General features: G+C 68.3%; 55 protein-coding genes and 2 pseudogenes (1 of these 57 running past the window's edge). 21 read left to right on the forward strand and 36 right to left on the reverse strand.

All coding sequences use genetic code 11. The features are described 5' to 3' along the window. Positions 1-169: 169 nt before the first annotated feature. The 3 genes from BST28_RS08120 to sucC form a co-directional block, all read right to left on the reverse strand. Positions 170-1,705, reverse strand: a complete 1,536-nt coding sequence (locus BST28_RS08120) for an acetyl-CoA acetyltransferase (RefSeq protein WP_065286903.1) — start codon at positions 1,703-1,705, stop codon at positions 170-172. Between the two features lie 89 nt (positions 1,706-1,794). Next, on the reverse strand, positions 1,795-2,697 hold the full coding sequence (gene sucD / locus BST28_RS08125) for a succinate--CoA ligase subunit alpha (protein WP_019736319.1): 903 nt from the start codon (positions 2,695-2,697) through the stop codon (positions 1,795-1,797). Positions 2,698-2,699: 2 nt separating this feature from the next. Further along, entirely contained in the window at positions 2,700-3,893 is a 1,194-nt protein-coding gene (gene sucC, locus BST28_RS08130) for an ADP-forming succinate--CoA ligase subunit beta (protein WP_019736318.1), read from the reverse strand. Between the two features lie 287 nt (positions 3,894-4,180). On the opposite strand from sucC, the gene BST28_RS08135 reads away from it, so the two are divergent. Both BST28_RS08135 and BST28_RS08140 read left to right on the forward strand, forming a co-directional pair. Then, positions 4,181-5,209 (forward strand): M23 family metallopeptidase, encoded by a 1,029-nt coding sequence (locus BST28_RS08135; RefSeq protein WP_065286992.1) that lies wholly within the window; start codon positions 4,181-4,183, stop codon positions 5,207-5,209. 9 nt (positions 5,210-5,218) lie between these two features. Continuing rightward, on the forward strand, positions 5,219-5,770 hold the full coding sequence (locus BST28_RS08140; RefSeq protein ID WP_029249280.1) for a hypothetical protein: 552 nt from the start codon (positions 5,219-5,221) through the stop codon (positions 5,768-5,770). Here the strand turns inward: BST28_RS08140 and pcrA are convergent. Then, positions 5,767-8,085 (reverse strand): DNA helicase PcrA, encoded by a 2,319-nt coding sequence (gene pcrA / locus BST28_RS08145; RefSeq protein WP_019737507.1) that lies wholly within the window; start codon positions 8,083-8,085, stop codon positions 5,767-5,769. The genes BST28_RS08140 and pcrA overlap by 4 nt on opposite strands. A 203-nt stretch (positions 8,086-8,288) precedes the next feature. Between pcrA and BST28_RS08150 the strand changes: the two genes are divergently transcribed. Beyond that, positions 8,289-8,597, forward strand: coding sequence for a chorismate mutase (locus BST28_RS08150; RefSeq protein WP_019737506.1), 309 nt, complete (start codon positions 8,289-8,291; stop codon positions 8,595-8,597). Positions 8,598-8,638: 41 nt separating this feature from the next. After that, positions 8,639-10,303: a glucose-6-phosphate isomerase gene (gene pgi, locus BST28_RS08155; RefSeq protein ID WP_065286902.1), complete on the forward strand. Its 1,665-nt coding sequence runs from the start codon at positions 8,639-8,641 to the stop codon at positions 10,301-10,303. A gap of 11 nt (positions 10,304-10,314) precedes the next feature. On the opposite strand, the gene BST28_RS08160 is transcribed toward pgi, so the two are convergent. The 6 genes from BST28_RS08160 to BST28_RS08185 are packed head-to-tail and all read right to left on the reverse strand — an operon-like array spanning position 10,315 to position 15,547. Then, positions 10,315-11,064 (reverse strand): SDR family oxidoreductase, encoded by a 750-nt coding sequence (locus BST28_RS08160; RefSeq protein ID WP_083080627.1) that lies wholly within the window; start codon positions 11,062-11,064, stop codon positions 10,315-10,317. Positions 11,065-11,114: 50 nt separating this feature from the next. Next, the gene (locus BST28_RS08165) at positions 11,115-11,978 is read right to left on the reverse strand and encodes an Fpg/Nei family DNA glycosylase (protein WP_083080628.1); all 864 of its coding nucleotides are present in this window, start codon (positions 11,976-11,978) and stop codon (positions 11,115-11,117) included. Positions 11,979-11,996: 18 nt separating this feature from the next. After that, positions 11,997-12,398, reverse strand: a complete 402-nt coding sequence (locus BST28_RS08170; RefSeq protein WP_019737502.1) for a phage holin family protein — start codon at positions 12,396-12,398, stop codon at positions 11,997-11,999. A 52-nt stretch (positions 12,399-12,450) separates the two neighbouring features. Then, the gene (locus tag BST28_RS08175) at positions 12,451-12,744 is read right to left on the reverse strand and encodes a hypothetical protein (protein WP_019737501.1); all 294 of its coding nucleotides are present in this window, start codon (positions 12,742-12,744) and stop codon (positions 12,451-12,453) included. A gap of 35 nt (positions 12,745-12,779) precedes the next feature. After that, positions 12,780-13,727 carry a helix-turn-helix transcriptional regulator gene (locus BST28_RS08180; protein WP_133054288.1) on the reverse strand — a complete coding sequence of 316 codons (948 nt, stop codon included), beginning with the start codon at positions 13,725-13,727 and terminating at the stop codon, positions 12,780-12,782. Then, positions 13,724-15,547: an AAA family ATPase gene (locus BST28_RS08185; RefSeq protein WP_083080629.1), complete on the reverse strand. Its 1,824-nt coding sequence runs from the start codon at positions 15,545-15,547 to the stop codon at positions 13,724-13,726. The genes BST28_RS08180 and BST28_RS08185 overlap by 4 nt, the downstream gene beginning before the upstream one ends. Positions 15,548-15,737: 190 nt before the next feature. Between BST28_RS08185 and BST28_RS08190 the strand changes: the two genes are divergently transcribed. From BST28_RS08190 to BST28_RS08210, 5 genes are all read left to right on the forward strand, one after another. Continuing rightward, on the forward strand, positions 15,738-16,640 hold the full coding sequence (locus BST28_RS08190; protein WP_019738955.1) for an AurF N-oxygenase family protein: 903 nt from the start codon (positions 15,738-15,740) through the stop codon (positions 16,638-16,640). Further along, positions 16,637-17,359 carry a DUF4873 domain-containing protein gene (locus BST28_RS08195; protein ID WP_065286991.1) on the forward strand — a complete coding sequence of 241 codons (723 nt, stop codon included), beginning with the start codon at positions 16,637-16,639 and terminating at the stop codon, positions 17,357-17,359. Before BST28_RS08190 ends, BST28_RS08195 begins: the two co-directional genes overlap by 4 nt. A gap of 73 nt (positions 17,360-17,432) precedes the next feature. After that, positions 17,433-18,305 (forward strand): TIGR03619 family F420-dependent LLM class oxidoreductase, encoded by an 873-nt coding sequence (locus BST28_RS08200; protein ID WP_019738956.1) that lies wholly within the window; start codon positions 17,433-17,435, stop codon positions 18,303-18,305. Positions 18,306-18,458: 153 nt separating this feature from the next. Then, on the forward strand, positions 18,459-18,608 hold the full coding sequence (locus BST28_RS24020; protein WP_162112322.1) for a hypothetical protein: 150 nt from the start codon (positions 18,459-18,461) through the stop codon (positions 18,606-18,608). Positions 18,609-18,718: 110 nt separating this feature from the next. Next, positions 18,719-20,833 (forward strand): cellulase family glycosylhydrolase, encoded by a 2,115-nt coding sequence (locus BST28_RS08210; RefSeq protein ID WP_234808228.1) that lies wholly within the window; start codon positions 18,719-18,721, stop codon positions 20,831-20,833. Positions 20,834-20,841: 8 nt separating this feature from the next. On the opposite strand, the pseudogene BST28_RS08215 reads toward BST28_RS08210, so the two are convergent. Together BST28_RS08215 and BST28_RS08220 are read right to left on the reverse strand one after the other, a co-directional pair. Continuing rightward, positions 20,842-21,789 (reverse strand): annotated as a pseudogene (locus BST28_RS08215) (fumarylacetoacetate hydrolase family protein); the annotation flags it as partial. 3 nt (positions 21,790-21,792) lie between these two features. Then, on the reverse strand, positions 21,793-24,081 hold the full coding sequence (locus BST28_RS08220; RefSeq protein WP_083080630.1) for an ATP-dependent DNA ligase: 2,289 nt from the start codon (positions 24,079-24,081) through the stop codon (positions 21,793-21,795). Positions 24,082-24,143: 62 nt separating this feature from the next. Here BST28_RS08220 and ku point away from each other — a divergent pair, with 62 nt between their 5' ends. Further along, positions 24,144-25,034, forward strand: coding sequence for a non-homologous end joining protein Ku (gene ku, locus BST28_RS08225; protein WP_083080631.1), 891 nt, complete (start codon positions 24,144-24,146; stop codon positions 25,032-25,034). Here ku and BST28_RS08230 read toward each other — a convergent pair. The 4 genes and pseudogenes from BST28_RS08230 to BST28_RS08245 form a co-directional block, all read right to left on the reverse strand. Continuing rightward, positions 24,967-27,849, reverse strand: coding sequence for an MMPL/RND family transporter (locus BST28_RS08230; protein WP_083080632.1), 2,883 nt, complete (start codon positions 27,847-27,849; stop codon positions 24,967-24,969). The genes ku and BST28_RS08230 overlap by 68 nt on opposite strands. Beyond that, complete coding sequence (locus BST28_RS08235; protein ID WP_205634547.1) at positions 27,846-28,292, reverse strand: MmpS family transport accessory protein; 447 nt, start codon at positions 28,290-28,292, stop codon at positions 27,846-27,848. The genes BST28_RS08230 and BST28_RS08235 overlap by 4 nt, the downstream gene beginning before the upstream one ends. A 69-nt stretch (positions 28,293-28,361) precedes the next feature. Then, positions 28,362-28,967, reverse strand: a complete 606-nt coding sequence (locus BST28_RS08240) for a TetR/AcrR family transcriptional regulator (protein ID WP_019737115.1) — start codon at positions 28,965-28,967, stop codon at positions 28,362-28,364. Positions 28,968-29,002: 35 nt separating this feature from the next. Next, positions 29,003-29,362: pseudogene (locus tag BST28_RS08245) on the reverse strand (HNH endonuclease); the annotation flags it as partial. A gap of 36 nt (positions 29,363-29,398) precedes the next feature. On the opposite strand from BST28_RS08245, the gene BST28_RS08250 reads away from it, so the two are divergent. From BST28_RS08250 to BST28_RS08260, 3 genes are all read left to right on the forward strand, one after another. Further along, positions 29,399-29,968, forward strand: a complete 570-nt coding sequence (locus BST28_RS08250; RefSeq protein ID WP_083080634.1) for a hypothetical protein — start codon at positions 29,399-29,401, stop codon at positions 29,966-29,968. A 184-nt stretch (positions 29,969-30,152) separates the two neighbouring features. Beyond that, positions 30,153-30,395 carry a hypothetical protein gene (locus BST28_RS08255; protein ID WP_083080635.1) on the forward strand — a complete coding sequence of 81 codons (243 nt, stop codon included), beginning with the start codon at positions 30,153-30,155 and terminating at the stop codon, positions 30,393-30,395. Between the two features lie 262 nt (positions 30,396-30,657). Next, positions 30,658-30,837, forward strand: coding sequence for a hypothetical protein (locus BST28_RS08260; protein WP_083080636.1), 180 nt, complete (start codon positions 30,658-30,660; stop codon positions 30,835-30,837). A gap of 53 nt (positions 30,838-30,890) precedes the next feature. Here the strand turns inward: BST28_RS08260 and BST28_RS08265 are convergent, their stop codons facing one another. The 10 genes from BST28_RS08265 to BST28_RS08310 form a co-directional block, all read right to left on the reverse strand. Then, positions 30,891-31,751: a phage major capsid protein gene (locus tag BST28_RS08265; RefSeq protein ID WP_083080637.1), complete on the reverse strand. Its 861-nt coding sequence runs from the start codon at positions 31,749-31,751 to the stop codon at positions 30,891-30,893. A 118-nt stretch (positions 31,752-31,869) separates the two neighbouring features. Further along, positions 31,870-32,367: a hypothetical protein gene (locus BST28_RS08270; RefSeq protein ID WP_083080638.1), complete on the reverse strand. Its 498-nt coding sequence runs from the start codon at positions 32,365-32,367 to the stop codon at positions 31,870-31,872. After that, positions 32,360-32,647, reverse strand: a complete 288-nt coding sequence (locus tag BST28_RS08275; RefSeq protein ID WP_083080639.1) for a hypothetical protein — start codon at positions 32,645-32,647, stop codon at positions 32,360-32,362. The genes BST28_RS08270 and BST28_RS08275 overlap by 8 nt, the downstream gene beginning before the upstream one ends. Before the next feature lie 130 nt (positions 32,648-32,777). Next, positions 32,778-33,218 carry a hypothetical protein gene (locus BST28_RS08280; RefSeq protein ID WP_083080640.1) on the reverse strand — a complete coding sequence of 147 codons (441 nt, stop codon included), beginning with the start codon at positions 33,216-33,218 and terminating at the stop codon, positions 32,778-32,780. Next, positions 33,215-33,532 carry a WhiB family transcriptional regulator gene (locus tag BST28_RS08285; RefSeq protein WP_165758062.1) on the reverse strand — a complete coding sequence of 106 codons (318 nt, stop codon included), beginning with the start codon at positions 33,530-33,532 and terminating at the stop codon, positions 33,215-33,217. The genes BST28_RS08280 and BST28_RS08285 overlap by 4 nt, the downstream gene beginning before the upstream one ends. Then, entirely contained in the window at positions 33,529-34,944 is a 1,416-nt protein-coding gene (locus BST28_RS08290; protein WP_083080642.1) for a DUF3631 domain-containing protein, read from the reverse strand. Before BST28_RS08290 ends, BST28_RS08285 begins: the two co-directional genes overlap by 4 nt. After that, positions 34,941-35,267, reverse strand: a complete 327-nt coding sequence (locus BST28_RS08295; RefSeq protein WP_083080643.1) for a DUF2742 domain-containing protein — start codon at positions 35,265-35,267, stop codon at positions 34,941-34,943. The genes BST28_RS08290 and BST28_RS08295 overlap by 4 nt, the downstream gene beginning before the upstream one ends. Before the next feature lie 596 nt (positions 35,268-35,863). Next, positions 35,864-36,202 carry a hypothetical protein gene (locus BST28_RS08300; RefSeq protein WP_133054289.1) on the reverse strand — a complete coding sequence of 113 codons (339 nt, stop codon included), beginning with the start codon at positions 36,200-36,202 and terminating at the stop codon, positions 35,864-35,866. Then, complete coding sequence (locus BST28_RS08305) at positions 36,199-37,641, reverse strand: recombinase family protein (RefSeq protein ID WP_234808234.1); 1,443 nt, start codon at positions 37,639-37,641, stop codon at positions 36,199-36,201. Before BST28_RS08305 ends, BST28_RS08300 begins: the two co-directional genes overlap by 4 nt. After that, positions 37,523-38,827 carry an HNH endonuclease signature motif containing protein gene (locus BST28_RS08310; protein ID WP_234808229.1) on the reverse strand — a complete coding sequence of 435 codons (1,305 nt, stop codon included), beginning with the start codon at positions 38,825-38,827 and terminating at the stop codon, positions 37,523-37,525. Before BST28_RS08310 ends, BST28_RS08305 begins: the two co-directional genes overlap by 119 nt. A 122-nt stretch (positions 38,828-38,949) precedes the next feature. On the opposite strand from BST28_RS08310, the gene BST28_RS08315 reads away from it, so the two are divergent. From BST28_RS08315 to BST28_RS08325, 3 genes are read left to right on the forward strand one after another with little or no spacing between them, the layout of a single operon-like run. Beyond that, on the forward strand, positions 38,950-39,741 hold the full coding sequence (locus BST28_RS08315; RefSeq protein ID WP_083080646.1) for an SDR family oxidoreductase: 792 nt from the start codon (positions 38,950-38,952) through the stop codon (positions 39,739-39,741). Positions 39,742-39,752: 11 nt separating this feature from the next. After that, positions 39,753-40,829 (forward strand): NAD(P)H-dependent amine dehydrogenase family protein, encoded by a 1,077-nt coding sequence (locus BST28_RS08320; protein WP_065286893.1) that lies wholly within the window; start codon positions 39,753-39,755, stop codon positions 40,827-40,829. Further along, complete coding sequence (locus BST28_RS08325) at positions 40,829-42,064, forward strand: Nramp family divalent metal transporter (protein ID WP_083080647.1); 1,236 nt, start codon at positions 40,829-40,831, stop codon at positions 42,062-42,064. The genes BST28_RS08320 and BST28_RS08325 overlap by 1 nt, the downstream gene beginning before the upstream one ends. A gap of 3 nt (positions 42,065-42,067) precedes the next feature. Here the strand turns inward: BST28_RS08325 and BST28_RS08330 are convergent, their stop codons facing one another. The 3 genes from BST28_RS08330 to pdxR all read right to left on the reverse strand — a co-directional run bounded on the left by BST28_RS08330 (position 42,068) and on the right by pdxR (position 44,981). Continuing rightward, complete coding sequence (locus BST28_RS08330; protein WP_065286988.1) at positions 42,068-42,988, reverse strand: acyl-ACP desaturase; 921 nt, start codon at positions 42,986-42,988, stop codon at positions 42,068-42,070. A gap of 171 nt (positions 42,989-43,159) precedes the next feature. Next, a complete protein-coding gene (locus BST28_RS08335) occupies positions 43,160-43,588 on the reverse strand; it encodes an SRPBCC family protein (protein WP_065286891.1) in 429 nt (142 codons plus the stop codon). 16 nt (positions 43,589-43,604) lie between these two features. After that, complete coding sequence (gene pdxR, locus BST28_RS08340) at positions 43,605-44,981, reverse strand: MocR-like pyridoxine biosynthesis transcription factor PdxR (protein ID WP_065286890.1); 1,377 nt, start codon at positions 44,979-44,981, stop codon at positions 43,605-43,607. Positions 44,982-45,079: 98 nt separating this feature from the next. Here pdxR and BST28_RS08345 point away from each other — a divergent pair, with 98 nt between their 5' ends. Genes BST28_RS08345 through BST28_RS08360 form a run of 4 tightly spaced genes read left to right on the forward strand, consistent with a single transcriptional unit; the run spans position 45,080 to position 47,675 of the window. Continuing rightward, a complete protein-coding gene (locus BST28_RS08345) occupies positions 45,080-45,973 on the forward strand; it encodes a class I SAM-dependent methyltransferase (RefSeq protein WP_234808235.1) in 894 nt (297 codons plus the stop codon). After that, positions 45,970-46,425, forward strand: coding sequence for a nuclear transport factor 2 family protein (locus BST28_RS08350; RefSeq protein WP_065286888.1), 456 nt, complete (start codon positions 45,970-45,972; stop codon positions 46,423-46,425). Before BST28_RS08345 ends, BST28_RS08350 begins: the two co-directional genes overlap by 4 nt. Beyond that, positions 46,422-46,910 (forward strand): hypothetical protein, encoded by a 489-nt coding sequence (locus tag BST28_RS08355; RefSeq protein WP_131813788.1) that lies wholly within the window; start codon positions 46,422-46,424, stop codon positions 46,908-46,910. Before BST28_RS08350 ends, BST28_RS08355 begins: the two co-directional genes overlap by 4 nt. Positions 46,911-46,934: 24 nt before the next feature. Continuing rightward, complete coding sequence (locus tag BST28_RS08360) at positions 46,935-47,675, forward strand: SDR family NAD(P)-dependent oxidoreductase (RefSeq protein WP_065286886.1); 741 nt, start codon at positions 46,935-46,937, stop codon at positions 47,673-47,675. Here the strand turns inward: BST28_RS08360 and BST28_RS08365 are convergent. From BST28_RS08365 to BST28_RS08390, 6 genes are all read right to left on the reverse strand, one after another. Beyond that, positions 47,672-48,883, reverse strand: coding sequence for an acyl-CoA dehydrogenase family protein (locus BST28_RS08365; protein ID WP_019737127.1), 1,212 nt, complete (start codon positions 48,881-48,883; stop codon positions 47,672-47,674). The two genes, BST28_RS08360 and BST28_RS08365, sit on opposite strands and share 4 nt — an antisense overlap. A 148-nt stretch (positions 48,884-49,031) precedes the next feature. After that, positions 49,032-49,400 carry a fluoride efflux transporter CrcB gene (gene crcB, locus BST28_RS08370; protein WP_083080649.1) on the reverse strand — a complete coding sequence of 123 codons (369 nt, stop codon included), beginning with the start codon at positions 49,398-49,400 and terminating at the stop codon, positions 49,032-49,034. Further along, the gene (locus BST28_RS08375) at positions 49,397-49,747 is read right to left on the reverse strand and encodes a putative PII-like signaling protein (RefSeq protein WP_083080650.1); all 351 of its coding nucleotides are present in this window, start codon (positions 49,745-49,747) and stop codon (positions 49,397-49,399) included. The genes crcB and BST28_RS08375 overlap by 4 nt, the downstream gene beginning before the upstream one ends. Continuing rightward, positions 49,744-50,214, reverse strand: coding sequence for a fluoride efflux transporter FluC (locus BST28_RS08380; protein ID WP_065286883.1), 471 nt, complete (start codon positions 50,212-50,214; stop codon positions 49,744-49,746). Before BST28_RS08380 ends, BST28_RS08375 begins: the two co-directional genes overlap by 4 nt. A 167-nt stretch (positions 50,215-50,381) precedes the next feature. Then, complete coding sequence (locus BST28_RS08385; RefSeq protein ID WP_083080651.1) at positions 50,382-50,777, reverse strand: nuclear transport factor 2 family protein; 396 nt, start codon at positions 50,775-50,777, stop codon at positions 50,382-50,384. A gap of 19 nt (positions 50,778-50,796) precedes the next feature. Beyond that, positions 50,797-55,059, reverse strand: coding sequence for a cation-translocating P-type ATPase (locus BST28_RS08390; protein ID WP_420093432.1), 4,263 nt, complete (start codon positions 55,057-55,059; stop codon positions 50,797-50,799). Positions 55,060-55,209: 150 nt separating this feature from the next. On the opposite strand from BST28_RS08390, the gene BST28_RS08395 reads away from it, so the two are divergent. Next, positions 55,210-55,587, forward strand: a complete 378-nt coding sequence (locus BST28_RS08395) for an ArsR/SmtB family transcription factor (protein ID WP_052312204.1) — start codon at positions 55,210-55,212, stop codon at positions 55,585-55,587. A gap of 249 nt (positions 55,588-55,836) precedes the next feature. Here the strand turns inward: BST28_RS08395 and BST28_RS08400 are convergent, their stop codons facing one another. After that, positions 55,837-56,675, reverse strand: partial view of a PPE family protein gene (locus BST28_RS08400; RefSeq protein WP_083080653.1) — the 3' portion only. Its footprint extends 799 nt past the window's final position; only the last 839 of its 1,638 coding nucleotides appear in the window; its start codon lies off the right edge, out of view; its stop codon occupies positions 55,837-55,839.

Consider the following 56,675-nt stretch of genomic DNA (forward strand, 5'->3'; position numbering starts at 1 on the left):
ACCTCGGCGGCGTCCTGTTGGTCGCCGCCGTCATCCACACGCGAGTCGACGCCAGCAAATCAGGAGACACGCCCTAGCCGCCCCCACCCAGCGCGAACGTGCGTGTCTGTACGCCGACACGCCGTTGGCGCCGGCATTCTGCGCACCCTCGCGCCGTGGCGCGTGAACGTCAGCGCGGGGAGCAGCGGTTGCCGTAGTCGAACGCGTGCACCGTCACCGGAGCGCCCAGCGGCTCGCCGTCGGACAACAACGCCACCAGGTTTTCGTCTTCGGTGGTCGCGAGGAACCGGGTGCCGTCGGCGTCGAGCCGGCCGATGATGATCCCGGTGCGGGTCTTCCAGTCGTAGCGGACGCTGTAGGTCTCGATGGTGGCCGGGCCCTCGGCCTTCTCGGTGACCGGCACGGTGGTGGCGGCATCGATCTGCGGCTGCAGTTCGGCACTGCGATCCGGCATCCACGGCACGGGCGTGGTCGAATACACCCCGGCCGCGTACTTGCTCATCATTCCGCCGTTGGCCCCGACATAGGCGAATTGCCCGGGGACACTTCGCGCTGCGGCGACGGCCTCGGCGATCGCGTGCATCGAATAGTTGTTGCCGGCGCCACCGAAGAAGGGCAGCCCGCCGGTCAGGGTCAGGCCGCGTGGGTCGTCGGCGGACAGGCCGAAGGCGTCGCAGATGGCGAACACCGGCACTGGGAAGCAGCTGTAGAGGTCAATGGCAGCGACGTCGTCGAAGCCGATCCCGGCCATCTCGAGCGCCGCGTTGGTGGCCGCCACCGCAGCCGGGTAGCCGCCCAGGTCCTCGCGATCCAGCAGACGCTGGGAACGCAGTGCGGCGTGACCGTGCAGGTACACCCAGCGGTCTTCGGGCACCCGCAGGCGTCGGGCGGCCTCCACCGACATCACCAGCACCGCGGCGCCCTGGTTGACCTGATCACGCGCCACCAGTAGCCGCGGGTACGGGTCGCAGATCATCCGGTTCTCGGTGCTGATCGTGATCAGTTCTTCGACCGACCGCTCCACCGGCGAGGCCGAGAACGGGTTCTTGGCCGCGATTTTGGTCATGGGGGCGAACAGCTCGCCCATGGCCTGCAGGTAGTCGGCGGCGCTGAGGCCCAAGCGGGCCCGGCGGGCGTTCTCCAACAAGCCGTACTGCACCGCCGGGCTGGTCAGCCCGTGCAGCACGGTGTACTTCTCGACGAAATCCTCCAGGCCGTAGCCGCGGTCTTCGAACTGGCCCTCGACGGTCTCGTTGAAATCCGGCTTCTTGTCGGCTTTGGCAAAGTGACGCAACGTCGATGTCGCATCGGATCCGCACAGCAGCACCACATCTGCGGCGCCGGCCGCGATCTCACCGGCGAACTCGGTCAGCAGCGCCTGCGGCCCCTGACCGCCCACCTTGTCCAAGATCGCGCGCGCCGGGTCCGCCGCGATCCGCCGCGCCACCGACCGCGGGAAGTTGTTCGACTTCCCAAGCGGCGCAGGGGTATTCGGGATGGAAATCTCAAATTGGCGGGTGGCGACCACGGTGTCGATGGCCGACGCGACCTGGGCGGCGTCGCTTGCCCCACAGTCCGCCAGCGCCGCCTGAGCGGCGGCAGCGGCCAGCTCCACCGGCGACATCGCGCGGTAGTCGGCGTCGTCGATGCGCTCGGCAGCCTGCCCAACGCCGACCACGACGGGAGTGCGGGGATCGATACTCATGTGCTCACCCTTCTATGGCGAGCAGACGCAGAATCGCGCTGCAAGCACCGCTTGCGTGCGATTCTGCGTCTGCTCGCGCCAAGAAACCGCTACAGGCTCTGCAGGATCTGGCGGGCCAGCGCCGCCGTTGCCGACGGGGTCTTGCCGACCTTCACGCCGGCGGCCTCCAGGGCCTCCTGCTTGGCGGCCGCAGTCCCCGAGGAGCCGGACACGATCGCCCCGGCGTGCCCCATGGTCTTGCCCTCCGGGGCGGTGAACCCGGCGACGTAGCCGACCACCGGCTTGGTGACGTTGGCCTTGATGTAGTCGGCGGCGCGCTCCTCGGCGTCACCGCCGATCTCACCGATCATCACGATGACCTTGGTGGCGGGGTCCTTCTCGAACGCCTCGATGGCATCGATGTGGGTGGTGCCGATCACCGGGTCGCCGCCGATGCCGATCGCGGTGGAGAAGCCGAAGTCCCGCAGCTCGTACATCATCTGGTAGGTCAGCGTGCCGGACTTGGACACCAAACCGATCGGGCCGGAGCCGCTGATGTTGGCGGGGGTGATGCCGACCAGGCACTCGCCCGGGGTGATGATGCCGGGGCAGTTCGGCCCGATGATCCGGGTCTTCTCACCCTTGTCCACGTTGTAGGCCCACGCGTAGGCACTGTCCTGCACCGGGATGCCCTCGGTGATGACCACCAGCAGCGGGATCTCGGCGTCGATGGCCTCGATCATGGCGTCCTTGGAGAACTTCGGCGGCACGAACGCGATCGACACGTCGGCACCGGTCTTCTCCATGGCCTCGGCCACGCCACCGAACACCGGCAGCTTGATCATCCGGCCGCCCTTGTCCTCATGGGTGACGGTGGTGCCGGCCTTGCGGGCGTTGACGCCGCCGACGATCTGGGTGCCGGCCCGCAGCATCCGGGCGGTGTGGATGGTGGCTTCGCTGCCGGTGATGCCCTGGACGATGACCTTGCTGTCCTTGTTGACGAAGATCGACATGCTTATGCGTCCTTTCCGGCGTGCGCCAGCTCGGCAGCCTTGTCGGCGGCCTCGTCCATGGTGTCGACGAGGGTCACCAGCGGGTGGTTGGCCTGGGCCAGGATCGCCCGGCCCTCCTCGACGTTGTTGCCGTCGAGCCGGACCACCAGCGGCTTGGTCGCGGTGTCGCCGAGGATCTTCAGCGCCGCCACGATGCCGTTGGCCACCGCGTCGCACGCGGTGATGCCGCCGAACACGTTGACGAAGACACTCTTGACCTGCTTGTCACCCAGGATGACGTCCAGGCCCGCGGCCATCACCTCCGCGGAGGCGCCGCCGCCGATGTCGAGGAAGTTGGCCGGTTTCACACCGCCGTGCTTCTCACCGGCGTAGGCGGTGACATCCAGCGTGGACATGACCAGACCGGCGCCGTTGCCGATGATGCCGACCTCGCCGTCGAGCTTGACGTAGTTCAGGTCGTGCTGCTTGGCCTTGATCTCCAGGGGGTCGGTGGCGTCCAGGTCGGCGAACTCGGCGTGACCCGGCTGACGGAACTCCGCGTTGCCGTCGAGGGTGACCTTGCCGTCGAGAGCAAGAATCTGGCCTGGGTCGCCTTCACCGCGGGAGGGGGTGCGCACCAGCGGGTTGACCTCGACCAGGGTGGCGTCCTCGGCGACGAAGACCTCCCAGAGCTTCTGGATGGTCACGGCCGCGGCGTCGAGCACCTCGGCGGGCAGGTGGCCCTGCTCGGCAATCGAGCGGGCGAACGCCAGGTCGACGCCCTTCACCGCGTCGACGGGCACCTTGGCCAGCCGCTCCGGCTTGGTCGCGGCGACCTCTTCGATCTCCATACCGCCCTCGACCGAGCACATGGCCAGGTAGGTGCGGTTGGAGCGGTCGAGCAGGAATGAGATGTAGTACTCCTCGGCGATGTCGCTCGCCTCGGCGACCAGCAGCTTCTTGACGATGTGGCCCTTGATGTCCAGGCCGAGAATGTTCTGCGCGTGGGTGAACGCGTCCTCCGGGGTGGCGGCGTACTTGACGCCACCGGCCTTGCCGCGGCCACCCACTTTGACCTGGGCCTTGACCATGACCGGCCGACCGATCTCGGTGGCGATGGCCTTGGCGTCCTCGGCCGAGGTGGTTACTCGGCCCGGCGTGGTGGGCACATTGTGCTTGGCGAACAGCTCCTTCGCCTGATACTCGAATAGATCCATGGGCTCACTGTCTTATTGCGGGTCGCCGGTAGACCGGCACTGTCGGATTCAAGAGCTTTTAACTCCCGAGGCACTGTATCGACCCTGCGCCGAGGTTCCGTCCTCCCATACCATCGCTGTGGCACATCTCACCGCCCGGAAAACGTGATTAGGTTCACATTTGCGGCCGGATTTGACCGATGGCTTGCCTCGCGATCGGGAACTGGTTACCGTCACCGAGTCTAGGTCTTTATAACGTTCTGATCACGACCAGAGGATTTTCCAGGCTGATGCAGCACGGATCACCCATGCGCCCGGTAGCTCGCGGGGTCACCTCCCGCCACCGAAACGGCGCTGCGGCGGCTGCACATCAGCCTTCGGTTCCCGGCCCCGCCGAGGTGACCGACATCATCCCGTTCGACGAGTTCGGACGGCTCGACGACGCCCTGTTCGGCGACGACCCGTTCACCGGCGCCGCCTTCGACGGCTCGGCTGACGTGCTGTCGGCCCCGGAGCTGGACGACCTGACCGACACCGACAATATGCCGGTCCTGCGACTGGCCTTCCCGCGCGGTGGCTACCCGGACGAGTACGTCTACCCCCCGACCCGCGGAGCAGCCGGGGTACCGGTCCGGGCTCGCGGCGGGAAACACCGCAGCCAGCCCACCAGCGCGGTCAAGAGCCGCATGATGATCGCCGCGATGGCCGCCGGCGCCGCCGCTGCCGCCGCGCATGCCGCCACCCACCCGTCGGGCGACACCGTCGCCCGGCCGGCGGTGCTGGCCGCCAGCAAGACGACGCTGAACGACGGCACCACCACCTCCAGCCGCGGCATGCAGATGATCACGGTCAAGGCCGCGGCCAATGTCGTGGTGCACAACGAGGAACTCGCCAAAGGCGTGGCCTTCGCCCAGGAACGCGCCGAGCGCGAGGCCCGGCTGCAGCGTCCGCTGTTCGTCGCGCCCACCCAGGGCGCGTTCACCTCGAACTTCGGCTACCGCTGGGGTGTGCTGCACGCCGGTATCGACATCGCCAATGCCATCGGCACTCCGATCCTGGCGGCGTCCGACGGCGTGGTGATCGAGTCCGGCCCCAGCGCCGGCTACGGCATGCTGGTCAAACTGCGGCACTCCGACGGCACGGTCACGCTCTACGGGCACATCAACCGGTCGCTGGTCAGCGTCGGCGAGCGCGTGATGGCCGGCGACCAGATCGCCGAGATGGGCAACCGCGGCTATTCCACCGGCCCGCACCTGCACTTCGAGGTGCTGCAGAACGGCACCAGCAGGATCGACCCGACATCCTGGCTGGCCAAGCGCGGGATCAATTTCGCTTAACCTGGGTTGGTGACCGACCGCCACCATCCACCCACCGGTGCTGTTCCCCCCGGATCCGATCCGGCCAGTGCTCCCAGCCGCATCATCCGCCGGGCCCCGACCGGCGCCATCCCGGTCGTCACCGGCGCCGAGCGGATTCCCCCGGCGATGAGGCCGCAGGTGGCGCCTCCGCCGGCCCCGGCCCGCACCCCTTCGGCGGTGGTCCCGGTCAGCGCCTGCGTGCTCGCCATCATCGGCTGTTGGGCCACCTCCGTGGTGTCTACCGACCTGATCGCCAGCTGGTGGCACACCGACCGGCTGTTCTGCGTGGCGGTCGGATTCTTGAGCCTGGTGTTCGCGGGGACGACGGTGGCCGGGGTGATCATGCTGCTGCTGCGACGCCCGTTGGGCCGGTACCTGATCGCGGTCGGCGCGGTGATCGCCCTGCTGACCTTCGGCAGTCTTTTCCTGGCGGGCGCCCGGGTGCCGGGGATCGTGCACGTGATCCCGTTCATTCAGGCCGCCACCGTCGCGGCGGCGCTGCACCCGGCTACCAGACGCTGGCTGTCCGAGTCGTTTTAGAGCTTGGTCACCGGCGCGTGGTTGTGCATCAGCTTGACCCGCCCGGAACTGCCGAAGTCGATCAGCGACATCGCCGACTCCCCCACCCCGGAGACTTCCTCCACCCGGCCCAGGCCGTACTTGTCGTGCGAAACCCGGTCCCCGGGCGCCAACACCAGCAGTGGGCGGTTGCCGGACCGGCCCGGTGCCGGTCTGGGCGTGCCGAACCGGCCGGCACCGCTGACCGGGGCGCTCGGCGCCGCGGTGGCATCGGTGCGCCGCCAATCGACGAGCTGCTGCGGGATCTCCCGCAGGAAGCGTGATTCCGGGTTCAGCATCGGTTGCCCCCACGACGAGCGCACCTTGGCCCGGCTCAGGTAGAGGCGTTGCCGGGCCCGGGTGAGACCGACGTAGGCCAGCCGGCGTTCCTCGGACAGCTCGCGGGCATCGCCCAGCGACCGCATGTGCGGGAACATGCCGTCTTCCCAGCCGATGACGAACACCACCGGGAACTCCAGCCCCTTGGCGGTGTGCAGCGTCATCAGCGTCACCACCCCGGAGCCGTGTTCGGGGATCTCGTCGGTGTCGGCAATCAGCGAGACCCGCTCCAAAAACGCCGCCAGCACGCCGACGTCGGGGATGTCCTCTTCCTCGACGGGCCTGTCCTGTTCGGCGAGTGCATTGGCCCGATCGATGCTGAATTCGTGGGCGACGCTGACGAGTTCGTTGATGTTGTCCAGTCGGGCGAGATCCTGCGGGTCGGTGGAGGCCTCGAGCTCGGCGCGGTACCCGGTGCGGTCGAGCACCATCTCGACGAGCCCACCGAGGTCGTCGTCGGCGGTGTCGAGGTGCGCCCGCAGTTCGTCGAGCATCGCGACGAATCCGGAGATCGCGTTCTGTGAGCGGGTGTTGAGCATCGGCACCCGCCCCTCGGCGGCGGCGCGCAGCGCGGCGGCGAAACCGGTGCCGGTGTTCTCGGCGTGCACCGCCACGCACGCCTCGGCGCGGTCGCCGATGCCGCGGCGCGGGGTGTTGAGGATGCGCCGCAGGCTCACCGCATCACCGGGATTGTCCAGCACCCGCAGGTAGGCGATGATGTCGCGGATCTCTTTGCGCTCGTAAAAGCGCACGCCGCCAACCACTTTGTACGGAATGCCGGCGCGGATGAAAACCTCTTCCAGCGACCGTGACGCGTTGTTGGTCCGGTAGAAGATCGCGACATCGGAGTAGTTGATCGTGCCGGCATCGGTCAGCGAGTCGATCTCCTGCGCCACGAACCGCGCCTCGTCGTGTTCGTTGTCGGCCACATAGCCGACGATCAGCTCGCCGTCACCGGCGTCGGTCCACAGCCGCTTCTCGCGGCGCCCCGAGTTGCAGGCGATCACCGCGTTGGCCGCCGACAGGATGTTCTGGGTGGAGCGGTAGTTCTGCTCCAGCAACATCGTCTTCGCGTCCGGGTAGTCGCGTTCGAAGTCCTCGATGTTGCGGATGGTGGCGCCGCGGAACGCGTAGATCGACTGGTCGGCGTCCCCGACCACGCACAGCTCCGCCGGCGGGATGTCACTCGCCTGCTCACCCGCCAGTGAGTGGCCCGCCAGCTCGCGCACCAGCACGTACTGAGCATGGTTGGTGTCCTGGTACTCATCGACCAGGATGTGCCGGAATCGGCGCCGGTAGTGCTCGGCGATCTCCGGGAACGCCTGCAGGATGCCCACCGTCTCGCCGATCAGGTCGTCGAAGTCCAGCGCGTTGGCCGAACGCAGCCGGCGCTGGTATTCGGCGTAGACCGCGGCCACCACCCGGCTCAGGTCGTCGGAGCTCTCGGTGAGGTCGGCCAGCGCACGCTCGGGATCGATCAGTTCGTTCTTGAGGTTGGAGATGGCGCCCGCCAGCAGCCGCGGCGAGTGCCGCTTGACGTCGAGACCCATGTCGCGGCCGATCATCAACAGCAGGCGCCGCGAGTCGTCGGCGTCGTAGATGGAGAAGTTGGAGTTCAGCCCGGGGACCACCGAGGCCTGGTTGCGCAGGATCCGCACGCAGGTGGAGTGAAACGTCGACACCCACATCGCGCGGGCGCGCGGGCCGATCAGCGACACCACCCGCTCCCGCATCTCGTTGGCGGCCTTGTTGGTGAAGGTGATCGCCAGCACCTGCCCCACGCCGACACCGCGGGCAGCCAGCAGGTAGGCGATGCGCCGGGTGAGCACGGCGGTCTTGCCCGAGCCGGCCCCGGCGACGATCAGCAGCGGCGAGCCCTCGTGCAGTACGGCCTGGCGCTGCTGTGGGTTGAGACCGTCGAGCAGGTGATCGGTTTGCGGAGTCGCGTGCAGGGTCATATCGCTCCCCAACGTACCGCCGCCCGACGACAGTCTTTGCGCTGGCACGGCCCTAAGTGGCAGACTCGTTTCGTGCTCGACACGCAGCGTCGATTTATCTACGGGTACCGAACAGCGGTGCCCGTGGTTTAGACGCAACGCCTGCGCCCCGCGGTCCGCTTCGCCGACCCGGGGCTTGTCTGTTGTGTGAGGCCGGATCGCCGATGGGACCAGAAAACACCAACAGCGAGAATCTGGAGTCCGAACCCATGACTGCCCAACCCCAGCAACTGCCCGACATCGATGAACTGCGTCATGAGATCGACCGGCTCGACGCCGAGATCCTGGCCGCGGTCAAGCGCCGCACCGAGGTGTCGCAGGAGATCGGCAGGGCCCGGATGGCCTCGGGCGGCACCCGACTGGTGCACAGCCGCGAGATGAAGGTGCTCGAGCGGTACAGCGAGCTCGGCCAGGACGGCAAAGAACTGGCGATGCTGCTGCTGCGGCTGGGCCGCGGCCGGCTCGGTTACTGAGCGGCTTACGCCGGGTTCGTGATCGCCGCTACTGTCGGGGAATGAGCCTCGGTCAACAGATCCCCGACATCTCCGCCACCCCGGCCTGGGACGCGTTGCGCAAGCATCATCAGCGGATCGCCGGCACGCACCTGCGTCAGCTCTTCGCCGACGATCCCGGACGGGGCGAGAAGTTCACCCTGGCCGTCGGCGACCTCTATATCGACTACAGCAAGCATCGCCTCACCGGCGAGACGGTGGGGCTGCTGCTCGATCTGGCCCGGGCCGCCGGCCTGGAGGACCGGCGCAACGCCATGTTCGCCGGGGTGCACATCAACACCTCCGAGGACCGGGCGGTGCTGCACACCGCGCTACGGCTGCCGCGCAGCGCCGACCTGCACGTCGACGGTCAGGACGTCGTCGCCGACGTGCATGCGGTGCTCGACGCGATGGGTGATTTCACCGACCGGCTGCGCAGCGGCGAGTGGACCGGCGCCACCGGAAAGCGCATCGAGACCGTCGTCAACATCGGCATCGGCGGCTCGGACCTGGGTCCGGTGATGGTCTACCGGGCGTTGCGCCACTACGCCGACGCCGGTATCTCGGCACGGTTCGTCTCCAATGTCGATCCGGCCGACCTGACCGCGAAGCTGGCCGGTTTGGACCCCGCCACAACGCTTTTCATCGTGGCATCTAAGACGTTCTCGACGCTGGAGACGCTGACCAACGCCACCGCGGCCCGGCGCTGGCTGACCGGCGCCCTGGGCGATGCCGCGGTGTCGAAGCATTTTGTGGCGGTCTCCACCAATGCCGGGCTGGTCGAGCAGTTCGGTATCGACACCGCGAACATGTTCGGCTTCTGGGACTGGGTCGGCGGACGGTACTCGGTGGATTCGGCGATCGGGTTGTCATTGATGGCGGTGATCGGCCGGGAGCGCTTCGCGGAATTCCTCTCCGGCTTCCACATCGTCGACGAGCATTTCCGCACTGCCCCACTGGAATCCAACGCGCCTGCGCTGCTCGGCCTGATCGGGCTGTGGTACTCGAACTTCTTCGGCGCCCAGTCCCGCGCGGTGCTGCCCTACGCAGATGACCTGGACCGCTTCCCGGCGTATCTGCAGCAGCTCACCATGGAATCCAACGGCAAGTCGACCCGCGCCGACGGCACCCCGGTGGTCACCGACACCGGCGAGATCTTCTGGGGTGAGCCGGGAACCAACGGCCAGCATGCGTTCTACCAGCTGCTGCACCAGGGCACCCGGCTGGTGCCAGCGGACTTCATCGGTTTCTCCGAGCCCCTCGACGACCTGGCCACCGCCGACGGCGCCGGCAGTATGCACGACCTGCTGATGAGCAACTTCTTCGCCCAGACGCAGGTGCTGGCGTTCGGCAAGACCGCCGAGGAGATCGCCGCGGAAGGAACGCCCGCAGATGTCGTGCCGCACAAGGTGATGCCCGGCAACCGGCCGACCACCTCGATCCTGGCCACCCGGCTCACCCCCTCGGTGCTGGGCCAGCTGATCGCGCTCTACGAGCATCAGGTGTTCACCGAGGGCGTGGTGTGGGGCATCGACTCCTTCGACCAGTGGGGCGTTGAGCTGGGCAAGACCCAGGCAAAGGCGCTGCTGCCGGTGCTGACCGACGACGCCACCCCGCCGCCGCAGACCGACAGCTCCACCGACGCGCTGGTGCGTCGCTACCGGGTGGAACGCGGCCGGGCCGGCTGAGCCTTCAGGACTCAGGCGAACCGTTTGGTGAACCGCGGCGGCAGCCGGCGCATCACCCACACGATCGGCGCCCACGGCCAGGGCGGCACCACCGCGCGGCCGGTCTCGCGTTCGATCGCGCCTACCATCGCCTTGACCCCGGATTCGTTGTCCACCATCAACATCGTCGACTTCGACTCGGCGGTCATCTCCGCCTCGATATAGCCGGGCTCGAGCACCGTGATTTTGATCGGGCCGCTGGCGTACTCGGCACGCAGCGACTCACCCAGCGACGACACCCCGGCCTTGCTTGCGGCGTAGGCCGCCTTGACACCGGGCACCCCCTTGTTACCCAGCACCGAGGAGATCAGCACCAGGTGCCCGCCACCGGCGGACTTGAACATCTCCAACGCGGTCTCGATCTGCACCAACGCGGCGACCAGATTGGTTTCGAGGGTGGCCTTGTTGGCCCACAGCTTTCCGGCCCCCAGCGGGGCGCCCTTGCCGATCCCGGCGTTGACCACGACCCGGTCGATCCCGCCGAGCTCGCCGGCCAGCTGGGCGAAGACCTTGGGCACCTCGTCATGGTCATTGACGTCGAGAGCGGCCACCGCGACCCTGACGCCGGGATACTGCTGCATCAGTTCGTCTTTCAGTTCCTCGAGACGGTCGATTCGACGAGCGCACAGGGCCAGGTCGCGCCCGCGCGCGGCGAATGCGCGAGCCATTCCGGCGCCCAGGCCGGAGCTTGCCCCGGTGATCAGGATCTTCTGACGAGTCACCCGGGCAGCCTAGCCCGGATCGACGGCCCTCAAACAACTGCGGGGCCGGGCTACTTGAGCAGCCGCGACATCCTCCGATCGGCGAGCACTTTACCGCCGGTCTGACACGTCGGGCAATACTGAAAAGACCTGTCGGCGAACGACACCTCGCGCACCGTGTCGCCGCAAATCGGACAGGGCAGACCGGTGCGTGCGTGCACCCGCAGTCCGGAGCGCTTCTCCCCCTTGAGCGTGGCGGCCTGCTGTCCGACCGAGCGTGTCACCGCATCGGTGAGCACGGCGCGCATCGCCTCGTGCAGCGCGGCGAGCTGCTCACCGGAGAGCTTGGAGGCGGTGGCGAACGGCGAAATGCGTGCGGTGTGCAGAATCTCGTCGCTGTAAGCGTTACCGACACCGGCGATCACCTTCTGATCGGTGATGACGGTCTTGATGCGTCCGGTGTTGCCGGCCAGCAGCCCGGCCAGCTCCTCGGCCGTCACCTCCAGCGCGTCGGGACCCAGGCCGCCGATGCCCGGCACCTTCTCCGGGTCGTCGACCAGCCAGACCGCCAGGCGTTTCTGGGTGCCGGCTTCGGTGAGGTCGAATCCGGGCGCCTGCCCCGGGGTACCCAGATGCACCCGCAGCGCGATCGGTCCCTTGCCAGGCCGCAGCGGCGCCGGCGCCAGCTGGTCCGACCAGCGCAGCCAGCCCGCCCGGGACAGATGCGCGATCAGGAACAGCTCGCCGGCCTGCACGCCGAGGTACTTGCCCCAGCGATGCGCCCCGGTGACGGTCTGGCCGTGCAACGCCGCCAGTGGCGGGTCGAACGTCTTGAGAACCGAGAACGCCGCCACATCCACGCGGCCGACGGTGCAACCGGCGGCGTGCCGGCGCAGATGATCGGCGAGCGCCTCGACTTCGGGCAGTTCGGGCATGCCCTCGAGTCTGCCCGGTTACCGCGCGATGCGCCGGGCGTCGCGCAGCACCAGGGACAGTACCCAGCTCACCAGGGACAGCACGATCGCCGCCCAGATGGCATCCCACCAGAAGTCGGCGATGTACAGACCCCAGTGCTTGGCGGTTTTCGCGGTGATCCACGCGGTGATCCACAGCATCAACGCATTGATCACGATGTGGAACAGCCCCAGGGTGAGGATGTACAGCGGGATCGACAACAGCTGCACCACCGGCTTGATGAAGGCGTTGACCAACCCGAAGATCAACGCGATCACGAAGATGATGCCCACCCGCTCCAGGGTGGTATCACCGCCGATGATCTCGACCCCCGGAACGATCTGGGTGACCACCCACAGCGCGAGTCCGGTCAGTGCGGCACGGATCAGGAACGCTCCCATGGGCAGATCTTGCCACGTCGGAGCCGCCGCCAACGCGGTTCTGGTGCGGCGTCTAGCGCGGTTGACCGGCTGCGGCTCCGAGGCGGGCCCGCACCCCGGCGGTGATCCGGTCGACGTGCCAGCCAGCTTGCCGGCAGGCCGTTACGACGGCGTCAGCGGATTCAGCCGCTATCACCCCGAACAGCGTTTCGTCGGTGGGCGAAGTCACCGTGACCAGCAGCGTCGCCTGCACGGCTGCGGCGGCGCCGGCGAGCCGATCGATGGCGGCGTCGACGACCGAGTCGACCAGATCGGGCTGGTACCACTCCACCAGGAAGCATTGACGCGCCGACTCACTGTCGCTCACCCACCCGAGATTAGGGTGCGATCGGCGCTGGGGAATCAGGGATTTCCCTGGACATCCGCGGCATGCAGCGCGGCGAACAGTGCGGCGCGCGAGCGGATGCCCAGTTTGCGATAGACACTGCTCAGGGTCATTTCCACGGTCTTGGGGGCGATGAACAACTCCGCGGCGATCTGCTTGTTGGACAGTCCGGCGGCTGCGTGCTCGGCGACGCGGCGCTCGGCGGTGGTCAGGTCGGCACCGCCACCGGCCGCGGTCATCCGGTCCAACTCGGCACGGGTACGCCGCTCCCACAGCGGTGTGCCCAGCCGCTCGAAGGTCTCCAGGGCCGCGCGCAGGCTGGCCTGGGCGGCCTGCTTGCGGCGGCGGCGGCGTTGCACTTGGCCCAGCAACAGCTGGGTTCGGGCCTTCTCGAACGGCATCGGCAGCCGTTCATGATGCCGCAGCGCTTCCTGCGCGGCCTGCTCGGCGGCGTCGAGGTCGCCGCGCGCGGACAGCCAGTGGGCACGTCCGCGGGCGCCCACGGCCAGCATCCATGGCCGGTCGTGGCGGGCGCCGTTGCGTTCGAGCGCCGCGACCAGTGGTCCGGCTTCGTCGAGCCGGCCCAGCGCCGTGAGTGCCTCCACCGCGTCGGGGAGATGGCCCCCGACCACGATCTCGGTACCGTGCTCCGGGTCGAACGAGGCCAGCAGCGGCTCCAGCACCGTGATCGCCGCCGCGTAGTCGCCGAGCGACACCTCGAGGAACCCCACTACTCTGGCCACGGCATCGCACAGCAACGCGGCCCCGCTCGCGCGGCAGAACCGAAGGGCGACGTCGGTGATCTCGCGGACATCCTGCGTGCGGCCGGTATAGGCGGCAACCTCGGCCTGGCCGATCCACGCCTCGGTGAGCACGTGCCGTCCGCCCATCTGCTCGGCTCGCTGCACGGCGTCCTCGGCGGTGTCCGCCGCATCGGCGTAGTGGCCGGCCCACAGATCGATCATGGTGGCGTGGTGGGCACCCACAGGATGTCGATCTCGGTGCCACTGCGCAGACAACGCTGCCGGACCACGTCGAGTTGAGCGCGGGCCGCCTCCAACTCACCGGTCCAGGCCGAGATGACGGCCGCTACCGCGGTGGCCTGGAAGACCGCGACCGTCGCGCCGTCCGGCTCCTCCAGTTCCCGTGCCAGCTGTAACGCCCGAGAACCGACCCCGAGCCCGTACACGAAGCCGACGATCACCCCGACCGCCAACGCCTGGCTGCGCACGGCATCGATATCGAGCTGTTCGGCTTGTTCCACCGCCGCGCGTGCGTGGCGGACGGATTGCTCGAGTTGGCCGATCATGGCGGTGGTCGGTACCAGCAACAGCCGCGCCTGCAACTGCAGCACCGGGTTGTCGGTCGTGGCGATGGCCTGATCGAGCAGGTCCGCACCCGCCACCAGGCTCTCGTCGTAGCCGGTGATGGCGGCGAGCGCGATCAGCGCCATGCAGCGCAATCCGCCCGGGGGCAGGTCGTCGAGGGTCGATTGCAGGTGTGCGCGTGCCGGGCCGATCGCCCCGGAGCGGAAGTGCTGCTCGGCGGCCCGTAACCGCCGCACCGGGTTGTCCCCGCCGAGATTGATTGCGAGCTCGATCAATTCGGCGGCTACCGCCGGAGCTCCGCGAGCCCGCGTGGCTTCAGCGGCAGCGTCGAGGGCTTGCACGGTGTCCGGATCGCCGGTGGTGGCCGCCAGCGCCAGATGACGTGCGATCAGCTCCGGGTCGTCGACGATGTCGGCCAGCCGTCGATGCATGGCTCGGCGCGCCGCCGGACCGGCGGCGCTGTACACCCCGGTGGCGAACAGCGGATGACGAAACCGGATCCGGCTGCCGTCGATCTCGACCACCTCGGCGGCCTGCTCGGATTCGACCAGTTCGACGACCCGGTCCGGGCTGAGGCCGGTGGCGCGACTCACCCGTTCGACGGTGGGCAGCGCCGCGGAGGCCGCTGCCAGCATCACCGCGGCGACCTCGCCGTCGGGGCAGCCGATGTGGTGGCGCACCAGCGCGGCGAGGGCGTCGGGGAGCCCGAACGCGGCCCGGCCAGGATCCTCGGCGATGAACCGCGCCAGTTCGATGGCGAAAAATGGGTTCCCGCAGGAGATTTCATGGATCCGGGTGATCGACGGCCGCGGCAAGGTACGCCCCAGCCGTGCGGATATCAGGGTGTGCACGCCACCCAGCGTCAGCGGGGAGATTCGCAGGCGCTGCACCGACCCGGGACGCCCCGGGGTCAGCCAGCTCATGTCGCCGGCGCCCTGCACGCCGGTTCGAACGGTGATCAACAGACCGACCCGGCCGGTGAGCCGTCGTTCCGCGAACCCGATCACCACCTGGCTCGACATATCCAGCCACTGCGCGTCATCGATGCACAGCAACACCGGGGTAGCCGAACTCAGCCTGCGGATCACCTCCAGGAACGCGGTGGCCACCAGACGTTCATTGCCGGCGGTGCCGTCGCCCACGCCGAGCAGCACGCGATCCAGTGCCGCCCGCTGCTCCTCTGCCAATTCGGCCAGCACCCGGGCGTCGACGCGGGCGAGCAGGTCGGCCACCGCGGCGTAGGCATAGCGCACCTCGGTGGGAGCGCCCACGGCGGTGAGCACCAGGTATCCCCGCGCGGCCGCAACTTCGGCCGCCTCCCACAGCAGCGTCGACTTGCCGATCCCGGCTTCGCCTTCGAGCGCCAGGGTGCCCGGCTCGGTCAGGGCGCGGTCCAGGAAGGCACAGACTGCCGAGGCCTCGGCTTTCCGGTCCGCCAAACCCGTACGCACGGCCATTATTGCGGCAGGGCCTACCCGTATCGGTACAGATTTCCCTTTTGCCTCCGGCGTGGTGGACGGCGTGTCGGAATGCACGGACACGCCGTGACGACGCTCACGGCGTACCGCAGGTATCCGGTACCGTAGGTATTGACATCTCTGGCGGGGACCCCTACTTTTTGGGGACCGAAGCGAGAAGGGATTCCCGATGACCACTGCTGTGCGGCCGAATAGTCCGTCCCGGGAGGAATTCGCCGAACGCCTGCTGAAGGGCTCGGTGAAGAAGTCCTACGCGCCCGTCGTCGACATCGACTGGGATGCCCCGATCGACCCGGACAAGTTCTTCCTGCCGCCGCGGATGTGCACCCTGTACGGCACGCCGCTGTGGGAGGCGATGACCCGCGAACAGCAGATCGAGATCTCGCGCCAGGAGCTGGTCAACGTGCTCTCGGCGGGCATCTGGTTCGAGAACATCCTCAACCAGGCGCTGTTGCGCGACATGATGCACAAGAACCCCACCGCGCGCACCACCCACTACTCGCTGACCGAGCTGGGCGACGAAACCCGGCACATGCTGATGTTCGGCAAGACCATCGACCGGATCGGCGGCGTGCCGGTGCGCCCGAAGCGCTACCAGCGCATCATCATCAACTCGCTGCCGTTCCTATTCCGCGGCCCCATCCTGTGGGGCGCGGCCCTGGTCGGCGAAGAGATCTTCGACGCCCTGCAGCGCCAGATCCTCGACGATCCGGACCTGCAGCCGATCGTCCGGCGGGTCATGCGGATTCACGTCACCGAGGAAGCCCGCCACATCCAGTACGCGCGCGACGGCCTGCGGCGCACCGTCCCGGCGATGCCGCGCTATCGCCGTGCCCTGCTGGCGAACCTGCAGGGCGTGGGCGGACCGTTCTACCGCCACCTGTTCACCCTGCCGATCGTCTACAACCGGGTCGGGCTGAACGGTCGCGAAGCTCGCCGGGTGGCACGGGCCAACCCGCAGTTCCACGCCGCCTGCCGCTCGTCGTTCGCCCCGCTCGCCGCCTTCTTCACCGAAGTCGGCCTGATGGGCCGGCTGGCCCGGCGGATGTGGCGACGGGCCGGTTTCCTGTGAGCGGCAACGGCATTCTTGACGTGCTCGTGCTGGGCGACCCGGCGCGCCTGCACGGGTTGTTCGACGGCGCCCGCATCGTCGATCCCGCCGGGACAGACGTGACCACCCGATTCGACAGCGCCGACGAGACGTGGGCGGTGACCACCACCGACGGCGAGGTGCTGACCGCTCGCGTGATCATCGACGCCATCGCCTCACCTGACGATGTCGTCGCCGTCCACGGGAGACCCAACCGGTTCGCGATCCCGGGACCGCACACCCGCCGCCAGGCCCGGTACGTGGCCCGGCTCATCGAGGGCCTGCAACGCAGCGGAGCCAGCCGCATCGAATCCCGCTCGCCCCGGCTGCGGGTGCACCCCGTGCTGCCCACCCGCGGGCTGTCCCGGTTCTATCTCACCGGCTCGGTCGGGGTCGATGACGAAATCTATGACGGGCCGGCGGTGCTGGCCCACAACGGCCAGGACTACCCGACCCGGGTGCGACTGGCAGGTCATTTCGACCCGATCGACGGTCAATACCATTGGCAGGGGATGTTTTTCACCGACCTGCCGGGAGCGAACGCCACCGGTTCCCAGGTCGATATCCGGATCGGCGAGCACACCGCGCAGGGACGCGTGGCCGAGCGGACGCCGTGGGGAACGCTGACCGTGACCGGCGCCGCCGGCTATCCCCCCTTCCCGCTGGAGGACGTCGAAATCGCGATGGCGCCACGGATCTAGCCACGATCCCGCACGGTCGCCGCGGTGAGTCTGCTATGCAAAGAGCACACCACCGACAGACCGAGGAGACGATGTGCGGTTCACCTACGCCGAGGCGATGACCGACCCGAGCTACTACATTCCGCTCGCCAAAGCCGCCGAGGCTGCCGGCTACCACAGCATGTCGATCCCGGACAGCATCGCCTATCCGTTCGAGTCGGACTCGAAGTATCCCTACACCCCGGACGGCAACCGTGAATTCCTGGACGGCAAGGCATTCATCGAGACATTCGTGTTGATCGCGGCGCTGGGCGCGGTCACCAGCACGTTGCGGTTCACCCCGTTCGTGGTCAAGCTGCCGATCCGCCCGCCGGCCCTGGTGGCCAAGCAGGCCGGTTCGCTGGCCGCGATGATCGGCGACCGGCTGAGCCTGGGCGTGGGAACCAGCCCCTGGCCGGAAGACTATGAGCTGATGGGGGTGCCGTTCGCGCGGCGCGGCAAGCGGATGGACGAGTGCATCGAGATCATCCGGGGGCTGACCACCGGCGACTACTTCGAATTCCACGGCGAGTTCTACGACATCCCGAAAACCAAGATGACCCCGGCGCCGGCTCAGCCCATCCCGATCCTCATCGGCGGCCACGCCGACGCCGCGCTGCGTCGCGCCGCCCGCAACGACGGCTGGATGCACGGCGGCGGCGACCCGGCCGAGCTCGACGGGCTGATCGCCAGGCTCAAACAACTGCGCGAGGAAGAGGGCCGCGCCGACGACCCGTTCGAGATCCACGTGATCTCGGTCGACGGGTTCACCCTCGACGGCATCAAGCGCCTGGAGGACAAGGGCGTCACCGACGTCATCGTCGGCTTCCGGGTGCCCTATATCGTCGGGCAAGACACCGAGCCGCTGGCCGACAAGATCCGCAACCTCGAGCGCTTCGCCGAGCACGTGATCGCCAAGGCCGGGTGACACCGATCACACCGTGACGGTTGGCGTGTGCAGCCTCACAGTGTCGTTGGGATTGGTCTGGGCGGCGGCGACGTTACATGGACGTACGCGCCGGCCGCCGCCCCGCGGCCGCGGGTACTGCAGCTCTCGTTGCGTGACCTGCAGGAGGTATTGATGAAGACGCAGACTTGCCTGTCGGCCGAGCCGCGAGACGGCCATGGCGACTACCAACGTGCGGTACACCTGCTGCGCGCCGCCGCCACGTGCGACGCCGGGCAGAGCGATGCCCGCCGCCAGTGGATCCGCGCCGCCACGCAGTGCTGATCGCGCCGATCCGGCACCTTTTACCGCGAATCCGTCCGTACCGTAAGTAACTCGTTTACCCTTCTCAGACGCGCCTCAGAAATCGCGCGTCCTGGGAAGGGTTCGCCGTCATGGCTCGTCACCGCAGCAAGCTCGTGGGCAACACGGTCGTGGGGGCCCTCGCCTGCATGTCCCTGGTCGTGCCCTCCGCCCCCACGGCGCACGCCGACTTCGACGACGTGATGGACGAGCTGTTCACGCCGTTTCTGACCGCCGCGGGCGCCGTCGACGGCGAGGCGCTGTTCAGTCCGGTCGCGTGGGAGGCATTCCTGGCCCCCGAGCACTGGGATACCGCATTCGCCGCGCTGGCCGAGCCGGGTCCGGCCGTGGAGTTCGACTTCTACACCGCGCTGCACAACGCCACCCAACAGTGGATCGACAGCCCGCTGGGCGGGCAGGTCAACGGCGTCATCAACCTGCTCTTCGGGTCGACCGTCATCGGAAACGGCGCCGACGGCACCGAAGCCCATCCCGACGGCGGCCCCGGTGGCTGGCTGTTCGGCGACGGCGGAGCGGGCTGGGACAGCACCACCGATGGTGTCGCCGGGGGTCATGGCGGCGCCGCCGGACTCTTCGGCGACGGCGGCGATGGCGGCCACGGGGGCACCGGGGCCGCCGGGGGTGACGGCGGCGCGGGCGGCTGGCTGATGGGCAACGGCGGCAACGGCGGCGACGCCGGAAACGGTGACACCGTCAGCGGTCTGCCGGCACTCGGCGGCGCCGGCGGAAACCCTGGACTGTGGGCCGGGGCCCATGGCACGGCAGGACATTTCGGCACGCTCCCGGGCGGGATCACCGGAACGACGGCTCCCCCGGTCGAGGTGTCCAACGGCTGGCTCACCAACGGCGACGGCCAGGTGGTGATGCTGCGCGGTCTCAATCAGGTCTACAAGATCCCGCCCTACGAGCCGTCTGCCGACGGCTTCGGCGAGGACGACGCCGCGTTCCTGGCCGCCAACGGCTTCAACGCGGTGCGCCTGGGCATCATCTGGTCCGCGGTGGAACCGCAGCCCGGGGTCATCGACTACGACTATCTGGCGTCGATCCAGAACACCGTGCAGATCCTGGCCCAGCACAAGATCGTCGCGATCCTGGACATGCACCAGGACCTCTACAACGAGGAGTTCGGCGGCGAAGGCGCTCCCGGCTGGGCGACCGACGGCGGTGGCCTGCCCAACCCCGACATGGGCTTCCCGGGCAACTACTTCCTCAACCCGGCGCAGAACCACGCCTGGGATGCGTTCTGGGGCAATGCGAAAGCATCCGACGACGTTGGCCTGCTGAATTATTACGCGCAGACCTGGCAGGCCGTCGCCAACTACTTCAAGGGCGACCCCAACGTCGCCGGCTACGAGATCATGAACGAGCCGTGGGCGGGAACCAACTGGCTGGGCAGCCTGTTGGGCAACCCCTACTTCGAGAGCCAGCAACTGACCCCGTTCTACAACCAGATCGACGCGGCGATCAGGTCCGTCGACCCGAACAAGACGGTGTTCTTCGAGCCCACCACACTCTTCGGCAGCCTGCCGGTGCCAACGCACCTGGGCACGGTGGACGACGAGAACTCGGTGTTCTCCTTCCACAGCTACTGCATCACGACGTCACTGTTCCCCGACCTCAGCTTCGGCTGCGACCTGAACGCCGACGTCGTATTCGCCAACGCGGCCGATTACGCGCAGGCGCACAACATCCCGGCGTTGTTGACCGAGTTCGGCGCCACCAATACCATCCCGACCATCACCGCCAGCATGCAGGCCGCCAACAAGTATCTGTGGGGTTGGACCGAGTGGGCCTACACCGGCAACGACATCACCAGTGCGTCACCGAACGGCCAAGCCCTGGTGCTGGACCCCAGCCAGCCGCCCACCGGTGACAACGTCAACTTCGACAAGCTGGTCGCCCTGTCCGAGCCTTACCCGCAACTGATTTCGGGTACCCCGACGTCGCTGTCGTTCGACAACGGTGTCTTCTCGTTCAGCTACTCCACCGACCACGCCGATGGTTCCGGTGCCTTCGGCGCCGGTTCGCAGACCACCATCTCGGTGCCCACCGATCAGTATCCGAACGGCTACACCGTGCACGTGACCGGCGGGCATGTGACGTCCGGGCCCAACGCGCCGGTGCTGATCATCAGCTCCGACGCCGGTGCAGCCACGGTGAACGTGACGGTGACGGCGACGTCCTAGTCGTCCCTGGGTCTAGGCCGCGGCGCCAGGGGCACCGGCGGGTCGCTGGCGCGCACGGTCTGGCGTATCTCACCGAGGCCCTGCACCTGCAGGGTCACCACGTCGCCGTCACGCAGCCAGCCCGGAAACGATTGCGGCGCCTCGGGATCGAGGTGCTCGATCAGCGTGCAGGTGGGGACCGTGCCGGAGCCGAAGACGTCACCGGGTGTCAGCGGCACCCCGCGGGAGGCGTAGCTGATGATCTCGCCGAAGCTCCAGTCCATGGTGCCGGTCGAGCCGAGGCCGACGATCACGTCGTTGACGATCGCGGTGGCATGCAGGCTCAGCCTGCCGTCGCGGCGATAGGGCTCGAGTTCGTCGGGGGTGACCAGATACGGCCCCAGGGTGACGCCGCTGTCCTTGCCTTTGCCCTGCCCGATGGCCAGCCGGCCCTCGTGGGCCTGTAGGTCGCGCGCGGACCAGTCGTTGAAGATGGTGTAGCCGATGATGGCCTGCTCCGCTTCGGCCACCGACAGGTCCGCCCCCGGCGTTCCGATGACGGCGGCCACCTCGAGTTCGAAGTCCTGACAAGCGCTGCCCGGCGCTGCCGGAGCATCATCGTAGGGACCCAGAACCGTTGCCGGGCAGGCGAAGTAGAACGCCGGTATCTGATACCACACATCGTCGAGCACGCGGCTGCGACCGGTCGCGGCCAGGCAGTTGCGCATGTGGTCCAAGAAGCACAGGCTGTCGCGGATCGACGGAGGACGCGGAATCGGCGCCATCAGCGCCACCTGGTCGAGGCGTGCCGTCGCCGACGGCGCGGCGAGCGCCCGTTCCCCGGCGTCGCGCAGCCCGTCCGGGCCGAGCCCGATCAGCTCCAGCAGCGTCACTCCCGGGGCAGCGGCGTGGATCACCTCACCCTGCAGCACCCCGGTCCGTTCACCGTCCTCGCTTCGATAGGTCACCCACCGCACCGATCAATCCTCACTCACCACGTCGTCGGGCGTCTTATCGGGCCGCAGTCCGCGCCAGCTCGGTTGGCGCAGCCGGCCGTCGGCGGTGCGCTCGCTGTAGCGCACCTCCCCCACCAGGTCCGGTTGAACGAACGTGACGCCCTTGGCATCAGCGCGAGGCAGCGGCGCGTCGAACGGGGATTCATCGATGGGCGTCAGCTTCTTCTTCAGAGCAGCGAGCGCGCGGTCGGTGAAGCCGGTGCCGATCCGACCCACAAACCGCAGACCATCGGCATCGGGGACGCCCATCAGCAGCGACCCGATCCCCCCGCCCCGGGCTCCCTCGCCGGCCCGCCAGCCGCCGATCACGACCTCCTGGGTCCGCCAGTGCTTCTCCTTGACCCAGGCCGTCGACCGGCGCCCCGGCTGGTAGGGGGAGTTCCATTTCTTGGCCACCACTCCCTCCCAGCCCAGCCGGCGGGACTGTTCGAGCGCCTCGGAGCCGTCGGCGGCCAACAGATCCTTAACCACCAAACCGGTTCCCTGCGCGAGTGTTTCCAGCAGGCGGCGACGGTCCCGGTAGGCCGCGCGCAGCAGCGGACGGCCATCGAGGTAGAGCAGGTCGAAGGCCCAGAACTCGACCCGAGCCGAGCGGGCGCTGTTCTGCATCGCGGCGAAGCTGGGGACCCCGGCGCTGTCGAGCGCGACGACCTCCCCGTCCAACACGACATGGTGGTCGGCAAGGCCGGTGGCCAGCGTGCGCAGCTGCGGGTACTCGCCGGTGACGTCACGCCCGCTGCGGGAGCGCAACCGTACTCGCCCGTGTTCGGCGTCGACCAGCAGCCGGTGGCCGTCCCATTTGCCTTCGAAGGCCCAGGTGTCCGGGTCGAGTCGACTCACCGAGCCGTGGGTGGCCAGCATCGGTTTCAGATCGGTGAACGCGAACGCCTGCTGGTCTTTCATCCGGTGCGCCAGCCATTGGTCGCCACCGGTCCGGATGAGCGCGTATCTGCCCGAGATCCGGTTACCGTTGAGGACGACGATCACCTCGCCCTTCTCGGCGGAGTCCTCGAACTTCTCGGTCACGTAGGTGCCCGAATCCCAGATGCGCACGGTTCCGGCGCCGTATTCGCCCTTGGGGATGGTGCCCTCGAAACTCCCGTACTCCAGCGGGTGGTCCTCGGTGCGCACCGCGAGGTGATTCACCGAGGGGGTGTCGGGCAGGTTCTTGGGCACCGCCCAGCTCACCAGCACACCGTCGCGCTCCAGCCGGAAGTCGTAGTGCAGCCGGCGGGCGTGATGCTCCTGGATGACGAAACTTTTGCCGCCGCCAGGTGCCGGGGCCCCAGCCGGGACCGGTTCGGGGGTCTTGGCCGCGTCACGTTTGGCTCGGTAGTGGCTGAGCCGGTCCGGTTTGCTCAGCGCAGGGTCCAGCCCGGCCAACAGATCGCCGTCGCGGGCGACGCGGGCCAGCACCTCGTCGTAGCGCAGCTGGCGCAGCTTCGGATCGTCCAGCTCCGCCCAGGTGCGCGGCGCCGCCACCGTCGGGTGTTCGCGGCCCCGCAGTGAATACGGCGCGATGGTGGTCTTGGCCGCGTTGTTCTGGCTCCAGTCCAAGAACACCTTGCCGGACCGCAGCTTCTTGGCCATGGCGGCGGTCACCAGCTTCGGCATGGTGCTTTCGAGTTGTTGCGCAACACGTTTGGCCACCGCGACGGCACCGGCGCTGGCCACCGGACGATCCAGCGGGGCGTAGAGGTGCAGGCCCTTGCCGCCGCTGGTGAGCGGGAACACCTCCAGGTCCAGTTGGGCCATCAGATCCCGGATCGCGCGTGCCACGTCGGCGAGTTGGCTCATCGTCACGCCCTCACCGGGGTCCAGGTCGAACACCAGCCGGGTGGATCGGCCGGGTTTGAGCACCTCGCCGCCGCGGGTCCATTCCGCCTCGAAGCGCCACTGCGGCACGTGCACTTCCAGCGCCGCCTGCTGGGCGATCCAGGCCAGACTGTCGGGGTCGTCGATGATCGGATAGGTGGTGGTGCCGGAGCGGTGCTGCACCGCGGCGCGGTGCAGCCAGGACGGTGCCGAGGACGCGAGTTGCTTTTCGAAGAAGGAGTCTTGCTCGACACCGTTGGGCCAGCGTTTGCGGGTGGCCGGGCGCCCGGCGATGTGCGGCAGCATCACCTCGGCGATGCGGGTGTAGTAGTCGAAGACCTCGCCTTTTGTGACGGCCTTGGAGGTGGCCGTTGCGGGGTAGAGCACCTTGTCGGCGTTGGTCAGTTTCACCCGCGTCGTGAACGGCTCGGCGGCCATGTAGCCAACTTACGTCGCGCCAAAGCAGGTTATCGGCACATCCGGGTGGGCATACTGGCCTCATGCGTTCCATCTGGAAGGGTTCGATCGCATTCGGTCTGGTCAACGTCCCGGTGAAGGTCTACAGCGCCACCGAGGACCACGACATCAAGTTCCGTCAGGTGCATGCCAAGGACAACGGCCGAATCCGCTATCGGCGGGTGTGCGAAGAATGCGGCGAAGTCGTCGACTACGCCGACATCGCGCGGGCGTATGAGTCCGACGACGGCCGAATGGTGGTGATCACCGACGACGACCTGGCGAATCTTCCCGAGGAGCGCGACCATGAGATCGCGGTGCTCGAGTTCGTCCCGGCCAGTGATCTGGACCCGATGCTCTATGACCGCTCGTATTTTCTGGAGCCGGCGACGAAATCGATCAAATCCTATGTGCTGCTGGCCAAGACACTGGCCGAGACCGACCGGGTGGCGATCGTGCATTTCACCCTGCGCAACAAGACCCGGCTGGCGGCCTTGCGGGTCAAGGACTTCTCCAAACGTGAAGTGATGATGGTGCACACCTTGTTGTGGCCGGACGAGATCCGCGATCCGGACTTCCCGGCGCTGGACACCAAGGTAGAGATCAAGCCCGCCGAGCTGAAGATGGCCGGGCAAGTGGTGGAGTCGATGGCCGACGACTTCGATCCCGACCGCTACCACGACAGCTACACCGAACAGCTGCACGAGTTGATCGAGGCCAAACTCGAAGGCGACGAGGCATTCGTCCCCGAGGAGCGGCCCGCCGAACTGGACACCACCGAAGACGTCTCCGACCTGCTGGCCAAGCTGGAGGCCAGTGTGCAGAAGCGTTCGACCGCCAAGAAGGCGCCGGCCAAGAAGGCGTCCGCTAAGAAGGCTCCGGCAAAGAAGGCTCCGGCAAAGAAGGCTCCGGCGAAGAAGGCAGCGGCGAAGTAGCGCCGGCAGCCGCCACCGCGGGCCGCTGGCGCACCCGTTGCGGCCACCAGAACCAGCGCCCGAGCAGCGCGGCGATGCTCGGTGTCATGAACGACCGCACGATCAACGTGTCGAACAGCAGGCCCAGCGCGATGGTGGTCCCGATTTGGCCCAGGATCCGCAGGTCACTGAAGATGAACGACGCCATGGTGGCGGCGAACACCAGCCCGGCCGCGGTCACCACCGACCCGGTCCCGCCCATCGCCCGGATGATGCCGGTGTTCAAGCCGGCGCCGATCTCTTCTTTGAACCGCGAGATCAGCAGCAGGTTGTAGTCCGAGCCCACGGCCAGCAGCAGGATGACGGCCAGGGCCAGCACGATCCAGTACAGGTGAATGCCGAACAGGTACTGCCACACCAGCACCGACAGCCCGAACGAGGCGCCCAGCGACAAGGCGACGGTGCCCACGATGACGATCGCCGCGACCAGGCTTCGGGTGATGATCATCATGATCAGCAGGATCAGGCTCAGCGCGGCGATCCCGGCGATCAGCAGGTCATACTTCGCCGCGTCGGCGATGTCCTTGTAGGTGGAGGCGGTGCCGGCCAGATAAATGTGCGAGCCCTGCAGCGGGGTTCCCTTGACGGCCTCCTTGGCGGCGTCGCGGATCTTGTCGATGTGCGCTATGCCTTCCGGGGTGGCCGGGTCACCCTCGTGGGTGATGATCATCTGCGCGGCTTTGCCGTCCGGCGACAAGAACAGCTTCATCCCGCGTTTGAACTCCGGGTTGTTGAACGCCTCGGGCGGCAGATAGAAGGAGTCGTCGTTCTTGGCTTCGTCGAAGGCCTGTCCCATGGCGGCCGGGTCGTCGTTGGCGGCCGCAGACTGATCGCTGATGCCGGAATTGGTGGCGTAGTTGTTCAACGCCAGATCGCGGTTGACCTGCTGGCTTTCGATCTGAGACGGGATCAGGCCGACCAGTTGGGGTTGCAGCGCATCGAGGCGGTCCAACGTGGCCGTCAGTTGCTCGAACTTCTCGCTGAGCTGATCGACACCGTCCTGCAGGTCGAACACCGACCGCAGTGCCCAGCAGGCGGGAATATCGAAGCAGTGCGGCTCCCAGTAGAAATAGCTCCGCATGGGCCGGAAGAAGTCGTCGAAGTTCGCGATCTTATCCCGCAGGTCGTTCATCAGCTCGATGGTGTCGTGAAAGCTTTGGGTCTCGGCGTGTGTGGCGTCGGCCAGCTGCTGCTGCAGTGCGTATTGCTGTTCCAGGGTGTGGATCGACTTCTCGGCTTCGGCGGCCTGCGTGAGCAGATCGGCCGCCCGGTCCATCTGGTATTTCAGGTTCTGGGTCTGCGCGACGCTGCCCTGGCCGACCGCGAACGGTATCGAGGTGTGTTTGAGCGGCGTACCCAGCGGCCGCGTTATCGATTGCACCTTGGCGATACCCGGGGTGTGGAACACCGCCTTGGCGACGCGTTCCAAGACCAGGAAGGACGCCGGATTGCGCAGGTCATGATCCGACTCGATCATCAGCAGTTCCGGGTTCAGCCGGGCTTGCGAGAAGTGCCGCTCGGCGGCCGCGTAGCCGATGTTGGCCGGGGCCCGGGCGGGCATGTACTCACGGGCGTCGTAGCTGGTCTTGTAGCCCGACAGGGCGAGCAACCCGATCAGGGCGACCCCGCACGCCACCACCAGAATGGGCCCGGGCCAACGGACGATGGCGGTGCCGATCCGGCGCCAGCCGCGGGTACGCATGGCCCGCGTGGGTTCGAAACGGCCGAAGCGACTGCCCACCGTGAGCACGGCCGATGTGAGGGTGAGCGCGGCGATCAGTGCCACGAAGATGCCGATCGCCGCGGGTACCCCCAGGGTGCGGAAGTACGGCAGCCGGGTGAAACTCAGGCAGAACACGGCCCCGGCGATCGTCAGGCCCGAGCCCAGCACGACATGCGCGGTGCCTCGGTACATGGTGTAGAAAGCGGTCTCCGGATCCTCGCCGGCGGCGCGCGCCTCCTGATAGCGGCTGATGAGGAAGATCGCGTAATCGGTCCCCGCGGCGATCGCCAGCAGGGTCAGCAGATTCGTTGAGTACGTTGATAATCCGATAATCTCGCGGTAGCCCAGGAACGCGACGAAGCCACGAGCGGCGGCCATTTCGATGGCGACGGTCAACAGCGCCAGCGCGGTGGTGGCGACCGAACGGTAGACGGCGAACAGCATGACCGCGATCACCAGGAAGGTGATCGCGGTGACCTTGTTGGTGCCTTCACTGCCCACCGAGAACTGGTCGGCGACCAGCGGTGCCGCACCGGTGACATAGGCGTGGACGCCGGGGGGCGCGGGCGTGCGCTCGACGATGTCGCGAACGGCGGCGACGGACTCGTTGGCCAAGGTCTCGCCCTGGCTGCCGGCCAGAAACACTTGTGCCAGTGCCGCTTTGCCGTCGTTGCTCTGCGAGCCGGCAGCGGTCAGCGGATCGCCCCAGAAGTTCTGGATGTGTTGGACGTGTCGGGTGTCGCGCGCGAGCTCGGCGATCAGGGTGTCGTAGAAGCGGTGCGCCTCGTCGCCGAGCGGCTGGTCGCCTTCGATGACGATCATCGCGGCGCTGTCGGTGTCGTACTGCTGGAACACTTTTCCGATGCGCTTGGCCGCCTGATACGACGGCGCGTCCGGGGAGCTCATCCCCACGTTGTGGGCTTCGGCCACCACCTCTAGTTGCGGGACGAGACTGTTCGTCACCGCGGCGAGCGCCACCCAGAACAGCACGATCGGAACCGCGAACCGGCGGATGGTGCGCGGCCAGAAGGGTCGGCGGCCGTCCTCGCTCATCCGGACTTGTCCAAGCAGAAGGTGTAGGCGCTCATGGTGTCGACGATCCTTTCGTCTTTGAGCTCACCATCGATGAAGATGCGGCAGCCGAGCATGCTTCCGTTGCCCTGCGCTCGCAGGTCGGCGATCACGGCCGGTTCGGTCGTCGTCTCCTGGTATCTCCAGGGCAGCGGGGCGTCGATGACCTGCTGTGGCGCGGCGTTGACATCGAGGTAGTTGATGGTGGCGGTGGCTCCCGGCGCGCCGAAGACCTCGTAGACGACGTTTTTGGGGTTGAACGGGACGATTTCCTCCCCCGAGTCGCTGCTGGTCGACGTGGTGTCGCCCGAGCCGAAGATGCCGTGCAACCGATAGACGCAGAACGCCGCAACGGCGACCACCACCACGGCGACGATGACCATCCACCCCCGCCGGACCAGGCCGGAAAGTGACGGACTGCGCACCGGCCAAGCGTACGGTACGGAACCGTACGGCTTCAATGGCCCGGCGGTGATGATTTCGGGCTGGGGGCGTCAGCGCGCGCCGCGGGTGAGGCCCGGAAGCACCACTTGGTCGACGAGATCCGCCACGGTGCGCGCCGTGGTCTCCCGGCCGGACACCAGGGAGCGGAAGATGAGATACCCGGGCAGGACGTCCCACAGGTCGTCGTTGATGGCGGCGGCATCGATCTCACCGCGGTCCACGGCCTGCCCCAGGATGTGGAGCATCAGCGCCTTGCGCTGATCGATGAACTGGTGCTGCATCGCGTCGTTGAGTGCGGGGTTTCGCGACACTTCCACCAGCACGGCGCGGATGGTGCCCGCATGCCGGGCGGTCTGTTCGCAGATCAGCTCGCCCAGCCGCACCAGGTCGCCGCGCAGGGTGCCGGTGTCGGGTGGGACGGCGACCTGGCGGATGCCTTCGGTGAATGCGGCCAGCACCAGTTCAGCCTTGGACGGCCAACGCCGGTAGACCGTGGCCTTGCTGGCGCGCGCGGTGGCCGCAACCGCGTCGACCGTCAGCCGGTCGTAGCCGTTCTCCTGCAACAGTTGCAAGGTTACGTCCAACAGCTCGGCTTCACGCGGCGACCACGTCGAGGTGCCGGCAAGGTCGACGTTCTGACTCACGGCATCAACCATAGAGCGCCGCCGGCAAAGTCTGCGCTCGATCCTGGCTAGAAGGGCGGCGGATCATTGCAGGCCGCGCGTGCATTTCGTTCGGCGGCTGCGGCGGCCTCGGCGGCCAGACGGACTTCGTTGTGATTGCGCTCCAGCCGAATCCGGTAGGCCCGGTCCTGCGCCCGCGTGCGCCTGCGAGTCGGCATCATCAGCCCGCGGTTGCCCGTCGGCGACCACTCCGGCAGGTTCAGCTCACCGGTGGGCGCGGCCAGCTGGGGGAAGTACAGGGCGCCACCGGGTTTGGTGACGTAGGTGTGCCCGGTCGGGGCGATCCAGATGACCGTTCCGTCCGGTTCCTGCCGGTCACGCCACCCGTTGGCGCCGGTCCAGAACGTCTTCAGCAGGTGGTGTCTTCGACTGTTCAAGAACACACTCTGAACGGAGAACGAACCATGTCCACTACTCACCCCGTCGACACCGCCATCCCGACCCACGTCCGCATCCGCAACACCGACCCGAACCGCCGCGGCTGCCACGCTGCTGATGCCATTGTGTGCCGTGCCGACCGCCTGGCAGACGCACTGCTGGAGTCCGGCTGGTTCGCGGTGCTGCCGGACCTGATCGCCCCGGAGCTGCAGCGGGCACTGCTCGCTGGGCGCTGCACCGATGGCATGGAACGGACGCTGGACATCGCCATCGAGAACCTGTCAGAGGGCAGTGCAACGCTGCCGGACATGAACACCACCACCATTCCCCCACGCCGGCCCGCACTACCCGTTGGCGCCACCAGTTGCGATGACTTCGACCCCGAGGATGACACCCGGATCGTGCAGGCCGACCTCGGTGGCGTCGTGCTCTGGGCCGTGCAGGACCGCGACGGCCAGTTGCCGCTAGACGAAATCGCCATCATGGTTGATGGCTGCGACCTGACAGACGCGTACTCAGCGGCACGGCTGCGCGAGCTGATTCCCACGCTGGAACGCGCTGCGGACCTCGCCGACCAGTGGGCGGGCAAGCGATGACCGCAGACGAGCAGCAGCGGGCACGTGTCCGCGCAGCGGCTGCGGTGCTTCCCGGCGAGAGCTGGTCTGCCAGTGAGCTGCACGCCCTCGCGGACTTTCTTGATTCGATAATCGCGGCTCGCAGGCGAGTGGCCACGACCGCCGGACGGCCCAAGCTGTCACTCGTCGGCGGTACGGTGCGGTCATGAAGCGCCTGATCCTCGCCGCGCTGGTGGCAACCACGGTCATCATGACCGGAGTCGCCCACGCTGACCCGGCTGGCAACGCCATCTGCCGCCTGCTCGCTGCCGGGAACACGCCGAGTGGCCTGGAATCCTCGGTGACGGTGCGCCAGGTGCTCGGGCCGGACGCGACCAGCGCCGACAAGCGGGTCTACATCCGATCAGTGGTCGCTGGGCAGTGCCCACAGTTCCTCTGGCGGTTCTAGCAGCACGACAGCACGAAAGCGGCCCCCAGCGTGATGCTGGGGGCCGTTTTCGTGCTGGTCAGACGGGGTGGCGGGGTGACCCCCATCGGGCCGTGGAGCGCCGCTCGTGGCTTAGGCGGCGTATCCCCCCGTCAGGAAAAAAACAAAGAGCCATGCATGACTATCCGTTGGAAAAAAAGGATGGGGGGGATGATGCCAATGCACGAGCGGCATGTTTGGCCCTGGTCAGGGGCCTCCCCCCACCATCGCCTGACCTGCGGCGATGCCAGCCGCACCCACGCGCAACGCTCTGACCAGCAACGGTTGCGCGGCCCGGTGCCTGACCGACGACGACGATCAGGCGACCGGGCTGCGACTTCCGCCACGGCCGCGGCGTGTCCGATGCACCGCGGCCGGCGTCACCGGACTGGCCGAAGGAGAGCGGCGCCCGGTGGTGTTTTAGGGTCCGGCTGTTCAGGCGGTATCGGCGTGTACTTCTGACAGCCGGACCGGCTCTTAGCTGCTGCCGTCGTCGGTGATGCTGAAGCGCCCGATCCGCTCGGGCCGCATCACCTGCCAGCCGATGCGCCAGGTGGCGCGCAAGAGTGTGGCGTCGTTGGCGAACAGCGCGTGATCGGATTGCGCGATGTTGACTTGCCCGACGGCGGACACGATGGCGGTGGGGTCAATCACCATGCCGGAGTTGGCCGGGATGAACGGGGAGCGCAGCACGGGCAACGACAGCAGCATCGGCTGGGCGTCGGAGGTGCCAGCGCCGAGCAGGCTGGCGTTGATCTGGTCGCCACCGACTTTGAGCTTCCGCAGCGCCGCCCACACGTCCGGGCTGACGACGATATAGCCGGGTACGGCGAGGTTGGACTCAAGTTCGGCGATGAGGTCGACCAGGCCGTCGAGATTCTGGCCGACTTCGCCGCCGTCGACCAGGCCGTCGGTGTTCAACAGTCCGGTGGACCCGGTGGCCGGCGGTGTGGGCGCGACCTCACCGAGGTACGACAGATCAGCCTTGCGGATCAGGTCACGGGCGACCGATTGCGCGGTCTGGCCGGGGGTTTCGGGCTGGCGGTGCTGCTCGTTTGAGATGGACACCAGGCGGGCCAGCTTGCGGGTGTGGATGACGACCTCGGACAGCTCGGGGGCGGAGTCGTTGATTTCGCCGCCCTCGGCGACGTAGGTGGCGGATTCGTCGTCCTTGACGTAGGCGACGCGCAGGCTCGGCTGGTCGCCCTCGATCTGCCCGGAAACGGTGCTGGTCCTCAAGATGAGGGATTCGGGGACGACATCGCCGGCGCCGAACGAGAACTTGTCTTGCGCCCACGCGACGGTGGTTAACGGGGTAGAGAGTTCGATACCGGACATTGGCCGGGTGTCCTTTCAAACGGGTGCGGCCCGGAAAGCGCGCACATCAAATTGGATTCGATGGGCGCGGCTCCGGGCCGCATCCGATTCCCCCGCTCCGGGCGAGTATGTGGTGATTCTACCTTTCCGGGGGCGCGAACGCTGACTGCCAGCTGTTCGGCTTGGATTGCTGGGCACCGATGCCGCTGGTCAGTCCACCCCGGGGCGGTAGGGGTTGTGCATGGCCTACGACGCCGAGTTCCTGCCTTGCTCGGGTGACTGCGGTGGTGACCTTCTCGGGGTCGACGGTGCCGTCGTCGGCGAGTAGGTCGGCCAGTTCAGCTACCGCGAACACCGCTGCTGGTTTCACCCCGGCCGCGTCGATCAGCCGCTCAGCGTGCTGCTGCTGCAGGGCGGCGACCGTGGTCTCGGCGGTGGTGGCGCGTTCCCGGTATCCGGCGGACTCGCGGCGCAGCTTCTCCACGTAGTCGCGACCGAACTGTTCGACCGTTTCGTCCTGGGCGTCGGTGTCAGTCGCGGAATCCGGTTCTACGGCTTGAGCTTCAGCCGTCTCTGCAGTCTCGGTGGCCTCGGTGTCGGCCGGGGCGTCGGTGGTCGTGGTGTCGGTGTCAGTCATGGGTGTCTCCTTCGTTGTCGGGGTGGTGTCCACCGCCGGCGGCGACGATGGCGGCCAGATCCGGCCAGCCGAGCAGTTCGGGCGTGGACTGGCCGGTGGTGACCAGATGCCAGGCCGTCATCGCGTCGGTGCGACTGGTCTTCGACTTGGGCCGGCCGGTGCGGCGTGCCCATTGCTGGTAGTCGGCGCGAATGGTATCGGCTACCTCGGTTTTCGATTCGTTGGTGAATGTGCGCTCGGGGTGCCCGATGCGCGGGTCGTCGTCAAATAGGTCGCTCATTCGTCTTCCATCCATTCTCTCGGGATATACGGGATTCTCGGCGCGGGCTGCGCCGGATATTCAGCGTGACTCGGGCAGGTGGCGCTGTTGCGCCACGGGCAACTCTTGTCGCAGCGGGTGAACTGCTCGGTCACAGGTCGGCCTCACTGTCGACCAGCCGCAGAACGGCATCAGCGGTGTCGAGTACGCCCGGAGCTGCCACGGACACGGTGCGGCGGCGACCATCGCGGCCTTTCGCGGTGTAGATGTCGTGCGGCTGGTTGTCACGGTGATCAGGCTGCGGATGCCAGCGGTACTCAAAAATGACACCCTTTTCGATCTCCAACTGAGTCCGCACTGGGCGGCCGTCGGCGTAGGTGTCGAAATCGCGGCCGTCGCGGCAGAAGACGGCGGTGGACTCGATGACCGTGCGCGTCACGTCCTCCAGGAACTGCTGGATCATCTCGTTCTCGTCTTCGGTGAGCGGGTACTCAGCATCGACCTGGCTGAGTCGGTCAATCACGTACTCGAGCCGCGATTTCGCTTCGGCGGCGCAGAATTTCAGGTAGTCGATGGGGTTCGGGTCGGTCATTTGGTTGCCTTTCGTCGGCTGGTGGTTGGTGGTTGGTACTGCGCGGCCCACACACCCGGCGGCGGTCGCCGGGGATGTGCTTCGGCTATCCACTGCGCGCAGCGGTCGATCACCGGGCAGCGGGCGCAGACCGAGATGGCCTCCTGGGCGGCCTGGCGGTCACCATCTGCGGCCCGGTCGAACAACGTGACATGCGACCGGCACGCAGCACCGGGCAACTTCGGGACGCCGGCCAGCACCGCGGCCAACAACTCGACGGCACCGCCATCTCGGGCGGCGTCTCGGCGGGGCCGGCGGGCCGTGTGGGTGCTCACTCGACCACCGCCTGAGTTTGCTGACAGTCCCCGTGATGCCCTTGCTTCGGGACGTGCCAGCCACACTCGGTGCACCGGCCGGGGCCGGTTGGTGGGGTGAATCCCAAGGTGTCCGAGCCAGTTTCGTCCGTCCCCCCGTCCGAACCCGTCCGACCTGTCCCAAACATTCCCTGACCTGCGGATTCAGCGGGACGGGTAGCTACGCCCCGGACGGGCAGGGTGTCCACCGGACAGGTAGAGCCGTCCGGCACTTCCAGGCCGTCCCACGATTGTTGCTGGTCACTGCCGGTTTTGGACGTACCGGACGACTTCGGACGGAGGTAGCGCGAAAACACGTCGGCCAGGTCTTCCAGACGGTAACCGCGCGCCGTTTTCTCGGTGTTATGACCGGGCTTCACCTTGTACTCACGCAACCGGTAGGCGAGTTTGCTGGGATTGAGGTCGAACCCGTCCCACGGCGACTCATCCACTTTGCGGAGTTCCGCAACGAGGTCCGCAGACGACAGGAACGACACCCCGCGCTCGGTGAACACCTCACGGATGTCAATCAGCAGTCGCACGCCCAGCGACCGGTCCTCATCTTCGCCATCAGCTCGGGCGACCAGCACCGCACAGGCCGTGCGGGCCAGCTCCGGCCAGCGGCCACCGGCCGCGTCGGCAATCGCGATGAGCGGCTCCCAGGTATCGGCGGCACGGTCCTCCACCGGCATCTCCGGTTCGGCATCGGCCAGGGCCTCGAGCTGAGTGGCGCACCACGCGGCGAGCCGGTCGCGCAGGTCGGCCAGAATCGGGCCATCACGCCGGCTGCGGAACTGCGCCACCTTCTCGTCGGGCTTGCGGCGCCGCAACGTGATGTTGACCGCCCGGTCGGTGATGGTGTCGGGCATCTGCCCGATACCCGCCAAAGCGGCCATTGCGAACGTCGGGAACTCGGTCGGCACCTGGGCGGGTCCGACGCAGCGCAGAGCCGGCCGACCACGCTGGTGACCGGCATTGAGCAGGGCGCGCAAGTCTTCGTTCTGCTCGGCTACCTTCTTGGACCCGAACAACGTGTCGGCCTCATCGACAAGCAGCGTCGGCGGATGCTCGTCGCCGATGCTGCGGTAGATGGCGGCCACCGTCGCGTTCACTGACATCAGCGGCTTATGGCATGTTCCGGCTACGACATCTAGCAGGCGGCTCTTGCCGCAACGCTTTTCGGGACTGTTGATGACTAGGCGCGGCGCATGTTGGAACGCCTCGACCGCATGGGTGGCCGTCGCCCATAGCACCACCCCGACCGCCGCGTGCTCGTCCGGGAACACCACGTACCGGGTGAAGGTGTTCAGCGTGTCATCGAGCAGCCGCGCGCCATCTGAGCTGTCCTCGGCATACCATTCGCGCAATTCCTGGGCGTAATCGTTGTCCCTCACGCGCCCAGCCCCTTGCGGCGCGCCCACGGATGCTCGGCCCGAAAGGCACTACGCTGCCGGATCTCCTGCGCCACCTTCGGCCAGTCGGCCGCGGCTGCTACGGCTTTCGCCGCCTCGGCTCGGGCCTCTTGAGCTGTTTCGACTCGTAGTGCATGGTGCTGAGCCGCATCGAGTACGGCTGCCCACTTCTGAGGGTGATCGTCGGGCAGCGACCGCCAGGCCGCAGTGCCGACCAATGGGAATCGGCCGCCAGCATCGACGTAAGGCTTCACGAACAGATGCACGTCGTACCAACTGACTTGGCGAGATGAAATGGCACTCATTTGGCCACGCCCGCCCGTGCGCGACAGACCGGCCCACGGTGGTGACTGACGCTCACCTTGTCCGTCAGTGGCCGAGAACAGTCCAGGCACTTGCAGCTCAGTCGGTACCCAAGCCGTTGCGCTTCGGCCAGCACCCATGCCTCGTAACGGTCCTCGGCGGTCGGCGCTGCGAACCCGTCTTCACGGCGGTGGCGGGTAGGATGGGGAGCGGTGTGAGTGGTGGCGGTGCCCCTGGCGAAAGCTGGGGGCGCGTCATTTGTAGGGGGACTCCCGGTCGGCGAGGCGCTCATTAGGCACCACCCGCTCGGACGGGACGCAGTAGCTCGGCCAGGCGATTCCGCTGCTCATTAGTCAGCGGCGGGCGTTGCGCCAGCACCTTTTCGATGTAGTCGGCGATTTTCGCTTCGGCGAGGTCGCGGCGGCGACCTTCAACCTGATCGGGGTGGTGCCGCACGGCGGCGGCTAGCCTGTTGCGGGCTGTGAGAGCGCGAGACATGCGCGGGATTCCTCCGGGGCCGGAAGTGCGCCATCGCTCGCGTTAACGGCGTGGCTTGAATCCCGCGATGTCAGAGCGTCGCGGCGCTCGACAAATGAGCCTACTGCATAGGCGGCACGGATACGTCGAGCGTTCTCCCGCGTGTCCACTCCTGCGCCCATTCCACTGCGCTGTCGGCGGATACCTGACGGTCCAGGCCGCAGAATGGGCACTTCCACCGCCATCCACTGCGTCCGTGGCGCGGGTCATATGCGGCGGGCGTCAACGCATATGGTTCGACCTGGATGCCGTTGATGGTCGCACCTTTGAAATCGGGCATGTTCTTCTTGCGGAGTGGCTTGACCTGTAGTCCGGCAGGGGCCACGGTGATCTCGTTGAAGATGTGCCGCTTGTGGGCGCCTCCACCAGTGCATATCACGGTGATCGTCTCGTCGCTCATCGCCACTTCACCTGCACTCTCTCCGGCTTAAACTCCTTGCCGCCCTTACCGACTGGCATGACGGTTACCTCCATGAGTACGTCCATCACGGCCCGCAGTCGATCCGGTGACAGCTCTGCAACCTTCGCCGCGACCTCAGGGGTGCCCAGCGGTAGATCATCGAAGATTCGCACTCGCTCGGCATCGTTCTGACGCTGCTCGATGTCGGCCAGCTTTGCGTTGACCCGCTCGGTCATCGCGGCATACCCGCGGCCGTCGATCAATCCGTCGGCCCGCTCGGCGGCGATCTCGTCCAGCCGCGCCAGCAGGGTGGCACGTTCCACCCGCAGAGCTTCGGCGTCGGCGGTGTCATGCTGGCGGCTCTTGAGCAGATCGACAGCGTCGGGGGCTTCCAGGGTGCCGACGATCCACGCATGAATCATGGGTTCGATGTGCTCGGCGCGGATCGAGCAGCCGTAGCAGCCCTTGCAGGCGTAGGTGATCGTGTGCGCGATGGTGCCGGGGCGGCGGGCCTCGCCGGCCTTGAGCCGACCCGGTTGCCCGCCCGTTCGCTGCATAACCCAGTGGCCAGACAGGTGGTGCCCGCAGCCGCCGCAGATCAACATGCCGGTGAGTAGGTGCTTGGATACCGCCTTGGGTCCGGGCTTGCGGCCGGGGGCGTTCATCTTGTTCTGCACGGCACGCCACAGATCTGGGTCGACCAGCGGCGTCCAGGTGCCCGGCCCCAGGATCTCGCCCTGATAGTCGCGCAACGCGGCATTGCGTGGTGCACGCATGAACAGCGACACGGTCGAGGGGGTCCAGGGCTTCCCAGTCAGTCCGTAGTGACCGGCATCGTTGAACAATGCCGCAACGTCTTTGAGGCTGGCGCCGGCCAGGATCGCCCGGTACGCCTCGGCGACCAACGGGGCGGTCACCGGGTCCGGTTCGCGGGTGCCGTCGTCATCGCGCTTGTCGCCGACGAATGGCAGATACCCGAACGCTCTACGCCACTTCGGCTTACCCGACTCCGCGCGCTGGCGGGCGGCTCGGAGCTGGCGCACGCGCATCATGGCGATTTCGTGTTCGGACACCGCCGTTTTGATGTGCACCGTCAGGACACCGGTCGGACTGTTCAGGTCGATGTCGCCCTGTCCGGTCGTGGCGAACAGCACCGGCCGGCCGACACCCGCGAAGAACCGCCGCAGTTCTTCCAGTTCGCGCATCATGCGCCAGCCGCGGTCCTGGTCCCACGCCGCGATGGCGTCGACCTTGCCCGCCTTGATGTCGGACAGCAGTCGGTCCCACTCGGGGCGTTGCTTGCCGTTACTGGCGCTGCGGTCATTGTCGACGTAGTGGCCGGCAACGCGCCAGCCCTTGATCTCGCACAGTGCGGCGGTGTCCTCGCGCTGCCGGCTGACCCCGGCTCGCTTGTCCTGCGGATCGCTGCTGATCCGCAGGTAGCAGCCCGCCCGAATCTGTTGCGTTGCACTGTTCACCCTTGTAGGGTACTTCATGCAGTCGATAATGCAGGCGGCACAGCAGCTTGAGGTTGGACGCGTGTGTCGGGCCGAGGGGGTAGGGGACCGTGTGGTCGATGTCGGCGTACTCCGCCGGGCGCCCGCAGCCGGGGAACCGACATGTCACGTCACGGCAGCGTACAAAATCGGCCAGCGCCGTCGACGGACGATAGCCCGGCTCCGGTGGGGCATCCTGCGGGTGGCGAACCGTCCGCAACTTGGCCGACCTGGCGACCTTGCGCACCGCCTCCGCCGATAGGCCGCCGAATCCCGGTACGTACCCCGGCGCCTCGGAGCGGCCGTCGAGGGTGGCTTGTTCGGCCATCACGTGGATCATCACTGCACCCAGGGGGGCCTCGCCGGTGGCGGCCGGACATTCCGGGGAGCCGCATTCGCACGCCATCGTGGCCGCACCCGCCGTGAGCGCCTTCAAGGCATCCGCGCGCCGCTCGTCCTTGGTGCGCGGATCGGATTTGCAGACGGTGGCGGCAAGTTCGTTGAGCCGCTGATCGAAGGCCAACGCGTCGGGGGTGCGGACGTCGCCGAAAATCTCAGCCAGGCCCGAATGATGCGGCACCACCCCGATCTGGCGGGATTGGTCACGGACGCGAGCCTCGCGCACCGCAGCCGGTTCCAGAACCTGCACCCAGTAGTCGACCGCTTCGACGATGCGATTCCGCGACCAGGCGCCCCACCGGGGCGCGTTACGCTCCAGCCACCGGTCCATCCGCGGGATCGCCCCCGGATCGATCATCAACTCGGTGCGCTTGGTCACCGCCGCCACCACTTGGTAGTCCACCACACCGGCAGCAAACAGCGCCCCGAGCTTGGGCAACCGCTCAGCCAGCGCCAGGCCGATGTTCAACTGTCCAGCCGCGCGCCCACGGCTGATGCCCTGGGCGGCCGCGATCTCGGCGGCCACCGCCTCCCACCCGTCAATGGCCCAGATCTCGCGCCCGGCGGCGGGCTGCTCAGCCTGCCGGCGGCGGTAGAGCTCAGCCCCGGCAGCAAATACCCGCGCCAGTGCGGCCGACTGCAGCCGGGCCGCATGCTGCATGACATCGACCAGGCCCGCGTTGCCTAGACCGCCGAGGACGGCCAGCGTCGGCAACTTCGTTTCGAACATACATTCGATGATACCTGAACCGGCCGACACGCGCAGGCGCTCCGGGGGCCGCGCGGGGGTGAATTAGAACGTGTTTCAAAAAAAGGGTTCAGCTCGCCACTGATCCTTGTTAGCGTGCCTACGTGATCCTGGACAGATTCCGACTCGATAACTCCGTCGCCGTCGTAACCGGCGCCGGCCGGGGCTTAGGCGCGGCGATCGCGGTCGCGTTCGCCGAAGCCGGCGCCGACGTCGTCATCGCTGCGCGTACCCGTTCCCAACTAGAGACCGTCGCCGAACAGGTCGAAGGCGTCGGGCGTCGCGCCCACATCGTGGCCGCCGACCTGGCCCACCCGGAGGAGACCGCCAAGCTGGCCGGCGAGGCCGTCGGGGCCTTCGGCAAGCTCGACATCGTCGTCAACAACGTCGGCGGCACCATGCCCAACACGCTGCTGACCACCTCGACCAAGGACCTCAAGGACGCGTTCACCTTCAACGTCGGCACCGCGCACGCCCTGACCAGCGCCGCGGTGCCGCTGATGCTGGAACACTCCGGTGGCGGATCGATCATCAACATCACCTCGACGATGGGACGGCTGGCCGGGCGCGGATTCGCCGCCTACGGCACCGCCAAGGCCGCACTGGCCCACTACACCCGGCTGGCCGCCATGGATTTGTGCCCGCGGATCCGGGTCAACGGCATCGCACCGGGATCGATCCTGACCTCCGCGCTGGACGTGGTGGCGTCCAACGATGAGCTGCGCGAGCCGATGGAGAAGGTGACGCCGATGCGCCGCCTCGGTGAGCCGGACGATATCGCTGCTGCCGCAGTCTATTTGGCCTCACCCGCCGGTAGCTACCTCACCGGCAAGGTGCTCGAAGTCGACGGCGGCCTGACGTTCCCGAATCTCGATCTGCCCATCCCCGACCTGTAGAGGAAACCGGTATGCCCATTCGCGTCGCCCAGATCGGCACCGGCAACGTCGGCGTGCACGCACTCAAAGCGCTGATCACCAACCCCGAATTCGAGCTGACCGGTGTATGGGTCTCCTCGGACGCCAAAGCGGGAAAGGACGCCGCAGACCTCGCCGGGGTGGGCACACCGACCGGCGTGACCGCCACCACCGACCTGCAGCAGGTGCTCGACGCCAAGCCCGACTGCGTGGTCTATACCGCGCTGGCCGACAACCGGCTCGTCGAGGCGCTCGAGGACTTCAAGCGCATCCTGGCCGCCGGGATCAATGTGGTGGGCAGCAGCGCGGTGTTTCTGCAATACCCGTGGGACGTGATCCCGGCGGAGATGCTGGCGCCGATCGAAGAGGCTGCGCGCCAAGGCGGTTCGAGCCTGTTCGTCAACGGCATCGACCCGGGCTTCGCCAACGACCTGCTGCCCTTGGCGTTGGCCGGTACCTGCCAGAGCATCCAGCAGATCCGCTGCATGGAGATCGTCGACTACGCCACCTATGACAGCGCGGCCGTCATGTTCGACGTGATGGGATTCGGCAAGCCGATGGACGAGACCCCGATGCTGCTGCAGCCCGGCGTGCTGAGCCTGGCGTGGGGTTCGGTGGTACGCCAGCTGGCGGCCGGACTGGGTCTCGAACTCGACTCGGTCGAGCAGTCCCACGTTCGGGTGCCCGCACCGGAGGACTTCTCCATCTCCGCCGGCGACATCGCGAAAGGCACCGCGGCCGCATTGCGATTCGAGGTGCGCGGAATGGTCGACGGCGAGGCCGCGGTGGTCCTCGAACACGTCACCCGGCTGCGCGACGACCTGTGCCCGGAATGGCCTCAGCCAGCCCAGCCCGGCGGGTCCTACCGGGTCGAGGTGACCGGCGAGCCGTCGTACGCGCTGGACCTGTGCTTGTCCAGCCCCAACGGCGACCACAACCACGCCGGCCTGGTGGCAACCGCGATGCGGGTGGTCAATGCGATTCCCGCGGTGGTGGCCGCCGAACCGGGTATCCGGACCACCCTGGATCTGCCGCTGGTCACCGGACGGGGGCTCTACGCTCGTCCTTGATGACGCGCACGGGCAAGCCGGTACGGGGAAAGCCGGGCTGGTATCTGCTCGGGCCGGCGTTCGTCGCCGCTATCGCCTACGTCGATCCGGGCAACGTCGCCGCCAACGTCAGTGCGGGCGCGACGTTCGGGTACCTGCTGGTCTGGGTGATCATCGCCGCCAACGTGATGGCCGCGCTGGTGCAGTACCTCGCCGCCAAACTCGGCCTGGTGACCGGGCTGTCGCTGCCCGAAGCGGTCGGCAGTGTTGCTCGCCGCCCGACCCGGATCGCATACTGGCTGCAAGCCGAATTAGTGGCGATGGCAACAGATCTCGCCGAAGTGGTGGGCGGTGCCATCGCCCTCAACCTGATTTTCGGGCTCCCGTTGATGCTAGGCGGACTGATCACCGGGGCGGTGTCGATGGCTTTGCTCGTCTTCGGTGACCGGCGCGGCCCGCGGGCTTTCGAGCAGGTCTCCAGCGGGCTGTTGGCCATCATCGCGATCGGATTCCTGGCCAGCCTGGTAGTCGGACCGCCGCCAATGACCGATGTCGCCGGCGGGCTGGTGCCCCGCTTCGACGGCACCGAGAGCGTGTTGCTGGCGACCGCGATCCTGGGCGCCACCATCATGCCGCACGCGGTGTATCTGCACTCCGGCCTGGCCCGCGACCGGCATGGCCACGCCGAAGCCGGGCGAGCCCGGCAACGCCTGCTACGGGTGACCCGGTGGGATGTCGGCCTGGCGATGCTGGTGGCTGGCTCGGTGAACCTGGCCATGTTGGTGGTCGCGGCCGCGCACCTGGCCGGCCGGGAGGGAACCGGCACGATCGAGGGTGCGCACGCCGCGGTGGGCGATGCGCTCGGCCCCACCGTCGCGCTGTTCTTCGCCGTCGGGCTGCTGGCCTCGGGCCTGGCATCGACGTCGGTCGGCGCCTACGCCGGGGCGATGATCATGCAGGGCCTGCTGCGGATGTCGGTGCCGTTGATGTGGCGCCGGCTGCTCACCCTGATCCCGGCGCTGGTGATCCTGGCGGTCGGGACCGACCCCACCCGGGCGCTGGTGATCTCCCAGGTGGTGCTGTCCTTCGGTATCCCGTTCGCCCTGGTGCCGCTGATCCAGCTCACCGGTGACCGCGAGCTGATGGGCGCCGACGCCAACCGGCGGCTGACGTCGGCACTGGGCTGGACCATCACGGTGGTGATCGGCGTGCTCAACGCGGCGCTGATCTACCTGACCGTGACCGGAACCGGCTGAGCGTCAGGAGCTCAGGACGCTCTCGCGCGCGCTGGCCTTCTCCTCGTAGTACTTGGCCCGCTCATCGACCATCTTGAGGAACCCGTCAACCTGCTCGCGGGCCTGCTCGCCCTCGGGGCCGAAGCCGTCGCGCTCGAAGACCTTCCAGAACCGCAGCACCGGCTGCACCACGTCGTCGTGGTGGATGCGCAGGTCGTAGATGCCCGCCTTGGCGATCAGCAGGGCGTTCTCGGCGAAGCCGGGCATGTTCATGCCGGGCATCGCGAAGCCGAGCACCTCGTCGCGGATGGCGCACATGGCCTCATCCGGCGAGATGTCCAGGGCCGCGTCCATCAGGTTGCGGTAGAACACCATGTGCAGGTTCTCGTCCAGAGCAACGCGGGCCAGCAACTGGTCGGCGATCGGGCAACCCGAGGCCTTGCCGGTGTTGCGGTGCGACACCCGGGTGGCCAGTTCCTGGAACGACACGTAGGCCAGCGCCTGCAGCGGAGTCTTGTCGCCGGAGTCGTACCCGGCGATGGTGTGCTGCATCCGCATGTTCTCGAGGTTCACCGGGTCGATGCCCCGGGTGACGACCAGGTAGTCGCGCAGCGCGATGCTGTGGCGGCCCTCCTCGGCGGTCCACTGCCCGACCCAGGAGCCCCAGGCGCCGTCCCGGCCGAAGCGGGTGGCGATTTCGCGGTGGTAGGACGGCAGGTTGTCCTCGGTCAGCAGGTTGACCAACAGCGCGGCCTTGGCGACCGGGTCCAGCGGCGAGTCTTCGGGAACCCAGTCCTCGCCGCCGAGGAACGCGAAGTCCCGTCCCCTGCTCCAGGGCACATAGTCATGGGGCAGCCATGGCTTGGCGGCCTTGAGGTGGCGGTTGAGGTTTTGCTCGACAATCGGTTCCAGTTCATGCAGCAGCGCCGCCTGGACGTTGGTCATCTTCGCTCCATCCCGGATCGACATGTGGGCAGTCGATTGGCCCCCCAGCCAACCTACGGTTCCGTAGGTTTGGCCCCACGGTAGACAGACAGCCGGGGACATGTCAACCTCCGGATTGCGCTCTTCGGGCGCATTCCGCGATCGAGAATCGCGGACCGCAGCAATCCGCCGCTAGGTCGTGGCGCGGCTTTCCGAGTGTCGTTTGAGCCCGTCGGCCTCCATATCGACATAGCGCCGGATGCGGCCACCGGCGAGCAATCGGCCGAGCCAGGCCATCGGACCGGTCAACGTAAAAGTCAGCACGGCCGCAACGCCGGATCCGGCCGCAGTGAGCTCGTGGTAGCCGGTGAACCGGATTCCCGCCGCCGACGCCGTCCAGGTGAACGACCGCTCGTTAGCCAGCTCGGTGACGGTCCAGACCATCGGCCGACCGGTGGGTTGCCGGACCCGCGCGGTGCTGCCGACGCGCAACGGCCCGGAGTCGAGCCGGGTGATCTCGCGCATGGACGCCGTCCAGTCCGGCCAGCGCTCGACGTCGGTCAACACCGCCCACACGTCGGCGGGGCGAGCGGCGATGGTGTCGCTGCGGGTGTAGCGCATCGCGTGCTCCTTTCCCTCACCGGCACGCTACCGACAAACCGCCGAGCAATTGGCCGAGATGGCCCAGCGCCCGGGCGTAATCGTGGTCGGCCGGGGTGCCGTAGCCCAACACGATTCCCTGGGCCGCTGCCGACCCGTGCCAGAACGGCGCCAGACCGGTCAGGGCGATCTTTCGCTGCTGGGCGGCGGCCAGGATGTCGGCCTCCGATGGCCCCTCGGGCAACAACAGCACCGCGTGCAGCCCGGCCGCGATGCCCTGCAGGGGCATCGTCGGAGCACAGTCGGCGACGGTGGCGACCAGCGCGTCCCGGCGGTGGCGATAGCGTCGCCGCATGCGCCGGATATGCCGGTCCAGCGCCCCGGACTCGATCAGTTCGGCCAGCGCCAGCTGGGCCAGGACGTCGGTGCCGCGGTCGGCGCGCCGCTTGGCCTCGACGACCGGCTCGACCAGATCGGCCGGCAGCGCGAGCCAGCCGAGGCGCAGTCCCGGGGCGAGGCTCTTGCTGGCGCTGCCGGCGTAGACGACCTGTTCCGGGGCCAGGCCCTGCAGCGCGCCCACCGGGTGGCGGTCATAGCGGAACTCGCCGTCGTAATCGTCCTCGATGACGTAGCCGCCCCGTGCGGCGGCGAGCCGGACGAATTCGGCGCGCCGGTCGGCGGCCAGCGTGGCGCCCCACGGGGCCTGGTGGGCCGGGGTGAGCAGCGCCGCGGCCGCGGATGCGGCAAACCCGGCCGCCCGCGCCCCGTCCCGGTCGACCTCTAGGGGAATGATGTCGAGCCCGGTCGCTACGATGGTCGCCCGGTGATCGGGCAGACAGGGATTCTCCACCGCGATCGACCGGGCCCCGGCCCCGGCCAGCGCCTCACACACCAGCCGTAACCCCTGGGAGAACCCGCTGCAGACCACGATGCGCTCCGGGCTGGTCAGCACGCCGCGCACCCGGCCCAGGTACCCGGCCAGCTCGGTGCGCAGCCGCAGCGCACCGCGCGGCTCGAGCGGGCCGAGCTCGGAGTGCGGCGTGATGTGCAGGGCTCGCCGCAGCGCGCGCAGCCAGTCGGCGCGCGGAAACATGCTCAGATCGGGGCGCCCGAGTCGGAAGTCCGCCACCACCCGCGCTGGGGTCGGCACGGGACCCGGCGCCGGCAACACCCCCGGGCCCCGCGCGACCTCGGTAACCGACCCCTGCCGGCTGCGCAGGTAGCCCTCGGCGACCAGTTGGGTGTAGGCCTCGACCACTGTTCCGCGTGCGACACCGAGTTGGCCGGCCAGGGTTCGCGATGACGGCAAGGGCTCCCCCGGCGCCAGCCGCCCGTCCCGGATTGCCCGTCGCAGCGCGTCTTCTAGCGCCGTGCGGCGACCGCGCCCGGGGGGAAGCTCCAGATGCAGGTCCACGCCGCCGGCACCACTGGTCCATGAATCCGGCACGGAATTGGACCTTACTCGCAGACCACTCTCGCCCTAGCGTTGTCGCCATGAACGCTCCTGCCCCGTTGGCCCGGCGACGGCTGACCCGCACGGCGAGTTTGACCGCACAGGTCAATGCCGCCCAACGCGCCGCGGAGACGATGCGGTCACCGCGCCGTCGCCTACTCGACGACCCCTGGTCGCGGCATTTCGTCGATCACCCAGCGCTGCGGGCGGTGCTGACCAATCGGTGGCTGGCCGGCGCCGCGGTACGGGTCTTCGACCGACAATGGGGCGGCCTGCACGCGCATATCGTGCTGCGGGCCCGCTTCACCGACGACGTCTGCGCGGCGGCGGTCAGCGATGGAATCGACCAGCTGGTGCTGCTGGGCGCCGGCTTCGATACGACCAGCCTGCGAAAGGCGCGGTCCTCGGTGACGATGTTCGAAGTCGACGCAGGAACCACCCAAGCCGCCAAGCGTCCTACCGCCGAGCGGTTGCTGCCCGCACCACGCACCGGTCATATCGTCTGGGTCCCTTGCGACTTGGAGCAGGACAGTCTCCGAGACCGTCTTTTGGCCGGCGGGTTCGCCCCGCAACGGCGCAGCCTCGTCGTCTGGCTCGGGGTCAGCATGTACCTCACCGCCGAGGCGATCGAGGCCACGCTGAGCGACCTGGCGGCACTGTGCGCGCCGGGCAGCCGCCTCATCGCCGATTACATCGACACCGCCGTGGTCACCGGGGAGAGCCGGTCGACCGGTGCGAGAAGGATCGCCCGGGTCGTCGCCCGCCGCGGCGAGCCCTACCGCAGCGGCTTCACCCTGCCCGGCCTCGACGCGCTGCTGGCCGCCCACGGTTTCGGTGTCCGCGACCACGCCGGTGTAGCCGAACTGCTGGACCGGTACGACCCGACACACACCAGCGGGCTGGCGGCCGACGACTGGCTCGGCGTCGTCTGCGCGGAACGGACCGGCCGATGACCACACCGGCCGCTTTCGTTCAACGCTTCGAAGAGACGTGGGCCGCGCCGAGCCTCGAACGCCTAGACGCCCTGACCAACCCCGACGTCTGCTATGTCCAGCCGCTCCTTCCCGAGGTGCGGGGCCGCGCTGCGGCGGGCACCTATTGGCGTCGGGTGTTCACCCTGATGCCGGATCTGCACATCGACGTGGTCAACTCGGCGGTGTCGGCCGACAACATGGTCTACATCGAATTCCTGATCCGGGGCACCCTCGGGGGCAAGCCGGTGAGATGGCCGGCGATCGACCGCTACGAACTCGACGAACTCGGGCGGGTTCGCCGGCGCATCCTGTACTGCGATTCGGCGCAGCTGGTGCCGGCGCTGCTGCGGCCGCGCGGCATGGCGGCACTGCTGGGGGCGGTTGTGTGCCTGGGCTTTTCCGCGGTTCGGTCCCGGTGGAGGTGTCGATGACCGCCGCCACGGTCGGGCGCCGGCCCGCCGACGCCGCCGCTTTCGTCGAGTTCGTGCAGGACACCACCAACGATTACCGGCCCGAGGTGGTCTATCAGCTGTACGCCACCGACGCGCGGCTGGTGATGATCGCTGACGGTGCCCGCGAGGAATCGGTTGGCGTGCAGGCGATTCACGCTGCGTGGGCACGGTCGTGCGCGTTGTTCGAGGCGTGCCGGTTCAAGCTGTCCAAGCGACTGGTCGCCACCACCGAAGACACCATTGTCAACGAGTGGTGGGGCGGCCCGGATGGCCGGCGCGACGGCTGCGGGATCGAAGTCTGGCGCTTCGACGCGCAGGCGAAGGTCCGCACCGTGCATGTCTACAGCTTCGTGAAAGTGCGCTCCGCCCGGCATCCGCTCCAGGTCCTGCAACTGCTCATCGGTTCTCCCGGGATGGTGCTCGCGTTCGGGCGCGCAGCGTTACGGCGGCGCGCAAGCCGCTGAGCGGCGGCGGATACGGTTGTGCCCATGACCGATCTGTCAGGCAAGGTGGTGTTGGTGACCGGCGCTTCGTCGGGCTTGGGCGCGGCGACGGCCCAACTGTTCGCCCGGCGCGGAGCATCGGTGTTCGGGGTGGCCCGCGACACCGAACGGCTGACTACGGTGTTCGCCGACGTGCCCGGCGGACGGTTCGCCGGCACGGACATCAGCACAGCGCCGGCCTGCGCCGCGGCGGTGGAGCAGTGCGTCGAGCAATTCGGCCGGCTCGATGTGCTGGTCAATGTCGCCGGCGCCCACCAAATGCGCCACACGCTGGACGTCACCGACGACGAGTGGGCCCACGACCTGGCGGTCAACCTCAACGGGCCGTTCTTTCTGTGCCGCGCGGCTCTACCGCACCTGCTGGAGACGGCCGGCAACATCGTCAACGTCGCCTCGATCGCCGGGGTGGAGGGCCAGGCATATTCGGCGGGCTATTGCGCGGCCAAGCACGGGCTCGTCGGGCTCACCCGGTCGTTGGCCGTCGAGTTCACCGCGGAGAAGCTGCGGGTCAACGCCGTGTGTCCGGGCGGGATGCTGACCCCTCAGGTGACGAACTTCCAGCTGCCCGAGGGTGCCGACGTCAACCTCGTCATGCGGGTGGCCTCACCGCGCGGGATGAGCGCTCCCAGCGACGTCGCCGAGGTGATCGCTTTCCTGGCCAGCGACGCTGCGGCCGCGGTGCACGGCGCGGTGTATCTGACCGACAACGGCAAGACCGCCGGCTAGCGCAGCGGCAGCCCGGTCAGTGCCCGCGCGATCACCAGACGCTGGATCTCACTGGTCCCCTCGAAGATGGTGAAGATCTTGGCGTCGCGGTGCATCCGCTCGACCGGGTAGTCGCGGGTGTAGCCGTTGCCGCCGAGGATCTGGATCGCCTCATCGGTGACATAGACCGCGGTTTCGCTGGCGACCAGCTTGGCCATCGAGCCCTCGGCGTTGTCGAACGCCTTGTTGTTGCGCGCCATCCAGCCGGCCCGCCAGACCAGCAGCCGCGCGGCGTCGATGCGGCTCTTCATGTCGGCCAGCTTGAAGGCGACCGCCTGGAACTCGCCGATCTTGCGGCCGAACTGCTCTCGCTGGCAGGCGTATTCCAGGGCGTACTCGTAGGCGGCCCGCGCCACCCCGACCGCCATCGCCCCGACCGAGGGGCGGGTGCGTTCGAAGGTCTTCATCGCCGCCTGGCCCCCGGCGGAGGCGCCGGACTTGACGCGGGCGACCCGATCCTCGAACTTCTCCCGGCCGCCGAGGATCATGTCCGCGGGCAGGCGGACGTTGTCCAGGACGATCTCGGCGGTGTGCGAGGCCCGGATGCCGTGCTTCTTGAACTTCTGGCCCTGGCTCAGGCCGGGGGTGTCGGGCGGAAGCACGAACGTGGCCTGGCCCCGCGAGCCGAGCTCGGGATAGACCGAGGCCACCACGATGTGCACGTTGGCGATACCGCCGTTGGTGGCCCAGGTCTTGGTGCCGTTGAGCACCCACTCGCCGGTGGCCTCGTCGTAGCGGGCGCGGGTGCGGATCGCGCCGACATCCGAACCGGCGTCGGGCTCGGATGAGCAGAAGGCCCCAAGCTTGGGTTCGTCGGCCGTGCCGAACATCTCGGGCAGCCAGCGGCCCAGCTGTTCGGGAGTTCCGTTGCCCGCCAGTGCCGCTGCCGCCAGACCGGTGCCCAGAATCGACAGCGCGATACCGGCGTCACCCCAGAACAGCTCCTCGAACACCGTCAACATCCCGATGCCGCTCGGTTCGGCTGCCTGGGTGGCGAACAGCTCTGGCGAATACAGGCCGATCTTGGCCGCCTCCTGGATGATCGGCCACGGGGTCTCCTCGCGTTCGTCCCATTCGGCGGCGGCCGGACGGACGACATCGGCGGCGAACTGGTGCACCCAGTCGCGCACCTCGATCACGTCATCACTGAGCTCTATCGAGAACGACATCGCTTCTCCTGGGAATCCGTGGGCGACCTATGGACGAGCCGGGTTGATTGTGGCACCTTCTCCTCTCGCAGGCCCCGTCGGTCCGACATTTCCGGTACCCGCGAGCAGGTAGGCATCAGTCGTCTTCGGCCGGTAGCGGCAACCCCGATCACACCCAGATCGCCTGTGCGGCAAAGCTACCGACGTAATAGGCGCCCAGCCCGCAGGTCAACGTGAGCACCAGGTTGGCTACCGCGTAGAAGCGTGCTCCGGCGGCGGCCAGCTGCAGCGTCTCGTAGGAGAAGGTCGAATAGGTGGTCAGGGCCCCGCACAGGCCGGTGCCGATCAGCAGGTGCAGCCGCTCGTCGCCGGTGCTCACCGCGCCGGTGAGCACCCCCAGGGTCAGACTGCCGAGCACATTGGCGGTGAAGGTCCCCCACGCGAACGTGGTGTTGTGTCGGGACTGGACGAATCGATCGATCAGGTACCGCAGCGGCGCCCCCACCGCGGCGCCGGCGATCACCAGCAGCCAGGTCACCGGCTGTTTCCGGGCCGACCGACGTGCCGCACGACCTCGACCTCGTCGAGGAGGATCAGCCCCCCGGTGACCAGCTCGTCCAGCTCGCGCAGGAAATTGCGGATCCGCTCGGCGGTGTCGACGATGATCACCGAGACCGGCAGGTCCTCCGACAGCGACAGCAGCCGGGTGGTGTGGATGGCCGACGACGCGCCGTAGCCCTCGACACCGCGGAAGACCGTGGCACCCGCCAGCCCGGCGCGGCGCGCGCGGTGCACGATCTCACTGAACAGCGGCTTGTGATGCCAGGTGTCGCTCTCCCCGATGAACACCGTCAGGCGCAGCGCTGATCCGCTCAGCTGGGTCATGATGTCCTCCTGGTGATCAGACGCCGGGTAAACGCCGCGGCGGTCCACGTGGCGACCAGCACCAACACCGGCGTGGTCAGGAGATAGAGCAGTGCCCGGGCCAGATGACCGGCGGCGGCAAGGCTGTCGACGTCACCGGCGAACGTGGAGAACGTCGTGTAGCCGCCCAGCACACCGGTTCCCAGCAACGGGCGCAACAGCCGGTGGCCGACCCACACCTCGGTGATCGCCACCATCAGCGCACCCATCAACGCGCATCCGCTGACATTGACAACCAATGTGGCCCAAGGGAATCCACCCGACGGGGTGGGCCACGCCAATTCCATACCGTAGCGGGCGCACGCGCCAAGCGCACCGCCGAGCGCGACCGTCGCAACCACCGGCACCTGCTCGCGCACCGCGTGCGACCGCCGGCGGCGAACGAACAGCTCAGGACCGGGCGTCACACCGGGTTCGGGTGTCGGCATCGCTCAGATGGCATTCGGTCGCCGTACTATTCGTGATCCTCGTTTGATGGCTTCGATCCATTTCACCACTGTGAAGCCGAGCTCGTGCTCGTTACGCGCCGCGCAGCGTGCGCCGGTGACGATTGCGGACCGACACGGTCGGCCGGAAACCTTTGCGACCCCGGCGGTCAGCTCTGCTCGGCGGCTTCGCGCTTGATCTGCTCGAACTGCGCCGCCATCGCCTCGGCCAGTGCGTTGGCCGCCGACAGTGGCCGAACCATCACCATGAAGTCGTCGATCTTGCCGTCGGCGTCGACATGCAGAAAGTCGCATCCGGTGAGCCGCTTGCCGGCCACGCTGGCCTCGAAGACCAGGGCGTGGTCGCGCCCGCCGGGGTCGGCGATCTCGCGGATGTACCGGAAGTCGGAGAAGACACGCATCACGGCGCGCAGGATCGCCGCGGTGATCGGCTTGCCCGGGTAGGGGGTGAAGGCCACCGGGCTGGTGAACACCACGTCGTCGGAGAGCAGCGCCTCCATGGCCGCGGCGTCGCGGGCCTCGACGGCCTGCCGGAACGGGTGCATACGGCCTCCCCTGGTCGATTTACACGGTGGCCCACACGGTAGCCGCACCGGGCTCGCGCGTTGCCCCCTCCCGGGTCGTTGCCGGCCGCAGCACCTGCACATTGGCGCCGGGATCCGCCGACGACACGTCCGTTTCACTCTCCGGTTTCTGCGAGCCGCCCCGGCCGGCCGGCAGCAGGTGCGGCGCCGCGGCGATCGCCAGCACAGCGGCCCCGGTCGATCCCAGGGCTTGCGCCCAGCCCAGCGGGCCCACCGGGACGCAGCCGAGGAATTGGCTGATGCCGGGGATGCTGATCATGGTGGCGAACGCCGCGAACGAGCCGGCGGCGGTGAGCAACACCAGCGGTGCGTGTGAGTCGACCAGGGTCTGGGCGAGTTCGGTGCAGACCAGGCTGATCAGCGCGACCGTGGCGGCGCGCTGCGGGCGCCCGGTCAGTGCGGCCATCCCCCACGCCGCGCTGGCCGCGGTCCCGGTGATCGCCCCGCGGACGGCGACCGCACGCATCAGCCGGTGTTCGTCGATGCCGTGCACGACGCGGTCCGCCCGGCCGGCGGGGGTGCTCACCGCCACGGCGGTGGCCGGCAGCGCGTCGGTCAGCATGTTCATCAGCAGCAGCTGGCGGTTGTTCAGCGGTGAGCTTCCGGTGAGTGCGCTACCGACGACACCGAAGATCACCTCGCCGACGTTGCCGCCGAGCAGTCCGGTCACCGCCAACTGCACGCCGCGCCACAGCCGCCGGCCCTCGTCGACGGCGTGCACCAGGGCGCCGATCCGGCCGTCGGTCAGCACGATATCGGCGGTCAGGTGCGCCGAGTCGCTGCCGCGCGCTACGACACCCAGGCCCACGCTGGCGGCCCGGATCGCGGCGGCGTCGTTGGCGCCGTCACCGACCATGGCGCAGACCCGCCCGCTGCGTTCGAGGGTCTGGACGACCTGCACCTTGTTCTCCGGGGACATCCGGGCGAAGATCACCCGGTCGGCCACCGCGCGTTCCTGGTCCTTGCGCGACAACGCGTTCCATTCCGATCCGGTGATGACCTGCTCGGCGGTGACCGGCACACCGAGTTCGGCGGCGATCGCGGTCGCGGTGACGGGATGATCGCCGGTGATCAACCGCACGCTCACGCCCCGGTCGGCCAGATCGGCGAGCAGTTGCGGCGCCTCGGCGCGCGGGGTGTCGGAGATGCCGAGGAACCCGGTCAGGACCAATCCGGCACCGCACAATCCGGTGATGGCGTCGGGGTCGTTGTTCAGCGACTGCACCTGTGCGGCGGTGAGCCGGCGCTGCGCCACCGCGATCACCCGCAGACCGCCCGCGGCCAGTTCGGCCACCGGATCGCCGGCATCGGAACCGAGGTCTTTGCAGGCCGCCAGCACCACTTCCGGGGCGCCCTTGACCACCAGGTCGCGACCCGACACCGACGCCGAGAACGCCCGGCCGGAACGGAACGGCAGATGCGCGTCCGGGGCCGACCACCTCGGGCCGGCGATGCCGGCGGCGGCTTCGATGACGGCCTGGTCGGTGGCGTGGGCGTGCAGGGCGCCCTCGGGGGCCGGTGCGGCGTTGGCCGCGCAGCGCAGCACGTCGTCGTCGGTGTATTTCGGCATCGGGTGGACTGCGGTGACCCGAAGCCGGTTTTCGCTCAGCGTTCCGGTCTTGTCGAAGCAGACCACCTCGACGCGCCCGAGCGCCTCCACCGAACGGGGGATGCGAACCAGCGCACCGGTATCGCTCAGGCGTTGCGCCGACGCGTGTTGGGCCAGGGTCGCCATCAGCGGCATGCCCTCGGGCACCGCCGCCACCGCGACCGCGATCGCGTTGCCCAGTGCCAGCCGGAGGCTGCCGCCACGCAGCAAGCCGAGCACCCCCACCAGCAGCCCACCGGTGGCGCTGGCCGGGAAGGCGCGGCTCATGAGCCGGCTGAGTTGGTGCTGCAGGCCGACGACCGGCAGCTCCCCGGCGGCAAGTTCGGCGGCGCGGCGCGCCTGGGTGTCGGCGCCGACGGCGGTGACCAGGGCCAGCGCCGTGCCCGCGACGACCGTCGTGCCCGCGTAGAGCATGCAGCTCCGGTCGGCGAGTTCGGCGCCGGGTGTCGCCGCGGTCTGCTTGTCCACCGACAGTGACTCACCGGTGAGCGAGGACTCGTCGACCTCGAGGTCGGTGGCCTCGATCAGCCGCGCGTCGGCGGGCACGACCTCATTGCTGCGGACCTCGATCAGGGTGCCCGGCAGCAGCCGGTCCGCTTCGATCTCGCCGTAGGTCTTCGTCTCGCCGAGCACGACGGTGCGCGCGGGCGGGGTCTGCTGCGCCAACAGCCGGTTCAGCCGGTTCTCGGCCTGCAGTTGTTGCGCGGCGGCGAGCATGCAGTTGCCGATCAGCACGGTACTGACCATCAGCGCGTCGATCGGCGAACCGAGCATGGCGGTGGCTGCCGAAGACAACGCCAGCACCGGCATGAGCGGATCCGAGAGCTCGGCGCGCACGGCCTTGACGAACTGCCAGGCCATGTTCGGCGGGGACGCGGCAAGGACATCGGCGGCCCCGGCCGGTTCGGGCGCCGGCAATATGTCGCGGACCTCGTCGATCGACATCGCGTGCCACGCATAGGCCTGTGCGGGTCGCGGTGCCGGTGTGCGAGATACGCCGCGGGCCAGCAGGTATCCCGAGAGCAGCCCGGCGGCCGCCCCGGCGGTGACCGGCCCGGGGCCTCCCCTGCCCCGGGGCCCGCGGTTGCCCCGCACCCCCGGAACCATCAGCACCGCACCGAGCACCGAAGCACCGTTGGACAGCGAGATCCCGCGCTCGGTGGCCGCCCGCGCCGCCGGCAGCGCATGCAGCACCCGCCAGGCGCCGGCCAGATCGGCCAACAGCAGATCGGCGTCGAACGGCGGTGCCACCGAGGCGGATTCAGGCATGATTCCCAGGCCGACATCGGCGCAGGCGAGCGCTTGCGCGGCGGTCGAGGACAGCACCGCGACGGTGTGCCCGCCCTGCTGTAGGCCGGCCACAGCGGCGGCGAGTGCCTCGTCGAGGCTTCCGTCACCCGCGGGCGCCAGGTCGTCGAATGCCGGGCGCAGCTCGCCCAGCGCCGGAACATCGAGCGTGATCAATTCCGCGCCGGAGGCCCGGGCCTCGGCGAGCAGCGCTGTCGCCAGCGGGTGGCGGGTGGTCCCGTGGCAGAGCAGCCGCGGATCGATGAGCACGGCGTCGACCCGGTCGAGCCGGCGCAGCCCATCGGGGCGCAACGGCAGTGCCGCGTGCTGCTCGACCAACGTCCGGCTCAGAGTGGCCGCGAAGGATTCGGCGGTGGTGCGCAAGGCTTTCGGCCCGGCCACCACCGCCGCGGTCGCGGCCACGGTGATGCTGCGGGAGAAGACGCCCGCCAGGCCGGCGCCGACCAGCTGCACGATTGCCATCCGGTTGCCGTGGCGGTCGGCGGCTCCCTCCGGCGGCGGCACCGGGCGCCACGGCAGATGGACCTCCGCCTGCTCGGCATGCTCGGCCAGGTACGGCTCGTGGCGGCTCCAGGCCTGCGCCCCAGCCTGGCATTCGGCGGCTTTGATGCCCTGCAGCGCCAAATCCACCGCCAGCGTGGCCGGCGACAGGGTGGCGATACGCGAGCCCACCGAGATCAACGACAGCACCGTGCCGGCCGGCCCCGCGCCGATCCGCTCCGCCAGACGTCGGCGCAGCCACGGTTGGTAGTTCGCAAGCGCGGCCGCGGCATCGACGGCGACCGGCGCCTGCGGCAACCGCAGCGCCCATCCGGCCAGCGCGATCGCCAGCCCCGCGGCGTTGACACCGACCATCACTCCCCTGGCCGCCAGCAGCAGCCCGTCGCCGGGCAAGGCCACCGGTGGCGAGCTGTCTCGGCCGGACGCAAAGACGGGCCCGTCGGGCCGGCGACGACGTCGCTCGGCGTCCTCGACCACGCGGCACAGGTCGTTGAGCGAGACCCGATCGCCCTCGGCCGCAATCTCCACGACGACCCGCGACAACGGGCGGTTCAGCCGTGCCGAGACCACCCCCGGTTCCGCGCCGAGCGCTTCGAGCACGTCGCGCCCGAGTTCTGTCCCGCCGGCGTCGGCGAGCCCACGCACCTCGATCCATGCGCGGTCGGACCCGCTCCAGCAGCGTCGGGTCAGCGTTGCCGTCTCCCCGGAGAGCAGCTTGCCGGCTTCGCGAACCGGAACGGTGGCGGCCTGCAGGCCGGCCGATGCGACGACGCCCACCGCCTCGGTGGCGGCCTGGATTCCGAGGGCGAGCGGGCGAAACAGCACTGATGTCCGGATCAATTCGGCGGCAACCAATCGTGGGGATCTGACGCGGGAACGGGCACAATTCTGGCGATACTTTGATGATTACGCAACTATGCGAATGTGTCGTTCGCCGAAGCCCGCCATGGGTGTTGGGACAAAATGAATGCCGCGATGGCAAAACATGAAGAACGGCGACCCGAAAACATCAGTTCCCCCGCCCGGTCCGACGGGCCGACGGCTCCGCAACTGGAATCGGCGGCGAGCACTTTCGCGCTGCTCAGCAGTCCCGCGCGCCTGCACGTGCTCTGGTTGGCCGCCCAGGGCGCCTACGACGTCACGACCCTGGCGGGACGGGCGGGTATCAATGTCGCCACCATGAGCCAGCATCTGACCAAGCTGCGACTGGCCGGATTGATCAGCGCACGCAAAGCCGGCCGCCATCACATCTACACCGTCGAGGACCCGCACATCCTGACGCTGCTGCAGCAGATATTCGCCCACATCGGCCCGGACGGCAGCCTGGCCCCGGACCCGCCCCGGGGCCCCTGAACGCCACGGTGGCCTGGGTCACCCCCACCGTGATCCATGTCGGCGCTCACAGACCAAAGTCCCAAAATATGGTGATCGCCAACACTTTTTGGCGTCCGGCAACCGCGGGCTGGATAGCGTTCCAGCCATGAAAGACCCTGTACTCGTGCTCCCGGCCGTCGCGGCGATCATCGGGCTGATCATCTTCGGCTTCCTGGCCTTGGAGGTCGTGTTCCACCTGGCCTGACGCGCGTCCTGCGCAAGCCTGCATCAGCCGTCCCGGCCGGAGCCCCATGTCGTCGGCAGCAGCGGCATGCGCGCCCCGTCACCCAGGTCGGTCACCGGCATGGTGACCAATCCCGCTGTAGGCGCGTCGCTTTCACTTTCGGTTCCGGCGAAGCCGAGCGCTCCGACGCCCCGGGCGGATGCCGTCGTCGTGTCCGACTGCCAGTCGGGAGTGACATCGATGTTCATGTCGAGATATTCGTCGCCGTGGTCGCGGCTGGCGGCGCGGCGGCGCTGCCGTCGTTGAGTGCGCCGTTGCGCGCCGGCGGCCACCGCGGCCGCGTTGCTGTCGGGCTCGGCCGCCGTCCTCCTGGCGCCCACGCCGGCGCGGCTGGCCAACGGCGAGCCGGACCCGATGCCGGGAGGGACCAGGTAGGGCGGGAAGAATCCGGGCCCTCCCGCAGCCGGGGCCGGTGGTGAGGCCGGTGGCGGGCCGGCCACCGTGCCGGCCGCCGGCGCGGGTGCGGGCGCGGGGGCCGGGGCCGGCGGGGTCACCACGGCCGGCGCCGGGGAAACCGACACGACTCCCGGCGGTATCGCCGGCACCGCAGCCACCGGCGCCGGCACGGGCATCGCGGGCGCGGGTATGCCGGCCAGCCCGGCTAGCCCGGCAAGGCCCCCGACCGAGCCGAGCGGGGCGATGCCGGCGCCGGCGACCGCGGCGAACAATGCCGGATTCTGGCTGAGAAACGTTGCGACTTCCAGGATGTGGGTGGGGAAATCGAACAGCGCCCAGCTGAACAGCCACTGGAACGCCTGCACCGGGTTGTGGGTCAGCATCACGCCGAACTCCTCGAAGTCCTCTAACAGCTCCAGGGATCGGG

It is taken from the genome of Mycolicibacter kumamotonensis (assembly GCF_002086285.1).
Classification (GTDB): domain Bacteria; phylum Actinomycetota; class Actinomycetes; order Mycobacteriales; family Mycobacteriaceae; genus Mycobacterium; species Mycobacterium kumamotonense.

Coding starts and splice junctions, on each gene's coding strand:
- sucC (WP_019736318.1), bottom strand. CDS start 3,893: ATGGATCTATTCGAGTATCAGGCGAAGGAGCTGTTCGCCAAGCACAAT.
- BST28_RS08300 (WP_133054289.1), bottom strand. CDS start 36,202: ATGAGCGACGAGACGATCACCGTGATATGCACTGGTGGAGGCGCCCAC.
- BST28_RS08230 (WP_083080632.1), bottom strand. CDS start 27,849: ATGAGCGAGGACGGCCGCCGACCCTTCTGGCCGCGCACCATCCGCCGG.
- BST28_RS08295 (WP_083080643.1), bottom strand. CDS start 35,267: ATGAGTGCCATTTCATCTCGCCAAGTCAGTTGGTACGACGTGCATCTG.
- BST28_RS08350 (WP_065286888.1), top strand. CDS start 45,970: ATGACCACACCGGCCGCTTTCGTTCAACGCTTCGAAGAGACGTGGGCC.
- BST28_RS08180 (WP_133054288.1), bottom strand. CDS start 13,727: ATGATCGATCTGTGGGCCGGCCACTACGCCGATGCGGCGGACACCGCC.
- BST28_RS08365 (WP_019737127.1), bottom strand. CDS start 48,883: ATGTCGTTCTCGATAGAGCTCAGTGATGACGTGATCGAGGTGCGCGAC.
- BST28_RS08380 (WP_065286883.1), bottom strand. CDS start 50,214: ATGCCGACACCCGAACCCGGTGTGACGCCCGGTCCTGAGCTGTTCGTT.
- BST28_RS08355 (WP_131813788.1), top strand. CDS start 46,422: ATGACCGCCGCCACGGTCGGGCGCCGGCCCGCCGACGCCGCCGCTTTC.
- BST28_RS08395 (WP_052312204.1), top strand. CDS start 55,210: ATGGCAAAACATGAAGAACGGCGACCCGAAAACATCAGTTCCCCCGCC.
- BST28_RS08265 (WP_083080637.1), bottom strand. CDS start 31,751: ATGTCCGGTATCGAACTCTCTACCCCGTTAACCACCGTCGCGTGGGCG.
- BST28_RS08325 (WP_083080647.1), top strand. CDS start 40,829: ATGACGCGCACGGGCAAGCCGGTACGGGGAAAGCCGGGCTGGTATCTG.
- BST28_RS08375 (WP_083080650.1), bottom strand. CDS start 49,747: ATGACCCAGCTGAGCGGATCAGCGCTGCGCCTGACGGTGTTCATCGGG.
- BST28_RS24020 (WP_162112322.1), top strand. CDS start 18,459: ATGAAGACGCAGACTTGCCTGTCGGCCGAGCCGCGAGACGGCCATGGC.
- BST28_RS08270 (WP_083080638.1), bottom strand. CDS start 32,367: ATGACTGACACCGACACCACGACCACCGACGCCCCGGCCGACACCGAG.
- BST28_RS08330 (WP_065286988.1), bottom strand. CDS start 42,988: ATGACCAACGTCCAGGCGGCGCTGCTGCATGAACTGGAACCGATTGTC.
- BST28_RS08170 (WP_019737502.1), bottom strand. CDS start 12,398: ATGGGAGCGTTCCTGATCCGTGCCGCACTGACCGGACTCGCGCTGTGG.
- BST28_RS08120 (WP_065286903.1), bottom strand. CDS start 1,705: ATGAGTATCGATCCCCGCACTCCCGTCGTGGTCGGCGTTGGGCAGGCT.
- BST28_RS08135 (WP_065286992.1), top strand. CDS start 4,181: ATGCGCCCGGTAGCTCGCGGGGTCACCTCCCGCCACCGAAACGGCGCT.
- BST28_RS08275 (WP_083080639.1), bottom strand. CDS start 32,647: ATGAGCGACCTATTTGACGACGACCCGCGCATCGGGCACCCCGAGCGC.
- BST28_RS08190 (WP_019738955.1), top strand. CDS start 15,738: ATGACCACTGCTGTGCGGCCGAATAGTCCGTCCCGGGAGGAATTCGCC.
- pgi (WP_065286902.1), top strand. CDS start 8,639: ATGAGCCTCGGTCAACAGATCCCCGACATCTCCGCCACCCCGGCCTGG.
- BST28_RS08185 (WP_083080629.1), bottom strand. CDS start 15,547: ATGGCCGTGCGTACGGGTTTGGCGGACCGGAAAGCCGAGGCCTCGGCA.
- BST28_RS08385 (WP_083080651.1), bottom strand. CDS start 50,777: ATGCACCCGTTCCGGCAGGCCGTCGAGGCCCGCGACGCCGCGGCCATG.
- pcrA (WP_019737507.1), bottom strand. CDS start 8,085: ATGACCCTGCACGCGACTCCGCAAACCGATCACCTGCTCGACGGTCTC.
- BST28_RS08210 (WP_234808228.1), top strand. CDS start 18,719: ATGGCTCGTCACCGCAGCAAGCTCGTGGGCAACACGGTCGTGGGGGCC.
- BST28_RS08310 (WP_234808229.1), bottom strand. CDS start 38,827: ATGTTCGAAACGAAGTTGCCGACGCTGGCCGTCCTCGGCGGTCTAGGC.
- BST28_RS08240 (WP_019737115.1), bottom strand. CDS start 28,967: ATGGTTGATGCCGTGAGTCAGAACGTCGACCTTGCCGGCACCTCGACG.
- BST28_RS08165 (WP_083080628.1), bottom strand. CDS start 11,978: ATGCCCGAACTGCCCGAAGTCGAGGCGCTCGCCGATCATCTGCGCCGG.
- BST28_RS08250 (WP_083080634.1), top strand. CDS start 29,399: ATGTCCACTACTCACCCCGTCGACACCGCCATCCCGACCCACGTCCGC.
- BST28_RS08360 (WP_065286886.1), top strand. CDS start 46,935: ATGACCGATCTGTCAGGCAAGGTGGTGTTGGTGACCGGCGCTTCGTCG.
- ku (WP_083080631.1), top strand. CDS start 24,144: ATGCGTTCCATCTGGAAGGGTTCGATCGCATTCGGTCTGGTCAACGTC.
- BST28_RS08255 (WP_083080635.1), top strand. CDS start 30,153: ATGAAGCGCCTGATCCTCGCCGCGCTGGTGGCAACCACGGTCATCATG.
- BST28_RS08335 (WP_065286891.1), bottom strand. CDS start 43,588: ATGCGCTACACCCGCAGCGACACCATCGCCGCTCGCCCCGCCGACGTG.
- BST28_RS08280 (WP_083080640.1), bottom strand. CDS start 33,218: ATGACCGACCCGAACCCCATCGACTACCTGAAATTCTGCGCCGCCGAA.
- sucD (WP_019736319.1), bottom strand. CDS start 2,697: ATGTCGATCTTCGTCAACAAGGACAGCAAGGTCATCGTCCAGGGCATC.
- BST28_RS08260 (WP_083080636.1), top strand. CDS start 30,658: ATGCCAGCCGCACCCACGCGCAACGCTCTGACCAGCAACGGTTGCGCG.
- BST28_RS08220 (WP_083080630.1), bottom strand. CDS start 24,081: ATGGCCGCCGAGCCGTTCACGACGCGGGTGAAACTGACCAACGCCGAC.
- BST28_RS08150 (WP_019737506.1), top strand. CDS start 8,289: ATGGGACCAGAAAACACCAACAGCGAGAATCTGGAGTCCGAACCCATG.
- BST28_RS08320 (WP_065286893.1), top strand. CDS start 39,753: ATGCCCATTCGCGTCGCCCAGATCGGCACCGGCAACGTCGGCGTGCAC.